We start from the raw sequence: 55130 nt of genomic DNA on the forward strand, positions 1-55130 counted from the left end.
ACGCGCAGGCGCTGATTTCTCGCCGCGAGTTCGGCGTGATAGCTGCGCCCGGTGCCACCGGCATCAGAGAAGACAAGAATGCGCTTGTGGTCATCCATGAAGGCCGACGTCTCGGCAAGATTGGCAGAAGGCGCACGGTTCTCGACGGCAAGGCGTGCCGATGCCCCATCGCCCTTGCGCACGATCCGGCGCGAACGGCCCGTGACCTCGGCCACCATATCCGTGCCGAAGCGCTGGACAATCTGATCGAGCGCACCGGGGACAGGCGGAAGCGAACCGAGTTGCTCCAGCATCTCGTCGCGCCGCGCTACGGCCTCGCGGCATTCTACCGGCTGACCATCGCGGAAGACGGGCCGCGACGACAGGTTCCCCTCGCCATCGGTGAATGGCTCATAGAGCTGCACCGGGAAGGAATGCTGCAAATACGAGCCGACATACTCCCTGGGCGTCACATCGACGGAAATATCGTTCCATTCCTCGGTCGGGATCTCGGAAAGCCGCCGTTCCATCAGGGCTTCACCGGTTGAAACGATCTGGATGACGGCCGCATGGCCCGCTTCCAGATCGGCATCAATGGACCGGATCAGGGTCGGGGTTTTCATGGAGGTCAGGAGATGACCGAAGAAGCGCTGCTTGGTGCTTTCAAAGGCCGAACGGGCGGCCGATTTGGCCTGCCGGTTCAGCGTTCCCTCGCTGCCGGTGATATTGGCGGCTTCCATGGCCGCGTCCAGGTTCCCATGGATGACAGCGAAGGCGGCAGCATATGAGTCGTAGATGTGCCGCTGTTCGTCCGTGAGCTGATGCTCGATCAGTTCATATTCGACGCCATCATAGGAGAGTGAACGGGCGGTATAGAGGCCGAGGGATCGCAGATCGCGGGCCAGCACTTCCATGGCCGCAACGCCACCGGCTTCGATCGCTTCGACGAACTCGGCACGGGTCTGGAACGGAAAATCCTCACCGCCCCAGAGGCCGAGGCGCTGCGCATAGGCGAGATTGTGAACTGTGGTGGCACCGGTCGCCGAGACATAGACCACGCGGGCATCGGGCAGCGCGTGCTGGAGCCGCAGGCCCGCCCTTCCCTGCTGCGAAGCGGCGACATCGCCGCGTTCACCTTTTCCGCCACCGGCATTCTGCATGGAATGGCTCTCGTCGAAGATGATGACCCCGTCGAAGTCGGAGCCCAACCATTCAACGATCTGACGCACGCGGGAAGCCTTCTCGCCCCGGTCGTCGGAGCGTAGCGTAGCATAGGTTAGAAATAGGATGCCTTCGCTCAACGTGATCTTTGCGCCTTGCGCAAATCGCGACAGAGGCGTGACCAGCAGCCGCTCCATGCCCAGCGCCGACCAGTCGCGTTGCGCATCCTCCAGAAGCTTGTCGGATTTGGAAATCCAGACCGCCTTGCGCCGACCGCGCAGCCAGCTGTCGAGAATGATGGCCGCGGACTGGCGGCCTTTGCCCGCGCCGGTCCCATCACCGAGCATGAAGCCGCGGCGAAAGCGGATTGATCCGGCAGCCTCTTCGGGCGCAGCGCTCACACTGTCGAAATGCTCGTCCACGGTCCATGCACCAGCGAGATGATCGGCATGGGCTTCCCCGGCATAGATCACCGTTTCGAGCTGGGCGTCCGACAGGCGCGCGCAGATGTCAGCTGGCAGCATAGGCCGGTAGGAAGGTCGGGGCGGTGCGACCGAGGCCATGGCGGCGGATTGCACCAGCTTGGTCGGATGCGGCTGCGCGCCAGCAATGCGCAGCGATTGCAGCGCATATTCCTCATAGATGGCATCGGACAGGCGAGCGCCTTCCGGTGGCGTCCAGTCCACGGTCTCATAGGCGAGTTCGACGCCTTCGGGATCGTTGGCGGGAGAAGAAGCAGGCCGCGGTGCTGCCGCGCGGGCCAGATAGCCCCGCACGGTTTTCGGCGTGGCGGTCGAAGCGGACACCACAATTTTCGGCAATGATACCGGCGAACGCTGCGGCACATGCGCCTCGATCCATCCGATCAGCGTGGCAACATCAGGAGCGATCCCCGGTGAGGCCGGAAAACTGGTCGGGTCGTCGGCGGGTAGCTTGTCAATGACGATCAGCCGCGTGTTGATCGTGGTGCCGTGCTTTGCATAGACCGCGCCATCGACGGCAGCGCTGAACACCACACGACCACGGGTCTGCAAGTGGACGAAAGCGTCCCGCCACGCCGACACCTCGGGGCCGAAGCCAGCGCCGGTGATCGTCACCAACCGGCCGCCGGGAGCAAGGCGGGCCAGCGCCGAGGCAACATGGCGGTAGGCTGCATCTGCCACACGCCCGCTGACATTGGCCATGACCGAGAATGGCGGGTTCATCAGCACCACGGACGGGACGGCATCCGGGGCGAGATGATCGTCGATCTGGGCGGCGTCGAACCGGGTGACGGCGAGGGCCGGAAAGAGCGAGGCGAGACAATCGGCGCGGGTGTCGGCGAGTTCGTTGAGGATCAGCGAGTTGCCGGCAATCTGCGCCAGGATAGCGAGAAGGCCGGTGCCCGCCGATGGCTCCAGAACCCTGTCATCAGGCGTGATCGCAGCGGCTGTCAGAGCGGCAAGGCCCAATGGCAGAGGCGTGCTGAACTGTTGGAAGTTCTGGCTTTCCTCGGAACGCCGGGTCTGTGTCGGCAATAGTCCGGCGATCTTTGCCAGCACGGAAATCCGTGCAGCCGGAGAAGCTGCTTTACGGAAAAGCGCCTTTCCGTATTTGCGCAAGAAGAGAACGGTGGCGACTTCGCAGGCCTCATAGGCCAGCTTCCAGTCCCAGGCGCCGGTCGCATCGGATGCGCCGAAAGCCATTTCCATCGCACCTCGCAAGGTGGCGGCATCGACGCGCTGGCCGTGTTCGAGATGGGGGAGCAGAAGATTGGCCGCAGCCAGGATTGATGGCGCAGCCGCCAGCGGCGTGACCGGATCAGTCACGGGAAACACCATGTTCATGTCAGGAACCTCAGCAGAGCGGGAAGGACAAGCCCGGACAGCGCTCTCTCTCGACCACCCGGACCTGACCCCTCCCGGCCAGCCTCGAACTCTCCGAGCCGAGGAGCGGATTCGAAGTGATGCTCACGAGATGCCCTGAAGGGCCAACCACCCCAGGGTGCAGGTCTCCGTCTCTTGCGTCAGGGATCCTTGCCCGAATGGGGGAAGACTGCCCGCAGGCTTCCGTCCGCCAGGACCTGAGCCCGGTTCCGGCAAGGCCGGGAGACGCCCCGCCCCTGATCAATACCTCGACAAGCGAGCGATCCGACAGGTGATTGGCCCCGGCAGACGCAAATGCCATTCTGTGCAAAGCAGAAGAAGATCCATGGCAACCATGCCCCAGAAAGTGCCCATGACCTCACCAAAGCTGGCGAACAGCCCTGACCCATTCCACCTGACCATGTCACGCCACCAGGCGCTTGCAATTCTGTCCCTGCTCAGCGGTGAAGCGCGAGGTGTCTGCAATGACCGGGTCTTGCTCGATTGGCTCCGTGACTGGGGCCTCGGTGCCGAGCGCGCCAAATTACATGCGCTTCTGGAAGATCTGGAACGCGATGGTGCCCTGATCCTTGCCAGGCATGCCGATGTCATTGTGCTCAGATTGACCGAGCGAGGCGACGATCTCGCGAAGGGTTATGCGCAATCCGAACGCGTGCTGCGCCCCTTGCCGGGCGGCCCCTATGAGAGCCTCAGAGCCGAACCGACCTGACCATGCCAGCCAGATTCCCGGCCCGAACCCTCTGAACGCGTCGCGGCTCAGCGACCGTTGAGGCGATCACGGATCTGCTTGCCGGCAGTGAAGAACGGGACCGTCTTGTGTTGAACCGGAACAGTTACCCCATTGCGGGGGTTGCGCCCGAGCCGGGCTTCCCGTTCGCGGACTGAAAACACCCCGAAACCCCGTAGTTCCACTCGGTTGCCATGCGCCATGGCGTCGATGATCGTCTCGAAAATACAGCCAACCAGCCGCTCTGCCTGTTGTGCTGTAAGATGCGGGTTTTCGCTGGCGATAAGTCGGATCAGCTCCGAACGGATCATGGTCGAACTCCTTTGGTAAACACCACACAGCCGGCACTCGGGTCAGAGCGCCACGACGGCCAGTCGGGTATTATCCACGCGGACCGAACGATTACAACGGCTTGACTGTGGGCCGGGCAGCAGAGGCGACCTGCTCTGTCCACAGATGCACGACAGGTGGGACTGGTGCGGCACGAACTGAGCGCCCCGCTCAGCGAACAGTTTGGCATTGACCGGATGGGAAGCTCGGATCGGGCACATGCGCTCTGCTTAGGCCTGCCGGCTGCTCCGGTGAGTTCTGCCAAACAGAGGCTGCGGCCCGAGCCACTCACCCATTCCCGGAAGCTGCCCGCTCCTGTGGTTGTGCCATGCTTTCGCGTCGGTCGGGCTACGTTCTATCCGAAACGGCGACCGGCTTCGGTGAAGGTGTATTCGTTGGCGATGATGTTTTCATCGACCGCCTCATCCGATGACAGGTAGTCGTGTTCGCGTTCCAGCTGCAGATAAAGCCAGCGAGCAAGATCGCGCAGCGCCTCCGTCACGACCTCCTCGGCATCGTCGGTCATGTCCTGCCAGGTCGGGCTGTCGCGCGTAACGGAAATCGCCATGCTATATTCGTGATAATAGTGACCGCGGTGGCTGGTTTCGGCATGAAGCTGGTAGAAGTTCCGACGCTGCACCGCCTGAAGCACGTCCGCGATGCGATGCAGATCCCCATCCTGCGGTGCGTAATCCCTGATCCGCTGCGAGGCGCGCTTTCGGTACGACAGGAACGCATCGAAACAGGCTCCATCCCCCTGGCTCGAGAAGCCGGTGAACCAGATACACGGATCCTGTCGAATGCCGCCGCCCATCAGCCGGACGGGCCGGGTCTTCAGGTCGAGACCGAGGATTTCCGCGATGCGCTGAAAATCCTCGTAGACGGCGTCATACCAATCGGCATCAAAGCCGCCTTCGCGGTACCAGGCACGCGCCCTGTCTTTCGCGGCATCCGGAAGCTCTTCGAGCTTGTAAACAAGGGTTTCCACGATCTCAGGCACAGGGATCGCCTCCCGCCAGTACGCTTTCCAGCCAACTGCCGCTGTAGATCCAGTCCACGGTTTCGCCGGTAGCGAGATCGAGGGCATGCGCCCCGCCACCAAAAGCGTTCACCCGGGCCGAAGAGCAGGTCGTGGCATATTGGAAACCCCATAACCCTGTGAGGCCAAAGGCTGCCGCACAGCGCTTGACGAATTGGATGACATGTTCAGGGTCACCCGTTTCATCGTCGCGGATCCAGAGCTGTGTGCCGCCATGCTCAGGTTGGATCGAGAGCAGGAAGGCGTCGGACGGCGGGTCTTCCGCCGCATTTTCCTTGGACAGTGCATTGTAGAGATCGAGCGCCCGGGCAGCGTTCTCGGGGGTGCCTACATCGAGCAGGCAGGAGAAATGGGTATAGTAATTGGCCATGGCAGGCTCCTGAAACGACAAAGCCCGGCACGAGGCCGGGCGGGATGAGATGGATTTTGCTTTAGGATCAGGCGGCCTGTGGCAAACGCAGCAGATCGGAAGCGGTCTCGCGCCAGAACGGATCGACCAGCCTGCCCTCCAGAACAGCAGCACGATTTTGCAGCGTGCGCGCCGCAGCGGTGTCGGGTTCGCGGAAGGCCATGCCGCGCAACCTGCTGGCCTTGATCACCACCTGCCGGGCCTCGGCATCCGAAGTGACCGGATGCTGCCAGAGGATGGTGCCGGCGCGGATCTCACCCGCAAGGACAAGGCAATGATCGCGGTCCTGGATCAGCACCAGGCGCGGGCGGAACTGCGCGAGATTTCTGGCGCTTGCCCGAATGTCACGGCTGGAAAGGCTCAACGCTGCGATACGCATCGCCAGCTGTGGCCTGTCGCATTGCCCGAGCGGGACAAGGCAGTCGCAACCAAGGGCATCATCTCCGGCGTCTTGATTGACCGTGCCGAGGCAGGAAATCCGCAAGGGGAGCCTTGCGGCCACGAGCGCAGCGGGAGCCAGACTGGCAGCCAGTATCTGACCGACAGGACGAAATGTTTCGGGACGCGCGAAGGTCATAGCGATCACTCCATGACGGGCGCCGGAAAGCCTCTCTCTCCGATCCTCAACCCGTCACGCCCGAAGTCCCCTCGCTCTTCCTCTCTCCGATAGATTGGCATTCAGATGCGCCAGAGAGCATCCCCCAGCCTGCGATGCCAATGGGACAGGCATGCGGGAGCATCCCGTATGCAGCGAAGTCAGGCCGACTTTACACATGAGGCGGCCATATACGCGTTGCCACTGGACGCACCTGCGCCTGAACATTGGCATGATCAGACAGCATCTGACGATAGAAACTGCGCCGCGCAGGTCGCAGCCCCGGATCGTTGAATATTGTCGGATGGAACAACTTCACGGCAGCACGCAGAACTGCAAAGCGTGAGGCTTCAGGCCCCACGTCAAGAAGCAGATAGAGGGATCCACGCGGGATGGGTAGGACTGATGCCAAAGGTTCGACCTCCTCTTCCAATTTCGGCGTGCGCCCCATCCAGGGTTCCGGACGGATCGCTCGTGCCCAGTCGGCGAAGCTCGGGATATGGCCGAGATCCTCCCGGACATGTTGCTCGCCCACCCAGCGGGTCGGGATTACCCTGCCGGAAGACAGCGTAAGCGTCTTGCCGAACACCTGCTGCAGCAGAAAAACACCACCAGCATGATGGAGCATAGCACGGTGTCGAAAGTCCGCCAGCGTGGCTTATGACGAGTCAAAAAACTCGTGCAATTCAATGTAGTCGTCAACGGTGCCGCCCCATTTCTTCACCGAAGACAGGGCGTGATGATAGGGATGTGCCATGTTCGCGGTCCTCAGAAGCTATGGCTGTAATTTTCGGAAGAGGTGAACCGCTCGTTGTAGTCGAGCAGGATCGTCCCGGCCTCGGCGTCGAAATGGAACTCCCCGAACGCGCCGTCGCAGTTCTCCCGACCACCATGGCTGTTGGAGAGGAGTTCATAGGCCAGGTTCTCGACGGCCTCGGACAGCGAGATGGTGCTGGTCGAAATCTCGCTGATGCCCCAGCTGACCTGCGCGAGGGTGATTTCCGTGTCCGGCATCGGCACTACGGCGTCACCACGGCGGGCGTCCATGTCTTCGATCTGCCCGCTGTCGCCGGCGCCGTCGAAACTGACGATGATCTCTGTGATCCCGGCGGCGCGCATGGCCGCGAACAGGGCCTCCTTATTCTGCGCCATTGCGGTGGTGCGGAGTGTCTGATGCGCCAGCTGCGAGGCATCAAACTGCGCCATGGCGACCGCCAGGCTGGCTTCCGGGGATGCTGCGATATCGTGGGTCATGGGATTTCTCCTGAGAGCAATGGGACAGGTGAAGCCGACCGGCGCTCTCTCTGGGACCGGAAGGCTCGCCCTTCCCGGATCCCTCCTCGACCTCTCCCGTGCCGGGGTTCATCCCGGCTCCGCCGCGCGGCGCGCGCCACAGGCGGGTGATCGCGCGTCCCCGGTGGGCGGCGCGGCGCATCGCGGGCCGCCCGAAGGGGGTGAGGCGCTTGCGCGCCTCACTGCCAGGGGTCGATCTCGAGGGCGATGAGCGTCTCATCGCCATCATATTCATCGGCGGGCATGGCGGCATGGCTGCCATCGCCGGCCTGAAACACGACGATCGAGACCATCAGCGTGGCGGCGAGGCTGGCGGCCAAAGCGGTGGCATCCTTCTTGGACATGGGACTGGCTCCTGTCTTTGGAGACGAGGGACCATCCCCCGCTCGACAGGCGCCCGAAGTGTCTGACCGGATCTGCAATCACCCACGGGCGTTCGGGCCTCTTGCCCGAATCCCCGTGGGCGGCACGCGCGCGTAAGCCGACCCCTTCGGGGTTGAATGTCAAAGAGACGGATCAGACCAAGGTTTGCGAATGGAAGCGGGGATGGGGCTTTGGCTCTGACAGGGGCCCGATCCCATGACAGGATGCCTCCGCTTGCCACCGGCCTCGGAGCAAGATGGTCGCGTTCTTCGTCGTGTTGACGCCGGTGAAATCCGGTCCGCAATTTGAAGATGAATACTTTGGCGGAGCCGCTCACGTCCGTCGGCCCAAAGCATAGGGCGATTCCGCTCAGAAAAGCATCGGAGAAGACCACGCACGGCGATCCTCGGGGATAAAGGCCCCAAACCAGCCAGCCGGCATTCATCTCAGAAGCGCAGTTCACCCCTACCATTGCTCCAGGCGGGTTGATCAGGCACAAGAGCAGTCATGAGTGATCATATTGGTAGCAAATCCAGCGCAGCGCTTTTCCCGCTGCTGATCGGGACCAGGGCACGCCATGTGCCTGGGTTGCCCGTGCGCTGAGCATGCGCTGACCGCCGGGCAACCCCAGACCATTCCCCTGCAACACATCAGACCGGCACCCTGAAGGGGCCGAGGGATTTGTCATGACACTCTGGACTGAACTGGCCCGCGCCTCGACCGAGGCGGGCGACAATATCATGTTGCGCAAACGCGGCGATATCTATGAGATCCGCTTCAACGGCATCGAGTTGATGTCGAATATTATGTGGCGCTCCGAAGCGGTGCTTGCCGAGCGCAGCCTGCGGCAGCTTGGCGGCGTGCCCCAACCTCGCCTGCTGATCGGCGGACTTGGCATGGGCTTCACCCTGCGGGCTGCGCTTGATCTCTCGCCCCCCGATGCGCGGGTCACAGTCTGCGAGTTGATCCCGGCAATTGCCGAATGGAACCATGAAGTTCTGGCCCCACTGGCCGATCATCCGCTGCGTGATCCGCGCGTGGACCTGAGGGTAATGGATGTCAACGACTTGCTTGCCAAAAGCGGCCCGGGCTTCGATGTGATCCTGATGGATACCGACAACGGGCCGGATTTTCTGGTCCGCGATGACAACCAGCGCCTCTACGGACAAACCGGCCTGAACGCAGTGCGGGATGCCCTGCGACCAGGCGGGATTGCGGCCTTCTGGTCTGCTGAGATCTCCGATCCATTTGAGGACAGGCTCAACGAACTTGGCTGGAACTGGCAGCGCGAGGACGTGCAATTGCCCGGCGGGCGGGTGGATGCCTTCCACCATATCTACCTGGCGCGGCAGTTCCAAGGTGAGCGAGTATCACCTGGGTTGGCGGTCGCGGGCCATATTCCGCCCGCACTGGTCTTGGCCCAGCCGGCAGGACCGGACATATGCTGACATAAGATCAGCTCGGAGCATATCCTTGGACAGCGAACCACTCTTGCTCGCGGCGGCATTTCTGGCGGTCGCTCTGGTCTATGCGGCGGTCGGGCAAGCGGGCGCGTCCGGGTATATCGCGATCATGGGCGTGGCGGGCTTTGAACCGCTCGCCATGAAGACGACGGCGCTTTCGCTGAACCTCCTCGTCGCGGCAATCGGCACGGCCCTTTTTCTTCGAAATGGCCGGTTGTCGTGGCGCAATGTCTGGCCCTTTGCCATCCTCGGCTTCCCCTTCTCGATGCTGGGTGGTGCCATCCATCTGCCAGGAACGCTCTATTTCCCGTTGGTCGGGGCCGTTCTGATCCTGTCCGCGCTTCAAATGGCACGATCAGCATTTCTCGCCAGCCCCTCCCGCCCGGATACCCCGGTCACGCCGCCATTCATGGCAGCGCTCGTGACCGGGGCGGTCATTGGTTTTGTGTCAGGAACAACGGGAACGGGTGGCGGCGTGCTCCTGGCCCCCGTCATCCTGGGCATGAACTGGGCCACCCCACGCCAGACGGCGGCGACTACGGCGGTATACAACCTTCTGAACTCGGCCGCAGCGCTGATCGGCGCCTATGCTGCCTGGGACCAAATGCCTTCTTCCCTGCCCGGCTGGCTCTGTGCAGTCGCAGTTGGTGGGTCGGTCGGAGCCTGGATCGGCAGCCGCTTCCTGTCGGATCGGTGGCTGCGCGGGATCCTGTCGGTCCTTTTGTTCGCATCAGGGCTCAAAATGATCTTGTAGTAGTCCGCCCCTTGGACTCTGGCAGCCCGGGCAACGATACGTTCTGGCGTATGATTTCGGAGCAGTAGCGGATACATGCATTTTACCTACTCAGGTCGACGAGTGACTGAGCGATCTCAGATCACGGGCCACAATCCTCCATCCGGCAGAATTCGACAAAGAATCGGACGGAACCCAGCGGGGCTACCTGGTGAAGTTGCTCGGGCCGGATGACGGGATGGACACCGGGGGCAAGGTCCAACACCCGATCCCGCACCAGATCGTGGAAGCGAAGCCTGCCCTCGAGAACATGCAACTGCGCCCAGGTGCCCGGCTTGGTGGCATGGGCGCGCAGAAGCCCCGGCGGAATGCTGGTCTCGGTGAATTCGGGCGTGCGTTTGTAGGGCTGCAGCCCCTCAGGCCAGTCGGTCACGGCTGAACCTCCAAAGGACGGAGCGCGATATCGGCAAGGGTCGAGCGGTCAAGCTCTGCCATGAAGGCGGCCTCGGCCCGGCACAGGCGCGATTTCAGGCCGCAGCGCCCGTCGACCGTGCAGGCCGGCGCGCCCGGCGTCAGGCAATCGACCAGCCCCGAGCCACCCTCTTCCAGCAGACGCACCACTGCGCCAAGGCGCAGCGTCTCGGCCGGGACCGCCAGCATCGCCCCGCCACCGCCGCCCCGGCGGGTGGTCAGGATGCCGCCCTGCGCCAGCCGCTGCACGATCTTGGCCAGATGGTGCCGCGACAGGCCGAACTCATCCGCCAGCTCGGCGGTGGAAAAGCCGCGCGACGGATCCGAGGCAATCCGCATCAGAGCGCGCAGGCCGTAGTCGGTAAAGGCGCTGAGGCGCATGGTCGCAACCAATCAGTATTTTAAATACCAATTAGCAGGTCTATCCTGTCCCGCAAGGCAGTGCGATATCGCGCCGCAGCCGGAGAGCCAGATGACCAGTACCGCGCCCACCCTGCCCCCGACGATGCGACCCGAAGTGACCGCCGCCCTGATGGCCGAGACCGGGCTGACAGCCGAATGCTGCATGACCTCGTGCACAAGTTCTACAACCGCGTTCGACAGGATCCGGTGCTGGGCCCTGTCTTTTCCGAACGGATCACCGACTGGGGGCCGCATCTGGAGAAGATGGTCGCCTTCTGGCATTCGGTGGCGCTGATGACCGGCACCTACAAAGGCGCCCCGATGCCCGCCCATGTCGCGCTTCCTGTTGAATGGGCGCATTTCGAGCGTTGGCTGGAGCTTTTCCGCCTGACCGCGCAGGAGATCTGCACGCCCGCAGGCGCCGCCCATGTGATCGAGCGCGCCGAGCGGATTGCCCGCTCTCTGAACATGGCGATCGAGGACCATCAATCCCGTCAAAGCGACATGACGGCGCCACCGAGGCTTTGAATGGTGCTGCTGAACTGACCAGCCAAAGCGGACATGGGGTCGCCAACAGAGGATGCGCGCCTCTAGACCGGCATTGATTAGCCCATCGGCGGGCGCGCCCTTTGCACCATGACCGAAAGGCGTAAGCAAAAAGAAAGGCCCGGTCACAAGGACCGAGCCGGTTTGAGAGGATAGTGGCGAGGGCGGCCGCGGCCGCCCTCGTGAATGGTCATTCTGCGGCGATGGGATGCGCCTGATCCTGCTCCTCATCTTCGGCAGGCTCTTCGTCCTCGCTGTCGCCCATGAGGAAGTCAGGCAAGGTTTCTGCTTCCGCGCCACCGGCATCCGCCGCATCTGCGCCGGCATCCTGGGCGTCCATTCGCAGTGGCTCCGGCAGCCAGCCACTGCCTGCCAGCAGCCGTTCGGCCTCCGTGGCCATCTCGCCCTTCTTAAGATGGCCGATCAGTTCCACAGCCTGCTCGCCTGCACCCTCACGTACCGCCTCGAGGATGCGCGCCTTGGTCACGCGGCCGAGGTAGTTCGCGACGGTCGGCTTCCAACCCGTCTCGACCAGATCGAGACCGGTCATCCGCGCGAGACGATCTGCCTCCTGCACGCGGCGATCCAGGCCATGCTGGCTGATGCCATTGCCGCTATAGGGGTTGGGACGCTCGTAGAGCGCGTTGACCCCGAAGCTGAGGCAATGTGCCACCAGCGCCTGACGGCTGGCCTCGTCGAGAGCGTGCAGCCAGTCCCAAAGCCGGTCATCGCCATCATCGAGCGGGATATCCGCCCGCCATGCCGCATGCCGCTCGCCGATGGACTGCGCCGGGATCGAGTCGCCGAGATCCGGGGCCTGCACCGACAGATGCACTTCGCTGATGCGGGCCTGCAGCGCATTGCCGGAACTGCGGATGCCGAAGCAGTCGAGCACCAGCCGGTGCAGCAGCGCGGTCATCGCGATGCGCGGGTTGTTGGCCACGGCATCGCGCAGCGCGAGGGTCCGATGCGCCGTCAGTTCGATCACCAGGCGTTCAGGCAGCGGCTTGATTGCCTCGTCCTCGTCTTCCTCCTCTTCGGGCGCTGTGGCCGGCTCGCCCCCGAGGGTGATCACCGTGCGCTGATGATGGGCCTCCGGCTCAGCGCGTTGCAGCACTTCGCCTGTCTCGGGATCGACGATCTCGGGTTCCGATTCCAACGGTGCTTCATCCTCGGCCCGAACATAGCCGCGCTCGATCAGCAACGTGCCATCGACATCGAGGCTGATGAAGACCCCGGCCCGCGCCATCTGCGCCGGATCGTAGATCATCGGCCGCATTTCGAAGGCGCCGAGGATCTTCTCGATCTCGCCCAGCCGGGCATCGACCTCATCGGGGTATTCTTCCGCTTGCGTATACTCGGCCTCGAGCCGGTCGTATTCGTCGCGCAGCGCCTCGCGGGTGGCACGCTCATCTTCGGTCAGGTCGACCGTAGTGCCGATCAGCTGCCGCATGCCATAAGCGTGGCTATAGGGGAAGCTGACCGCGACCTCGATCCATTTCCAGCCCTCGGCGGCGATGGCCTCGGCCTCGGTCTTCAGCTTCTCGTTCACCAGCCGCTCGAGCAGCGCCGGATCCTGCAGCCAGCCGCCATCGTCCTGCTGGAAGAGGTCGCGCAGCACATAGCCGCCCGCCGCCTCATAGGCCTCAATGCCGACAAAGATGACGCGCTTGTCGGAGGCCCGCACCGTGGTCTCGGTCAGCAGACGGCGGATCTGATAGGGCTCCTTCGACCAGCTGTCCTTCACCGCATCCCAGACCTGAACCTGGCGCTCATGGTCGGAGGAGATGGTGAAGGCCATCAGCTGCTCCAGCGTCATGCCGTCCTCGGCATAGATCTCGAGCAGTGCGGGCGCGACCGAGACCAGCCGCAGGCGCTGTTTCACCACCTTGGCGTCGACGAAGAAGGCGGCGGCAATGGCCTCCTCGGTCATGCCCTTCTCGCGCATGGCCTGGAAGGCGCGGAACTGGTCGACCGGATGCAGCGGCGCGCGCTCGATATTCTCGGCGAGCGAGACCTCGTCGATCAGCACATCGTCGGTAGCGTCAGAGACGATGCAGGGAACCGGTGCGGTTTTGGCGAGGCGCTTCTGTTTCACCAGCACCTCAAGCGCCCGGAACCGGCGGCCGCCGGCAGGTACTTCGAACAGGCCGGTCTCGGCACCATCCTCGCCCAGAACCGGGCGGACATGCAGGGACTGGATCAGTCCGCGACGGGCGATGGACTCGGCCAGTTCATCGACCGAGACACCGGCCTTGACCCGCCGGACGTTCGACTGGCTCAGCACCAGCTTGTTGAAGGGGATGTCGCGCGAGGACGACAGGGTGACTTTCTGAACGGCAGTGGCCATGTCAGATACTCCGAGGACGGGCGCCGGGGAGACCCTCTCTCCAGCTACCAACCCGTCATGGAAACCCCCTCCCCTCTCTCCCTCTCCTGCCCGGCGGGCCGAGAAGAACCGGAAAGAAGAAGTAAACCCGCAATGAGCCGAGTTCCGTCTGGAGCATTGATATTTCCGGGAATTCCTTGGCCTAAGCGCAAGCTTGTGCGAGAACATGGCGATCCCGCCATGCGCCAGATCTTCCCTGTCAGCCAAAAGGAATTTTCATGTATCATCACATCCTGATTTCCACCGATGGATCGGAAACCGCCACCAAGGGGCTCGACCACGGGTTGACGCTGGCAAAGACCCTCGGCGCGAAGGTGACCATCGTCACCGTGACGGAAGCCTTCCCGATCTATGCGGCGGCTGCGGGCGGGGCATGGGTCGCGCCCATCGAGGTCAGCGGCGGGTTCGAGGAAAGCCAGAAGGAGCTGGCAGATGGCATCCTGAAGACCGCGAAAGAAGCGGCTGACAAGATCGGCGTGGCCGCCGAGGTTCTCCATGTCCCGAATGCCCAGCCGGCCGAGGCGATTGTCGAAACCGCAAAAGCGCGGGATTGCAGTCTGATCTGCATGTCCTCGCATGGGCGGCGTGGCCTCGGACGCCTGCTGCTCGGTAGCCAGACTGCCGAAGTTCTGGCACACAGCCCGGTCCCGGTGCTGGTCGTCCGCTGAGGGCGGACAGGGATGCCTGCGATGCAAATCGACCCGGCGCCCGACGCGTCTCCATCTCCGGAGCCCTGCGTTGTCCGACGATGACCTGCCATCTTCATGGCTCGACCTCCTGTGCGACGCGGAGGGTAAGCCTGAGGGAATCCTGTCGCTGATCGGGTCGGAGGAGAACGCGGAGACCGAGCAGATCGCCGAGCGCCTGACGGATCGCGGGCTCTTCAGGGTAGTGAGCGCGAAACGCTACCAGCTGACCGAAGCGGGGCGCGAAGTTCTTGCCTGGTCACCCAGGTCAAAGCTGCGCAACGCCGCTGGCAAAAGTGGTTGGCTAGGCAGGCTGCTGTCGCGCCGCTAGCGCCGTGCGGGCAGGCAAGACGACTGCCTCTGGGCGGCATCCCGCCCAGCACTCACCGCAGATCCTTGCGAGCAGAAGACGCGCTCCCTACCTCCTGGTCGGGCGAAGATGCCAGCGACAACAAGAACATATGGGCATGCTGACAATGCGCTATCTGCTTGCATATTACTCCGGCACCACCAGCCAGTGGCGGCACCTCGACACCAATCTGCTGCCACAGCAGATCGACAGAGCCGAAGATCTGGCGGCGGCGCTGGAAAACGCACCGATGATCGCGCTGTCCTGGATGTTGGAGCGCCGTGCATTCGGCAGCTATCAACCGGCCGGAACCAGTGAGAGCGACGCACGCGTGATGGTTTATGAACTGGACCCGACGGCTGCTTCACCGCTCGGCAATGGCACGGACTATGTCGGGCTGTGGCTGGAAATGTTCATGCAGACGAACGAGCCGATCGGAACAATCGCCCTCGGGGCAGGAAAGCCGACAGCACAGGAGACGGCTATCGGCGCTCTCCGGCAACTGGCGAACACCCCGCTGCAAGCCACAGATGAGGCCTGCCAGCAGACAATGGACCGCATGCGCGATTACGCTCCTTCGGCGGTTGAGCGCGTCGAAATCTCGCCGGAGGCGAAGAAGCAGGAAACGGCTTGAACGGCCGAGCGGCTCGAAATTGACGATTCCGGTCGCGCGCCAAAGCTGCCATGGTCATCGGGATCCAACCGGAGTTAGTCTTATGACCACGATCAACGATATCGCCGCCAAAGTCGCGGAAGAGAATGGCCTGACCAAGGCTCAGGCCAAATCTGCCGTCGAGGCGGTCTTCAAAGCCGTGACCGACGCCGCCATTGCCGGCGAAGAAACCTCGATCCCGGGCTTCGGCAAGTTCAAGGTCAAGGAAACCGCGGAGCGCGAAGGCCGCAACCCGGCAACCGGAGCGACCGTGACCATTGCCGCATCGAAGAAGCTGGCCTTTACGCCTTCCAAGGCCGTGAAAGACGCGCTGAAGGCGTGAGGCCACAGGCAGACCAGGCGCCTCTGCTGCATGGACAGGTTTCCCCTTGCAGCAGAGAGCGGTATCGCTCTCAGCGCTTCTCCTTGAGCCATTTCCGGATCCGGGCTCGCGCATTGGCATAGGGAGAAGATGTATTGAACTGGATCATCCGGCCCTTCGTCCATTTCCTATACCAGGGCCCGCCGTAGAGTTCGGCGTCGGACCGAGCGGAAATCTTGTCGACCAGCAGGGTCTTAGCCTCGGTAAGGCGTGCCAACAGGCTGGACCAATCCAGACCCTCATGATCCCTGTAGAACTTCTGGGCCAGCAGACCGAGTTCATTCCATTTGAACCCGGCCTCGGGATGATCGACCGGTTCGCCCCGGTCATCTCGCTCCAGCCACTTCAGAACCAACTCGTTCCACCCGATCAGGTACGCCACCAAATCGGCAGCGCTCATCATGGTCCCCGCCGCGTGACCCGCGAGTGATGCTTCCCGTACACGGTCAGTGGGAACCCTCGCGAGATCGGCGGAGAGGCGATCATATGTCACTGAAATCGCCGCCAGTAACTCGGCTTTGGAATTGGGAACCGCCATCTAAATCTTGCCCGTCAAGAAACCGCAATTCTTCGCAGACCATCTGACTGACGCTTCAGGTGACATGTTGCAAGCCAAACCCGTCCTGTGGAGATCTTGCCGCCTGTCGCTCATAGATCACCGCGGGCACGCAGGCTGATCTCGCGCCCTGCCCCGACGATGATGTGGTCATGCAGGGTAAGACCCAGCGTTTTGCAGCCCTTCTGGATCTCCTTCGTCATCTTCAGGTCCGCATCCGACGGCTCGGGATCACCACTGGGGTGATTGTGCACGAGGATCAGCGCCGACGCGTTCATCAGAAGCGCACGTTTCAGCACCTCGCGTGGATAGACCGGCACATGATCGACCGTGCCGACCGAGACCCGAACATCGGAAATCAGCCGGTTTTTCCGGTCCAGGTAGAGTACGTGAAAGCATTCAACCTCACCGCGCACAGCCAGGGCACAATAGTCCAGCACGGCCTGCCACGAGGAGAGCATAGGGTTCTGGTTGAAATAGCGCGCAAGAATCTCGCGCGCTTCAAGGATGACGGTTTGCTCCTGCTCAGTCATCGGCCCGGCCTCCGGGCCCGCCGGCAAGCCTTGCGCCCCCATCGTCGTCATCATCTGACACGACGAATTGGAATTCCTGGGTGATGGAGTCGTTGAGCCGGACCGCCAGCTCCATATTCGTGGCAACCGGAAGGCCGAGCGCCATGAAGGCGGCGTAAACAGCGGTATCCACTTTTTCGTCGAAGGTTTGCATCAGGGGTCTCGCGGAATGAGAAGCCCGCCGCCGGTGCCTATGGGGCCGCGAGCGCTCGGGCTTGAAATGGTGAGAGACGCGGCAACCCGTGACCTGCAGGCGGGCTGCCGCGCGATGGTGGTAAGTGTTGAAATGCAGCCGGCTTCAGCCCGCGCGCTCGAGCAACTTCTTGGCCTTGCCCTCCAGCTCAAGCCGGGTGTCCTGCTGGGTCTTGTCCCGCGCGAGGCGCGTGATCCCCTGAACAAAGTCAAAGATACTCTCTGCCGGGTGGCCCTCTTCCACCAGAACCTTGTCGATGATCTTGCCCGCTTCGAGCTTCGAGAAGCCGCGCTTGCGCAGGAAGGTTTCCCGGTCCTCATCCGTCCGGGCCACAATCTGCTGGCGGGCCGCCTTGATCCCGTTGATGAACCCCGAGGGCGAGGAATTGGCAAAGCGGGTCAGCGCCGGGGCTGCCTCATGCGCGAAGCGGGAGGCAGCGTATTTCGAATGGCGGATGGTGATCTCTTGGAATTCTTCCTGCCCCCAGATATTGCGGTTCTGGCACACGGCGCGCAGGTAGAAGCTGGCGATGCCGAGTGTCTTTGCCCCGACCTCCGAGTTCCAGCAATAGAAGCCCCGGAAGTAGAGATCCGGAGATCCATCGGGCAGTTTGCCCGCCTCGATCGGATTGTGATCATCCACGAGGAAGAGGAACACATCGCGGTCCGAGGCATAGAGCGTGGTCGTGTCGCGAGTGATGTCGACGTCTGGGTTGTAGACCCCGGTCGACCAGTCGAGGGTGCCGGGCACCTTCCAGCGGGTGTCGCCGGTGCCATTGCCTGCGATGCGCTGCACAGCCTCGACCAACTCGTGATCATAGATTCGTCCGTAATCCGGGCCGGTGACCGCGCGCAGTTCCGTCCTGCCATCTTCGGTCTCGAAGGTCTTGATCTGCTCGGCCCGATGGCCGGAGAGACCATACTGCAGATTGATCCCCGCCAGAGGTGCGGGCAGCTGACGCAGGTAGGATGCTGGCGCACCGACCAGGCTGGCAAGCTGGCCAAAGGCCCAATGGGTCGGCGTAAGCGGCGCATCCGCCTTCGGCAGGATCAGCTGCAGCCGTTCGGCATTGTCGCGGCTGGCCTCGACATGGATCCTCGCCGTCTCGACGACGCGGGACGTGCTGCGCTCCGAGCGCGCCTTGACCGAGGCCCAGAGGTCATCGAGCGAGAGATAGCGTTCATCATCGGGCCGGTTGAACCACTCGGATGACACCCGCCCGTTGCGCTCACCCCGGCTGACATCCACCTTGTAGCTGCCGAGCACCGGGCGCGCGGGTTCCAAATTCTGCATGTTGTTCATGACAGTCACTCCGCGACGGGCCGCCGGAGGCCTCTCCCCCAGCCCGGACCCGTCACGGGAAACCCACCCAACACTTTAACTCTCAGAGGGAGCTGCGGGCCTCACTCCGGAACGGGGATATAATGGCAGCGCAAGACCCGATCACGGGTCAGGCTTCACTCCGGCCCTCTCGGTTTTACCGTGCGGCCATCACCTGATTTCCCGAAGCTGTGCAGTTTCAACCCCAGATTGGTTGTAATTTCCGCAGCATATGCGCTTATCTGTCTGGTATTCGCGGCTCCCATCGCCCAAAGCCGCTCGAACACCGTCACGTATGCCTGGGTAAAACCATACGGGCAATCAAAGAGGACAAAATGGCCGATATCGATCTCAACGCCCTGTCACTCACGGAGCTGAAGCAACTCGAAAAGAACGTTGCAAAGGCCATCACAAGTTTCGAGGATCGCCGAAAGTCAGAGGCACGCGCCAAGGTCGCAGAACTGGCACGCGAACTCGGCTTCAGCTTTGACGAATTGGCCGGATCCGCTCCGATCCGTAAACGTGCAGCATCCGAGCCGAAGTATCGCCACCCCGAGAACGCCGAGATCACCTGGTCGGGTCGCGGGCGTAAACCGGCATGGATTGTCGAGGCACTCGCTGCCGGGAAGTCTCTCGAGGATTTCGCGATCTGATTGGGAAGCTCCCGCCATGTACCAGCCGGTGAACGCCGTCCGTTTGCACGTCACGCTGGCCGATATTGACCCACCGATATGGCGGCGTCTGGTCGTGCCAGCGGACTGGACCCTCGACAGGCTCCATCTCGTGCTTCAAGCCGCGTTCAGTTGGACCGACAGCCATCTGCACGAGTTCCGGATCGGCGGATTGCGCTATGGCAACCTCGATCAGCTTGAGGATGGTTTTGGCGGAACGCGGATCCTCGACTACACTGAGGTCAGACTGGCCGATTTCACCGGACAGGATCTCAGCTTCAACTATCTCTATGACTTCGGCGATGACTGGACCCATGCGATCCGGATCGAGGAATGGCTGGCCCTCGATCCCCCGCCCCGCCATGCCGAATGCATTGACGGTGCCCGCGCACGACCGCCAGAAGACGTTGGAGGCCCGTGGTCATACGCGGAATTCCTCGAGACGATCCGCGACCCGGAGCATGAAGACCACAAGGCGCATCTTCGCTGGGCAGGCGGACATTTCGACCCCGAGTGGTTCGACCTGGACCTGATCAATAAGGATTTGCGGAATACCTTCCGCACCAACGTCAGCAGGCGTATACATCAGCCGAAGTCCAAAGCTCCCAATCGTTGAGAAAACGACACAGACGGGCGGAAAGCCAACCGACGATAGTGCAGCAATGCAGTTGCGGCGACAGCGGGAAAGCGGTCATTCACACGACATGTAGAGCCCGGCTGCATAGCTTACTGTGATGGGCAGAAAGCGGCCTGACCGTGTTGCGGCGTGGCAGCCGCAGCGCAGATTCGAAAGCGTTCACGAAGAGCGCGTTGGTTCTGTGGTATCCATTGACCCTCTCAGGCTCTGCATGGCCTGGGTCGTGTTGACAAAAGGGATTCTGCTGGTCGGCGACCTAGATTTAAGTTCATCTCTACGTGGGAGATGAACTTGGTGTGCAACCTGACATCCGACGAGGAGTGGACATTCCTCGAGGGCTTCATTCGTGCCGTCCGGCACCCGACCGGGCGGAATCCTGCGGACCACCGTCTTGTTCTGGAAGGAATTTTCTGCTGGAGCGTAATCCGCCATTCCTTCGAGACATGGCACGGCACAAGTACCGGCGCGCCATGGCGTGATCTGCCCGAAGAGTTCGGCAAGTGGTCGTTGGTCTACCGTCAGTTCCGCCGGACTTGGGCGGGGCTGTGCGAGGACATCCTGGAGGCCGCTCGAGCCATGCAGGGATCGCGCCAGACAAGCACCGGATGGTTGATAGCACTGTGATCCGTGCCCATCATCATGAGTTGGGCGCGAAACGGGGACTGCTGACAAGAGACTCCTAGCCATTCTGGAGGTGGGTTCCCGACCAGCGGCCATCGTCCTTCGTCAATGGTGCTCGCTTCCCGATGAGGACCGGGATCACACCCGGGCAGAGTTCCGATGACACTGGCAACAATATGGTGATGGCCGGCAATCTGCTGCAGCCCGCCGCTCTGGTCGCGGACAGCGGCTATGGCTCTGATAAAACATGGGAAGCCGTCGAGAGCCGCCTCTTCATCTCCATGCTCGTATTTGACGATGTGCTTTTCCGGAACGAAACGAATATCGGAATTCTGCCTGGATCGCTGGTTTCTGGAGTGGCAGGGTTCGCGATCTTGTCGCTGGCCAAGAGAGAGCGGCTGCCAGGTCAGGCTTGAACGCCAGCCGCGGGGCGGAACACGTGGGTCGTATCCATGTCACGTGCATCCGGAAACCCTGTTCCATCTATGATTTTGCAACACACATATGACATTCATACTCGATTCCCGATGCCCGCGCTGCTAGGGCTGATCGGGATTGGAATGCGAAGACATGCTGCGAAAACTCTGGACGGACTTCATCTCGCTGATCCTGCAGCGGCCCTCCCGTTATCAGGTGGCGGCTTTGTGCTGGCGCGAGGCGGGGCATGGCAAGGCAGGCGCCGCGATCGAGATCCTGCTGATCTCCTCGCGCACGACGAAACGCTGGATCCTGCCGAAGGGCTGGCCCAAGACCGGGCAGGATGCGGCTGGTACCGCGCTTGAGGAAGCCTGGGAGGAAGCGGGCATCCGCATTGACGGCCCGCCCCCTCAAAAGATTGGCCGCTACAGCTATCGCAAGCGGCTGGAGGGGGGTGTGCCCGTCCATACGGTCGTGGATGTCTATGCCATACATGCCGACCGCCTGCTGGACATCTATCCCGAGGCGGGCCAACGGGACCGGCAGTGGTTCTCGCCGGAAAAAGCGGCCCAGCATGTGCAGGAACCGGATCTGGCATCCCTTCTGCGCGACAGTAGCCGCCTGATCGCCACCCTCCCTTCGTAACCTGAATCTGCCTCTGGACCAAAGCCTCATGACCGACCTGAACGAGCCGAGTCCGCGCGATCAGCCCGAGCCGGGCTGGCAGATCCTTGACCGCGATCTCAACCGGATCTCGCGTGTGGAATATGCCACGACCTATGTCTCGCAGCCTCTGGTGGCGGTGGGCATCGCACTAATCTTCGTCGCCCTGGCGGCGCTTTGGGGCGGGCTGATCGCGGGCGGCGGCTCGGGCAGTCTGGTCATCATCGTCGCCTCTGCCTTTGCGGCCTATCTGGCCCTGAACATCGGTGCAAATGACGTGGCCAACAACATGGGCCCGGCGGTCGGAGCCGAGGCGCTGACCATGACCGGTGCCCTGATCGTCGCCGCCATCTGCGAAACGGCGGGCGCGCTGATCGCCGGGGGCGATGTGGTGGACACGATTGCCAGCGGCATCGTCAGCCCCGAGGCGCTGGCTAATGATTCGGTCTTCGTGATCGCGATGATGGCCGCACTTCTCTCTTCGGCCTTGTGGCTGAACCTTGCCACATGGCTGGGGGCACCAGTTTCGACCACGCATGCTATCGTGGGCGGCGTCGCCGGGGCGGGGATCGCGGCGGCGGGCTTCGGCGCGGTGGATTGGGCCGGCATCTCGCGCATCGCGCTCAGCTGGGTCGTGTCACCCGTGATGGGCGGCGCGATGGCGGCGGGCGCGTTGTGGATCGTGCATCGGCTCATCATCGACCGGCCCGACAAGATCGCTGCTGCACGCATCTGGGTGCCGGTGCTGATCGCGGTGATGTGCTGGGCCTTTGGCACCTATCTTGCGCTGAAGGGGCTGAAGCATCTGTTCGACATCTCGCTGGGTCAGGCGATGCTGATCGGACTCGTCTGTTCCTGCCTCGCCTGGGCGGCATCGCGGCCCTATATCCTCCGCCGCGCGCGGGGGCTTGAGAACCGGAACAAATCGCTGAAGGTGTTGTTCCAGCTGCCGCTGGTCCTGTCCGCCGCGCTTATGAGCTTTGCCCATGGCGCGAATGACGTGTCCAACGCCATCGGACCGCTGGCCGCCATCGTCTCGGCGCTTGGCCATGCTGGCAGCGGGGATCAGATTGCCGTGCCCCTGTGGGTGATGGTGATCGGGGCTTTCGGCATCTCGCTGGGGCTGATGCTGTTCGGTCCGCGGCTGATCCAGATGGTAGGCGACCAGATCACAAAGCTGAATGCGATGCGGGCCTATTGCGTGGCGCTGTCGGCCGCCGTCACGGTGATCGCCGCCAGCTGGCTGGGCCTGCCGGTCAGTTCCACCCATATCGCCATCGGCGGCATCTTCGGCGTGGGGTTTTTCCGCGAGGCGGTCGAGGCCCGGCGGATGCGGGAGATGGCGGGCGGGGTCGCGCTGCCCGACATGCCGGTCGAGGAACGCCGGCGTCGCAAGCTGGTGCGCCGGTCGCATTTCATGACCATCGTCGCCGCCTGGGTCATCACCGTGCCCGCAACCGCCTTCGCGTCCGGCCTGCTGTTCTACCTGCTGGGACGCCTTCAGCAAGTGACGATCAACTGATTCCAGGGGCGCGGCGCTTTCAGGCGGTCGTGAACCCGCACCTCTGCCGGGTTCACGGCGACCGCCAGATCATGTCGCCGGAATTGGTCGCTCACCTTTTCCAGCGCGGCGACGACGGTGATGCCCCACAGTTTGGCGCCCGACAGGTCGATGGTCATCGAGCCATCGTGATCTAAGGCGTCGATGTGGCAAAAGTAGATCTGCCTTTGTACCTCATTCGGAATTGGATCGTGATGGAGGTGAGATTGCTGCTTGTTGCCAAACTGGCTGCTTCGGGAATGCTGCGTTACAATCGGAGTCAACACCGACCGTCGGCTTTGGGCCGGCCGGTAGGGAACCCGCCGACCGGCCGCTAGCTACAAGTCTATCCCCTCGGACAGCGTCAGCGCGTCGTCGAGATCGACGCCGAGATATCGGACAGTGCTATCCATTTTCGTGTGACCGCGCAAAAGCTGAACGGCCCTCAGATTGCCGGTTTTCTTGTAGATTTGCGCAACCTTCGTCCGGCGCATCGAGTGGGTTCCATAAGCGCTCGGCTCGAGACCTATCGACGAGACCCAGTCACGGAGGATGCGGGCATACTGCCGCGTCGACAGATGCACCCTGTGGTGCAAACGGCTCGACCATAGATACTCCAGCCCGAGCATCTCCGGCTCAGCGATCCAGCGCTCTAAAGATTGCCTTATGGCTTCAGTGATCTCGAACCGAACAGGCTTACCTGTCTTGCTCTGGGTGACCGAGGTGCGTTCCTTCACCCTCCCTGCCGCGAAGACGTCGCGGACTTTCAGGCAAACGAGGTCGCATCCACGAAGCTTGCTGTCGATGGCCATGTTGAACAGCGCAAGATCACGCCGGTTGTCTGCCATCTCAAGGCGGACCCGGATGGACCAGACATGCTTCGGCAACAGGGGGCGCTTCTGGCCGATGATGCGTCCCTTGTTCCAGGCGGGGTGTTCACGCCTTAGGGCCGGCAGAAAATCGATGGGCATGGCGATACCTCCTGCCCCCAAGCCCACCCTGACTTCGGATGATCCGACAGGTGCCATTGTAACATGGAACCTTGAGTCGTTTTGTTCCATCTCGCGGGCGGGGAGCGGCCTGATCGTGCTGCCGCATCGTGGCTGCCGCAAACTCGGGAAAGGGGCCATCCATGCGCAGTGCAGCAATTGCCATTCGGTGCAACAGGCGGCGGTGGGGATAGACATATCAGTAACGAGCCGAACCGTGTCGCGCATGCTCAGGCATTGCTGCGGACACTAGACGCGCTGCCCACGCTGGCTGCAATCGGAACTTCAGCGCTCTATCTCGAGGTCGATGGGCGTGCCGGGGAGACCCAGCGGTCAGGTAGCCTCGGGTCGAGCAGTAGCAGCCTTCTACATTATCACGCAGCGAGAGGTCCTGGCTAAGTAGCCAGTGTGAGAGCACTGTCCCGACTGAGTGACGCGGCCCGCAAATTATGAGGGATTTCGGCCGGACGAATTCTTGCAGCGCGGCGTTCTGCCTGGGTGGCCCAGATCGCGGTTTTTTTATGCAAAAACACTTTTCCGGGAACCGCCATAGCGCTCGGTCGTTAACTAAAGGGCAAAACTGCCCGTATTGATCCGACCGGCGCGGCGATGGCTGCTGTCGGAAAAATTTACGACCCCCCATCTGTCCGCCGCAGCACTTGCCGGCGCGACACATGAGCATACGAACTGTCAGCACGGGCAGCAGCCTCGGGGGCGCTACAAGAAGAGGGACAAGGATGACCACTCCACCCGACACGCCGCCGCGTGAGGACCAGGCTTTGCCCGATGGATCCCCCGCAGACCCCGACAGCACGCTTCCCGTTGATCCCGACGCCATTCCCGAACCCGAGGGCCTGACCCAGATCATCGAGACCGATTACCAGATCGGCCAGGACAATGTCGCTCCGCGCTATGTGCTGGAATTCGATTTCCACCAGAAAGTCTTTACGATATCGGCACTTGGCGTGGTGGGCTTCACCATCCTGACCATGGCCTTTCAAAACAGCATCGAGCCGGTCTTCACGGGCATGCGTGACTGGCTGACGGGCAATCTGGGCTGGTTCTTCCTGACGGCGGGCAATATTTTCGTGCTGCTCTGCCTGTTCCTGATCGTCTCGCCTTTGGGCAAGATCAGATTGGGCGGCCCCGAGGCGCGGCCCGATTATGGTTATGTCGGCTGGTTCTCGATGCTTTTTGCCGCCGGGATGGGCATCGGCCTGATGTTCTATGGCGTGTCAGAGCCGCTGACCCATTACACGGCGGCCTATAATGGCGTGACGGTCGGCGAAGACGGGCTGCGCACGGACTGGGCGCCCCTGAATGGTGCTGCCGGGGATACCGATGCCGCGCGCAGCCTCGGCATGGCCGCAACCATCTTTCACTGGGGCCTGCACCCCTGGGCGATCTATGCGGTGGTCGCGCTGGCTCTGGCGCTTTTCGCCTATAACAAGGGCTTGCCGCTGACGCTGCGATCCGCCTTCTACCCGATCTTCGGCGAGAAGGTCTGGGGCTGGCCAGGTCATATCGTCGATATTCTGGCGATTTTTGCGACGATCTTCGGGCTTGCAACCTCGCTCGGGATCGGGGCGCAACAGGCGGCGGCGGGGCTGGATCACCTGTTCGGCTTTGGCCAGTCCGACAGCCGCCTGATCATGCTGATCATCTTCATCACCCTGATCGCGATCATCTCGGTGGTGCGCGGGCTGGAGGGAGGCGTGAAGGTTCTCTCTGAAATCAATATGTTCCTGGCGGCGGCGCTGCTGGTCTTTGTGATCGCCCTTGGCCCGACGGCAGACATTTTCAGCGGGTTCTTCCGCAATCTCGGCGCCTATGCCACCAATCTGCCCGCACTTGCCATGCCCTTTGGCCGCGAGGACATCAACTTCACCGCGGGCTGGACCGGCTTCTACTGGGCCTGGTGGATCAGCTGGTCGCCGTTCGTCGGCATGTTCATCGCCCGGGTCTCGCGCGGGCGCAGCGTCCGCGAGTTCCTGATCGCGGTGCTGATCGTGCCCAGCCTGCTTTCCGTGCTGTGGATGACGGCGATGGGCGATACCGCCATCAGCCAGGTCGTGCGAGACGGCTTTACCGGCGCACAGGACGCAGCCCTTGAACTGCAGCTCTTCGAAATGCTGAGCCAGCTGCCGCTGTCGGCAATCAGCTCACTGATCGGGATCATTCTGGTGGTGGTGTTCTTTGTCACCTCGTCGGATTCGGGCTCGCTGGTGATCGACACGATCGCGGCGGGCGGCAAGACCAATGCGCCGGTTGTGCAACGCGTCTTCTGGGCCACTTTCGAGGGATTGATCGCCATTGCCCTTTTGCTGGGGGGCGGGCTGATCGGTCTGCAGGCGATGGCCGTTTCGACCGGCCTGCCCTTTACGGTGGTGCTGCTTTTTGCCTGCTACGCCATTCTGAAAGGGCTGTGGGACGAACCGCGATAAGGCAGCTCTCCAGGCTGCGGCGATCACTGCCGCAGCCTGATGGTCCGCTGAGGATGCTGCCCAATTCCCGGACAGGCAGTTTTGCGGATGGACCATCACGGCGATGTGAGTCTAACCTTGGTCATGCCCGCCGGATCCGGCGGGGCATTCCAACCCCCGAGATTTGCTGGGAGGCACGTATGAAAGTCTTTTCGCTCAAGGCCATGGCGGGCGCAGCCCTTGCCGTCGGTATGATGGTTCAGGGCGCTGCGGCGCAGGATATGCAATTCTTCCGCATCGGCACCGGTGGCACCGCCGGCACCTATTACCCGATTGGCGGGCTGATTGCGAATGCGATCTCGAACCCTCCCGGTTCACGCGCCTGTGAAGAGGGCGGCTCTTGCGGCGTGCCCGGACTGGTTGCGACGGCAGTGGCCTCGAATGGCTCGGTCGGCAACGTGAACTCGATCAATGGCGGCACGCTTGAGGCGGGCTTTTCGCAATCCGACGTCGCCTATTGGGCGCAGACCGGCACCGGCCTCTGGGAAGGTCAGCCCGCCGTTGAAAAGCTGCGCCTGATCGCCACGCTTTACCCGGAATCGATCCATCTGGTGGCGCGCAAGGATGCGGGCATCGCCTCTGTCGCGGATCTCAAGGGCAAGAAAGTCTCGCTGGACGAGCCGGGCTCGGGCACGCTGGTCGATGCCAAGATCATCCTTGAAGCCTTTGGCCTTTCGGAAGCCGACATCACGCCGGAATATCTGAAGCCCGATCAGGCCGCAGACCGGATGCGCGATGGCGCGATGGATGCCTTCTTCTTCGTGGGCGGCTATCCGGCGGGCGCAATTGCCGAACTGGCCAGCCAGCATGACGTTGTGATCGTGCCGATCTCCGGCCCGGAAGTGGACAAGCTGCGCGAAACCTACAGCTTCTTTGCCACCGACACGGTTCCGGCAGGCACCTATGACGGCCAGGAAGCCGATGTGGCGACCGTTTCGGTCGGCGCGCAGCTGGTGACCTCGGCTGACGCCTCGGAAGAGCTGATCTATGGCATCACCCAGGCGCTCTTCAACGAGACCACGCAGAAGCTGTTCGCGGCAGGCCATGCCAAGGGCAAGCTGATCACCCTCGACAATGCCGTCCTGGGTGCGGGCATCCCGTTCCATCCGGGCGCTGAGAAATTCTACAAGGAAGCCGGTAAGCTGCAGTAAGCGGCACGACATCCTGGTTCCCGAGGACGCGACCGGCAACGGCTCGCGTCCTTTTGCCTTAGTAAAACAATGATCCCGGGGGATATTGCATGAGTGGAGAGACCCGCCACCTTACCGACGCAGAGCTGAAGCGGCTGGAGGAGGATTACGATCCCGAGGCCCGTTTCCGAACGGTTCTGAAACCCGTGGCGATCCTCGCCGGGATTTTGATGTTCCTGCTTTCAGCCTATCACTTCTACACCGCTGGCTTTGGTATTCCGCGCAGAACGACCCATAACGGGCTGCATTTGGGCGTGTCGCTGTTCCTGATTTATCTCAGCTTTTCCGCCTTCAATGCGGGCCGTGAAAAGACCACCGGATTTGTGATCCTCGGCGTGCCTGTCACCGACTGGGTGATGGCTTTCGCGGGGGCGGTCAGTGCGTTCTATGTGCCCTGGGTCTATGATCAGCTGCAATTCCGCATCGGCAACCCCAATCAGCTTGATATCATCATGGGGTCGATCCTGCTGGTGACCCTTCTGGAGGGCGTGCGCCGCTCGATGGGATGGCCGCTGCCGGTGATTGCGCTTCTGTTCATCGGTTACGCCTATTTCGGTCAGTCGATGCCCGGCATTCTGGTGCATCCCGGCGCCGACTGGTCGGGGATCATCAACCACCTCTACCTTTCTTCGCAGGGCATCTACGGCACAGCGCTTGGCGTGATCGCGACCTATGTGTTCCATTTCGTGCTGTTTGGCGTGATGGCGCAGAAGATCGGCCTCGGGCAGCTGTTCATCGATCTGGCCACCGCGCTGACCGGGCGTTTCTCGGGCGGGCCGGCCAAGGTTTCAGTCGTGTCCTCGGCACTGCTGGGCTCGATCTCTGGCTCCTCCATCGCCAATACGGTGACGACTGGCGCATTGACCATTCCCGCGATGATCAGGATCGGCTTCAAGCGCCATTTTGCGGCGGCGGTCGAGGCCGCCTCATCCACCGGTGGCCAGATCACGCCCCCGGTCATGGGGGCCGTGGCCTTCCTGATGGTGGAATATCTGGGCATTCCGCTGCGCACGATCCTGATCGCGGCCATCGTGCCCGCCTTCATGCATTTCTTCGGCGTGCTGGTGCAGGTGCATCTGGAATCGAAACGCCTTGGCATCCGGGGTCTGACAAAGGAAGAGCTGCCGAATGCCATGAAAGTCCTGCGCGAGGGCTGGCTGGCCTGCCTGCCTCTGGTGCTGCTGGTCTGGATGCTGATGTCGGGCCGCACGCCCTTCCTCTCGGCCTTCTGGGCGATCACCGCCTGTATCGTGGTCTATGCCATCCAGCGTGTCATGGCGGCCGGACTGGCCGGGGGCGCGAAGGAATGGGTCGCCGGCATCTATGAGGGCTTTGTCTCGGGTGCGAAAAGCTCGCTTTCGGTCACCGCCGCCGCCGCCCTGGTCGGCGTGGTAATCGGGGTTGTTACCCTGACCGGCATCGGCTTCAAGATCGCCTTCATGGTGACGAGTGTGGCGCAGGGCTGGGCGGAATCGGTGCATGGATTCCTCGGCTTCCTGCCATTCGAGCTGTTCAGCCTGCAAACTCTCGCGCTGCTGTTCACCCTGTTCATGACCGCCGTTGTCTGCATCCTGATGGGCTGCGGCATTCCGACAACCGCGAATTACATCATCATGGTGGCCGTGGCCGCACCGGTGCTGGGCATGATGAATGTCGAGCCGTTGGTGGCGCATTTCTTCGTCTTCTATTACGGGGTGCTGGCCGATGTGACGCCACCTGTTGCGCTGGCGGCCTATGCGGCATCGGGGATCGCCGGGGCGAATGCCTTCAACGCCGGGAACACCGCCTTCCGGCTCTCGATGGGCAAAGCGCTGGTGCCCTTCATGTTCGTCTTCTCGCCCTCGCTGCTGCTGGTGACGCAGGACTTCACGATCCAGGCCTTCCTGATCGCCTTTACCGGTGCGGTCCTCGGGATCGTTGCTCTGTCGGCGGCAATCACCAACTGGCTGATGGGGCCTCTGTTGCGGATCGAGCGGATGCTGTTGCCCATCGCGGCGCTTCTGATGATCGCACCCGAACTGATTTCAACGATTATCGGAGCCGCCATTCTCGGTGCGGTGGCGTTGCGCCAAATTCTGGCTAATCGTTCCAGTGAGCCTGCATCAGAAAGCTGACACGAACGGAGCAACTGCGGCCCGGCTGTGAGTGCACCAGCCGCAGTTGCTCATCCTTGCCAGGGCCTTCCTGACCCTGGTGCGCCAGCAAACACCCGGTAAACACAAGGCCGCGCAGAGCAGGCTGCTGGGGCTGGGCCGCTGCTGAAATCGGACGGACGCCGATCGGCCGTGTATTACCAGCGCAATGACCTTGCTCCCATCACGGCACCCGTGATCGTGACAATGGCAATGGCGATGCCATACCAGGTGACAAAGAACAGCGGATTGTCCTGGGTGCAGAAGAGCGAGTAGCCTGTCGTGGCCCCTGCGGCGGCCGTCAGGCCGATAAGCCCCCCTGAGAGCCCTGGCTTTGTGGAGGCACCCTGCCGCAACACCCGCATGATGGCGACCGCCGGAATGATCGACAGCACGACAATCGCCCCCAGACATTCACCCACCGAGGCCGGGCTCACTTCGGCAAACCTCTCGGATGCGCTGCGCAGGGCATAGGCACCGCCCCAAAGTGCGGCTGAACAGGCCAAAGGCACGAGCAGCCAGCCACCAACCGGGGCCTGCGGGGTGGGACGTGCGAGGCGCAGCGCAAGCACGAATGACAGGACACAGAGCACCAGCGGCAGAACGGTCTTGAAGGGCACAGCCGGGTTCCTCCAGGCCAGCGCCAATTCGGGCCGAGGACCGATCACGATCAGAAACGCCGCAACAGGCAGCAGGATCGACAGGATCATGATCGCTGCAATCCGGCCCGGGCGGAACGGCGGCGGCGGCGGCCCATCGGCAAGGCGCGCAATCAGCGCATCGGTCGTCGTCATGGGGCATCCTTTCGCCCGAAACTGGCCAGGCGCTTCATCGCCCGGTGCAGCGTGACCCGCAGATTGACCGGCGTCATCTCAAGCCGGGCCCCGACATCGCCCTGCGGTTCCTCGCGCAGGGCAAGGGCGCGCACCACCTCGGCGGATCGCGGGTCCAGCTGGTCCAGCAGCCGGTCAACCTCGCGCCGGTCATCGCGGGCGGCCAGCGGATCGGCCTGATCTTCGGCGGGCAGGACATCGCTGTAATCCTCGATCGGCAGATGCAGGCTCATCCCGCGGCGACGATGGGCGTCGATCACCTTGTAGCGCGCAATGGCATAAAGCCAGGGCCGCAGGGGGGCGGCCGGATCCCAGGTCTGGCGCTTGAGATGGATGGCAAGAAGGATGTCCTGCACGATATCCTCATGTTGATCGGGCGGCAGGCTGCGGCCCCTGGCGCGGACAATGCCACGCAGGATGGGGGCAACCGCGCGCAGAAAGCGGGCATAGGCCTGACTGTCACCGGCATTGGCCGCCAGCAGATGAAGGGCCAAAGGGTCTTCGGTCGGGGTCATTGCCGGTCCCTTCGCAGCGCCTGGCCCGATTGTTACAGATGCCGCGACACGGGACAATGTTTTCCGGTTGTTTCAGGTGCCCGGGCATAAAAATCGCGTCCGGCGAACACCAAAGCGTGAACGGCGTAACAGAGCCGCAGGGCCTTGCGAATGGACCTTCCGAAGACCGGAGATGATCCGGATCCCCTGGAGGAGGCAGGACCATGCTGTCAGACCGACGTTCCTTTATGATCAGGCTTATGCTTGCGGGTGCTGCCGCGCCTTTGGCCCTGCGCGCTGGCACCGCAAGCGCCGCCGATGCGTTCCCGCTGACCCGCAGCGATGCAGAATGGCGCGAGATTCTGACGCCTGCCCAATATGATGTGCTGCGCCAACAGGGCACCGAGCGCCCCTATACCAGCGGGCTCCTGAAAGAGCACCGCAGCGGCACCTTTGCCTGCGCGGGTTGCGATCTGGCACTGTTTTCCTCGGCCACGAAATATGACAGCGGCACCGGCTGGCCCAGCTTCTGGCAGCCACTGGCCGATGCGGTCGGGACCGAAACCGACACGACCTTGCTCATGACCCGGACCGAAGTGCATTGCAGCCGCTGCGGCGGCCATCTGGGCCATGTCTTCGATGACGGCCCCCAGCCCACCGGCCTGCGCTACTGCATGAATGGCGTGGCCCTGACCTTCCACGCGGCCTGAGCCCTTCCCGGAGTGAAACCGATGCACCAGCCGATCCATCGCAGCCGCCGATCCGCCTTGCTCGCTCTGGCCCGTGCGGCCATGTTGGGGGGCGCGATCCTCTTGCCACAAAGTGCCAGCTTCGCCGCCGAGGGCGTGCAGATTGCCGCGCCCCAACTGGATGAGACCGCAAAAACCGGCACGGAAACCGCCATTTTCGCGGGCGGATGTTTCTGGGGCGTCCAGGGCGTGTTCCAGCATGTAAAGGGCGTCAGCTCGGCCACCTCGGGCTATATCGGCGGCACGGCCCGGGATGCCAGCTATGAGGTGGTCAGCCGTGGCACCACCGGCCATGCCGAAGCGGTCAGGATCACCTATGATCCGGCCAAAGTCAGCTATGGCGATCTGCTGCATATCTTCTTTTCGGTGGTGGCCGACCCCACGACACTGAACTACCAGGGCCCGGATCACGGCCCGCAATATCGCTCGGCGATCTTTGCCACGAGTGGCGAACAGGCGGATGTCGCCACCGCCTATATCGCGCAGCTGGCGGCGGCGGATGCGTTTCGCGCGCCCATCGTTACCGCGGTCGAGAAGGCCACCAAATTCTACCCGGCCGAGGATTATCATCAGGACTATCTGACCCTGAACCCGACCAGCCCCTACATTATCGACAATGATCTGCCGAAGGTCGCGGATCTGAAGGCCTTCTTCCCCGAAAGCTACCGCGCCAGCCCGGTTCTGGAAATGGACTGAGGCGCGGCCCGGCCGAACCCGCAGCCACCTGACGCAATTCCCCGCAAGGCGACACCGCCCTGCGCCGGTCGCCGCATGACCATCACGTTCCAGCCCCCCAAGTTCAACCCGCCGCTGCGCAAATCAGAAAACAGCCGCAGCGGCCCCCAACGGAGAGCCAACTATGATCCGCATTGTTGCCGCACTGGCTTTGTCTGCCGCATTTGCCGCCCCGGCTCTGGCCGAAGGTATGGCAGGCGATATGGCCTGCAAGGATTTCAGCGCCCTCGACCATGACGGGATGATGGCGGCAATGGAGGCCGCAAAGATGGCCCCCGACGTAATGGCCAGTGACGCCATGACCAGCGAAGATGGTATGATGGCGTCCGGGGATGCGATGGCCCCGGAAGGCGGCATGATGGCAGAAGATGACGCCATGGCCGCGCTGGTCAAAACCTGCGCCGATCATCCCGACATGATGGTCAAAGACGCGATGAAGCCGATGAACTGACCCCCCGCCGGCCCGGCACATCGCCGGGTCGGCCTCCTCATCCCGCAGGCAGGCACATCATGCAGATCACCGAGACAGACAGACCGGCCCCGCCGCCCTCCGGCGGACAGATGGTTGACCGGCACCGCCTGTCGACCCGGCTCTGGCATTGGACGAATGTCGTCACTTTCGTGATCATGCTGATGAGCGGGCTGATGATCTTCAACGCGCATCCCCGGCTCTATTGGGGCAAATACGGCGCCAACCCGGATTATGCCTGGCTCCAGATCGGGGCGACGCAGGCCAATACCGGCTATCTGCGTGTGGGATCCATTACGGTTGAAACAACCGGGATCCTCGGGCGCTGGACCGATGCGAATGGGCAGGCCCGCAACCGTGCCTTCCCGTCCTGGGCAACCCTGCCCCAAAGCTACAACCTGGCCGAGGCCCGGCGCTGGCATCTGACCTTCGCCTGGGTCTTCGCCCTTGGGATTGCGGCTTACCTCATGCGCAGCCTGTGGAACCGCCATCTGCAACGCGACATCCTGCCGACCCGCGACGAGCTGCGCCCCAGCCATATTTTTCATGATATCGGCGAACATGCGCGGCTTAGGTTTCCCAAAGGGCTGGCGGCCTTGCGCTATAACATCTTGCAAAAGCTTGCCTATCTTTCGGTTCTGATCGTGCTGATCCCCGGCATGGTGCTGACCGGCATGACCATGTCACCCGCGCTGAATGCCAGCATGCCCTGGCTGCTGGACCTCTTCGGCGGGCGTCAATCGGCCCGGTCGCTGCATTTCATTTTCGCCACCGGGCTGGTGCTTTTTGTGTTGGTGCATCTGCTGATGGTTCTGCTGGCCGGCCCGTTCAATGAAATCCGTTCCATGATCACCGGACGCTTCCGGCTTCCGAAGGAGAAACCCTGATGGCCCCCCTCCTCACCCGCAGATCGGTTCTGACCGGGCTTGGCTTTTCCGCCATCATCGGCGGCACGGCGGGCCTCGCCTTCAGCCCGAATTTTCGCGAGCTGGTCCTCGGAACCGGGGAAAATCTGGCCTATACGACCCACCGGATGATCGGCCGCAACGCCCTGGCCCCCGAATTCACCGAGGCCGATCTCTCGCCCGATTTCCGCACCAACGGCAATACGATGCCGAAATCTGACGACTATCAGCGCCATATGGATACCGGGTTTCCCGATTGGAGCCTGAAGGTCGACGGGCTGGTTTCCAGGCCGATGACATTTTCACTGGCGGCGCTGAAGGCCATGCCCGCGCGCGCGCAGATCACCCGCCACGACTGCGTCGAGGGCTGGAGCGCCGTCGGCAAATGGACCGGGGTGCCGCTGGCAAGCGTCTTGTCGCAGGTCAGTCTTTTACCCGCGGCGCGCTTTGTCGTGCTGCATTGCGCCGATGATTTCAGCGGCAATGCCTATTACGAAAGCATTGATCTGGTCGATGCCTTCCACCCCCAGACCTTGCTGGCCCATACGATGAACGACCAGCCGCTGTCGGTCGGCCACGGCGCGCCCCTGCGGCTGCGGGTCGAGCGGCAGCTGGGCTACAAACAAGCCAAATATATCATGCGGATCGAAGTGACCTCGACCCTCGCCACGATCGGCCTGGGCAAAGGTGGCTTTTGGGAGGATCAGATTGGCTATGACTGGTATGCAGGCATCTGACGGAGTTGACAGATGATACCATGCTCTGGTGCCCTCTCGAAAACTGAAGTGGCGCTTACTGCCTGAGGTCCAAAACCTTGCCCGCTGTAACTTCCCGCCCGGGGCGTACCGCGTGACCTCAAAAACGATCCATCCGGCTACCAGATGATCGGCAAGTCTTTGGCCTGCTGACTGAAGCCAGACATGTTTATCACCAGGATCACCATCCTCCTGAACCCGGACTTCGAGACCTGCCAAAAGCTCCGTATAGCTGCGCTTCTCGCCTCAGGCATGACAACGACAGTGCCGTGCTCTGTCTCTTCGGGATCGCCGCAGGCGCGACGGTCCTGATTTGATCTCCCTCGCGGCAGCAGCCATGTCTGACGTTCCCGCTCCCTTGCGCGGCGCCCCGGCCCATCGCATGATCGGGTGAACAGCCTGGAGCCAGGATGACCTCTGAAAATACCCGCGACCAGATCTCGGACCTGATCCTGCGGGTCGCCCTTCGGGATCGGAATGCGTTCGACCGTCTCTATACTGCCACCTCGGCGAAACTTTTCGGCACCTGTCTGCGTGTCTTGAAAGACCGGGCGGAGGCCGAGGAAGTGGTGCAGGAGGTTTTCATCAAGATCTGGCTGAAGGCGGATCGGTTCGCGGTGACCGGGCAAAGCCCGATGTCCTGGCTGATTGCTGTTGCCCGTCACCTGGCCATCGACCGGCTGCGCTCAAGGCGCGAGACGGCCAGCGGTATGGATGATGCGGCGCTGGAGATCCGCGATCCGGCACCGGGACCGGAGGCCCGCGCGGTTGCGGCCGGAGAGCGGCGGCAGCTTGACGGCTGTCTTGATGAACTGGGGGGCGACCGCGCCGATGCAGTTCGCCGCGCCTATCTCGATGGGGACAGCTATGCCGATCTGGCGGCCCGCCATGACGTGCCGCTGAACACGATGCGAACCTGGCTCAGGCGCAGCCTGATGCGGCTGAAGGAGTGTCTGCAAAGATGAGCGACACCGATATGGATACTGACTTCACCGAAGGCGGCGATGACCTTCTGGCCGCCGAATACGTTCTGGGCGGATTGTCAGCGGCGGATCAGGCAGATCTGACCCGCCGTGTCGAGAGCGACGCCGCTTTCGCCCGTCTCGTCGCCGAATGGGAGGAGCGGCTGGCGCCAATGGCCGAGGGCTTTGTGCCCGCAAACCTGCCACCAGTGGTCAAACGCGCGCTGGATCTGCGGCTGTTTGGTCAGCCCCCGGCCCGGAAAGGCTTCTGGTCCAGCCTTGCGCTCTGGCGCGGGCTGGCGGGTGCTGCGACTGCGGCCTTCCTTCTGGCCCTGGCGCTGCCAGCCTTGCGCCCCGCCCTGCCGCCCAGTGACCGGCTTGCGGCCTCGCTGACGGCCGAGGGCAGCAGCGTGACCTATCTGGTTCTCTACGATTCCGCGACCGGCAGCGTCAGCCTTGCCCATATGACCGGCGATCCGGTCGAAGGGCGCGACTTCCAGCTCTGGATCGCGCGGGGCAGCGAGGCACCGGTCTCGCTTGGCGTGATCCCGGCGGGCGTCTCGACGCGGGTGCCCGTCACCTCTGACCAGATCCGTGCGCTGATGACCACCGCCGCCCATATGGCGATCAGTCTTGAACCACCAGGAGGCTCGCCCACCGGGCAGCCGACCGGGCCTGTGCTGGCCGTGGGTGACCTGCTCGACATCTGACGCCGGAAGGAAAATCAGGCCCGCGCGAAAAAAATCGCGCGGGCCTGAAACTTTCTGAAACCGCCCTCCGTGTCTTCTTCCGTCCCCCGATCAACGGGCAGACATTTCCGGGAGGAAGTCAGATGAAGACCCTTACCAAAGCTCTCGTCGCAGGCTGTTTCGCGCTGGCCACCGCTGGGGCTGCGCTGGCACAGGACAATCCCATGGTCGGCGGCGCCGCCATGTTCGCCGACAAGAATATCGTCGAAAACGCGCTGAACTCGGCCGATCACACCACGCTGGTGGCCGCCGTGCAGGCGGCCGGACTGGCCGAGACCTTGCAAGGCGAAGGGCCGTTCACGGTCTTTGCCCCCACCAATGCCGCCTTTGACGCCCTGCCCGCCGGCACGATCGAGACGCTGCTGAAGCCCGAAAACAAGGACATGCTGGTCAAGATCCTGACCTGCCATGTCGTCGGCGCCAAAGCCATGGCCGCCGATGTGCAGAAGATGGTGATGGACGATGGCGGCAAGCATGTGATCGAGACGCTGGGCGGCTGCAAGATCACCGCCGAGGCCAAGGACGGCATGGTTACCCTGACCGACGAGACTGGCGGCGTGGCCAAGGTCACCATCGCCGATGTCGTGCAGTCGAACGGCGTCATCCATGTCATCGACAAGGTTCTGCTGCCGAAGGGCTAACCCCTCCGGCACGGCCCGGGCCATGTTTCGCGCGGTCTCTCCCTCCCGCACGGATATGGCCCGTTATTGCCGGGCTCCCGGCGAAACCCCAACCAAAGAAGGACCTACCCCATGAATACGATCAAATCGGTCACCGCCGGCCTGCTGCTTTCGGCTTTTGGCCTCCCTGCCATGGCGGCCACTGTCGTCGGCCTTTCGGGCGAGAATGAGCTGCACTGGCTCGACACCGAAAGCTGGACCCGCACCGGTGGGATTACCGTGACAGGCGTCGAGGGGCGCCTGCTGGGCATTGATGTACGCGCGGCCGATGGAATGCTCTATGGCGTCTTTGCCGATGGAACACTGGCAAGCATCGATCCGAAATCGGGTGTGGCGACCAAAGTCAGCACCCTGACCACGAAACTGGCCGATGGGGTTTCCGCCACGGTGGATTTCAACCCGGTTGCCGACAAGCTGCGGGTGATGGGAAGCGACGGCACCAGCCTGCGGGTGACGGTTGAAACCGGCGAAGTCGTGACGGACGGCAGCCACGCCTACGAGGATGGCACCGCGCCGAACATCATCGCCGGAGCCTATACCAATTCCTACAAGGGCACCGAGAAAACTCAGCTTTTCAACATTGACGGTGCCGCCGGCTGGCTGGTCCTCCAGGATCCGCCGAATGAAGGCAAGCTTAACGCCGTGGGCGAGATCGGCGTCAAGCCAACCGAGGCCGGGTTCGACATCGCCTCGAACGGCAAGGGCGGAAATGAGGCCTGGCTGGTGGTCGAGGGGGGCTTCCACTCGGTCAACCTTGAAACCGGCGCCACCACCGAAGTTGGCAGGATCGAGGGAGCGAATGTCCGCGACATCGCCATCCTGCCCGCGATGTAATTAGCCAGTTCTATAGTTCAGTTCTGGACGAATGACGCGGCCCGGAGCTTGAGGCTTCCGGGCCGCCTTGTAGTTCCCGGGCGCAACCTGTGAGTACTGCACCCATGCCAAAAGTCAGCTTTCGGGAAAGCTGCACTGCGGCATCCTCAGAGCACAAGGGACCACTATGGGCCCCGCGCTCCTGGTCGTTGCCCTGCCGGACCATGCTCGCAGGTCGACAGAAAGTAGCGGTTTGGGGAAGCTATACCGCATGGTGTTCTTCTCTCAGAATATCAGCTTATTGGTCAGCGTGTCTTTCGTCGACCTTTGAATAGGATGATCGCCATTGCCGCTTTGCTGGATGCTGGCAACCTTTGACCAGGACGCCGAACCGAGCCACGTCCTGCCCCCTGCAGGTGATGCAAGACAGCATGAGGGATCATCCCGGTTGCCATTGGCCTGAACTACCCAGAAACCGGGATCAATCTGAACTTTTCGAAGCTGGCCGCTTGTTTCACGGCTTCCGGCTGCTAGCGTTATGATGCTGAGGGGGGGACCAGCTTGGCATTGAGGGGTGCGTGGTTTCGCATCTAGGGGGGATATCATGACATTTCTGCTGGCGCTTTCGCGCGCAATTGACGGTGCCAATACACTGATCGGAAAAGCGGTGTCATGGCTGCTGCTTGCGGCCATTCTGATCAGCGCTATCAATGCGGTGATCCGTAAAGTCTTTTCCACAAGCTCGAACGCCTGGCTCGAGTCGCAGTGGTATCTGTTTTCCGCCGTCTTCCTGATTGCGGCCGGATACACGCTTCTTAACAATGAGCATGTGAAGGTCGATCTGATCTACGGCAAGCTGTCGCGCAAAAAGCAGCTCTGGATCGATATTTTCGGCACGATCTTCTTCCTCATGCCGTTCTGCCTGATCACCATCTACCTCTCCTGGCCGGTATCCCTGCAAAAACTCGCCTCGGGTGAGATGTCGAACAGCCCTGGCGGCCTGATCCAATGGCCCGCCTGGATGCTGATCCCGGTCGGTTTCACATTGCTGGCAATCCAGGGCCTCTCGGAACTGATCAAGCGCATCGCGATCTTGCGCGGCGACATTCCCGATCCGGTCGCGGCGGCTGACGCCGAAGCTGCAGCCCTCTGACGCGAGAGAGAAAATCATCATGGCATTCATTGCTGAAAACCTCGCGCCGATCATGTTCATGGCGCTGATCGTCATCCTGTTGCTGGGCTATCCGGTTGCTTTTGCGTTATCCTTTGTCGGCTTCGGCTTTGGACTCGTGGGCATCGAGCTCGGCCTTTTGCCCGCCACGCTTTTTCAGGCCATCCCCGACCGCATCTTCGGGCAGATGTCGAATGAGACGCTGCTCGCGATCCCCTTCTTCACCTTCATGGGGCTGATATTAGAGAAAAGCGGCATGGCCGAGGATCTGCTCGACACAATCGGGCAGCTTTTCGGGCCGGTGCGCGGTGGACTTGCCTATGCGGTGATCTTTGTAGGCGCACTGCTGGCGGCAACGACCGGCGTGGTCGCGGCCTCGGTGATTTCGATGGGCCTGATCTCGCTCCCGATCATGCTGCGCTACGGCTATGACCGCAAGATCGCGGCGGGCGCGATTGCTGCATCTGGCACGCTCGCACAGATCATTCCTCCCAGCCTCGTTCTGATCGTTTTGGCCGACCAGCTCGGCCGTTCGGTTGGCGATATGTACAAAGGCGCGCTGATCCCCGGTCTGATGCTGGTGGGGGCCTATACGCTTTTCATCATGCTGACCTCGATTTTCAGCCCGACCAAAGTGCCGGCGCTGCCGCCCCAGGCGCGCACCCTGCGCGGGGGCAAGCTGCTCTTGAAGGTGATCACCTCGCTGGTGCCGCCGCTGGTGCTGATCTTCCTTGTGCTGGGCACGATCTTCCTTGGCATTGCGACCCCCACCGAGGGCGGCGCGATGGGCGCGGTCGGCGCGCTTATTCTGGCCGCGATCAACCGCAAGCTGAACCTCGGCCTGATGCAGCAGGCGCTTTACGCCACGGCGAAGCTTTCGACCTTCGTGCTGTTCATTCTGCTGGGCGCGCGGATCTTCTCGCTGACCTTCTACGGTGTTGACGGGCATATCTGGGTCGAGCATCTGATGACCTCGATCCCGGGCGGTGTGATCGGCTTCCTGATCGTAGCAAACCTGCTGGTCTTCTTCCTGGCGTTCTTCCTCGATTACTTCGAGCTGGCCTTCATCATCGTGCCGCTGCTGGCGCCGGTGGCCCATGCGCTTGGCATCGATCTGATCTGGTTCGGAGTGATGCTGGCGATCAATATGCAGACCTCGTTCATGCATCCGCCCTTCGGCTTCTCGCTGTTCTTCCTGCGCTCGGTGGCACCGACCCGTGCCTATAAAGACCGCGTGACGGGGTCGACGATCCAGCCGGTGACATCAACACAGATCTATCTGGGGGCGATCCCGTTCCTGTGTATCCAGCTGGTTATGGTCGCGATTGTGATCGCCTTCCCGGGCATCGTGACGCATTACAAATCGGGGGTGGTCGCGGCCGATCCTTCGACCATCGAGCTGAATGTGCCCATGCCGGGCGCGGGCCAGGGGGATGATCCTTTCGCCAATCCCTTCGCCACCCCGGGCGATGCCGCCCCGGCCTTCGGCGCCCCCGCATCCGGTGCCGCCCCGTCCTTTGGCGCCCCGGCGCCCTCGTTCGGCGCGCCTGACCCTCAGCAACCCTGAGCGAAACATGGTCTTTCCCTTTGCCCGGGGAAAGACCGTCCCAATCGGGCGCGTGCCCGGACAATCTGCAGGAGGAGGAAAAACATGACGAATTCAATGGATCGCAGACGCTTTCTGTCGCGCGGCGGGATCGCAGGGGCGGCAGCGGCCGCCACCACGGCGGTTCTTGCCTCGCCGGCTGTCGCGCAGGAGCTGCCCGAAATCCGCTGGCGCCTGACCTCGGGCTTCCCGAACAACCTCGACACCATCTATGGCGGCGCTGTCGTGATGGCCGAGGCCGTGAAGGCGATGACCGGCGGCAAGTTCCAGATCCAGGTCTTCCAGGCCGGTGAGCTGGTGCCAGGCCCTCAGGCCATCGACGCCGTGCAATCGAACACGGTCGAAATCGCCCATACCTGCGGCTATTATTTCACCGGCAAGAACCCGACTTTCGCCATCGGCTCGACCATTCCCTTCGGTCTGAACGCCCGCCAGCAAAACGCCTGGCTCTATCATGGCGGCGGCAATGAGGCCTATAACGAGTTCCTCTCGGCCTATGGCATCATCGGGGTCCCCGGCGGCGCCACCGGCACCCAGATGGGCGGCTGGTATCGCAAGGAAATCAACAGCCTCGCCGATATCAGCGGGCTGAAAATGCGCATCGCCGGTGTGGCGGGCCAGGTTATGGCCAAGCTGGGCGCCGTGCCGCAGCAGCTTCCGGGGGGCGATATCTACCCGGCGCTTGAGCGCGGCACCATCGACGCCGCCGAATGGGTCGGCCCCTATGATGATGAAAAGCTCGGTTTCTACCAGATCGCGCCCTACTACTACTATCCGGCCTGGTGGGAAGGTGGTCTGACCATCCATTTCTACATCAACAAGGCGCAATATGAGGCGCTTCCGGCGGAATATAAGGCTGCGCTCGACACCGCCTGCAAGGCAGCAAACATCAATATGCAGGCGCTCTATGATGTGAAGAACAAGGATGCGATCCGCTCGCTCGTCGGCAAGGGCACCCAGCTTCGCCCGCTGCCGCGCGACGTGATGGATGCTGCCTATAAAGCGACCTTCGAGCTTTATGGCGAATATACCGAGCAATATCCGGAATGGGCCAAGATCTATCCGGGCTGGAAGAAATTCCGCGACGAAAGCTATGAGTGGTTCCGCGTCGCGGAATACACCTATGACAGCTATGCCTATGCGATGCAGGCCTCGGGCAACTGACCCTCAAAACCAGGCTCCCGGGTGGCGACATCCGGGGGTTTTCGCATCAGCGCTCCAGCAACCCATTGTCCAGCGCATAGCGGGTCAGCCCCGCCGTGGTCGCGATCCCCAGCTTGCGCTTGATGTTCTTTCGATGCGTCTCGACCGTATGTTCCGAGATTTCCAGAAGCGCAGCCGTGTCACGGTTGCTTTTGCCGCCGGCGATCAGCAGCAAAACCGCCTGCTCGCGGGTGGTCAGCGGCTGGCGCGCATCGCCCGATGGCCCCATCAGTGAGGCGCGCACCCCTTCCGAGAAATAGGTGCCGCCTGCTGCCACCGTCTCGATGGCGGTGACGATCTCTTCGGTCGCGACATCCTTCAGGATATAGCCCGCCGCCCCATACATCACCGAGGTCGATATATATTCGCGGCTGTCATGCATCGAGAGCATCAGGATCCGCGCTGCGGGCAGCTTTTCCTTGAAGAGTTCCAGCGCGTCGATGCCGTTCATCTGCGGCATATTGATATCCATCAGGATCACATCGGGACGGGTCTCTAATGCCAGTTCCAGTCCCAGCGGTGCGGAAAGCGCGGTGCCGGTGACCTCGATCTGCGCATAGGTTTCCAGGATCGCGCGCAGCCCATCCAGCACCAAAGGGTGATTGTCGATCAACACTGTGCGGATAGGCACGCTCATTCGGCTGCCTCGCGCCAGGCAAAGCCGCGATCCTTCATCGTGCTGATTGGCAGAATGGCCCGCAGCACCGTCCCCCGGCGTGAGCTTTCCACTTCCAGCCTGCCGCCGAAATGGGTCATCCGCTCCTCCATATTCCGCAGGCCGAGGCCACCGGCGGCGCGGGTATCACCGTCACCGGCCGGGAAGCCATGGCCATTATCTGTAATCTCCATCTCAACCTTCGAACCGCTGCTGGCAAAGCGCAGATTGACCTGCGTCGCCCCGGCATGGCGTTCGATATTGGTCAGCGCCTCCTGCGCCACACGGTAAAGCGCGACCCGCGCCTCGGGCACCAGCATATGCTTGAACGCCACCGATTCCAGCGTCGTGGCAATCCCGGTCCGTTCCGAGAAATGCGCAATCAGCGCCTCCAGCGCGGCGGTCAGGCCAAGATCATCAAGCACCCTTGGCCGCAGGTCATGCGAGATCCGTCGCACCTCCTTGATCGCGTCATTCAGCGCATGTGCCCCCTTGCCGATGGCCTCGACCGCTGCTGCATTCTCCGCCGGCACTTTGCGGCGGGCAAGGTCGATGGCAAAGCGAACGCCGACCAGGTTTTGCGAGATGCCGTCATGCAGCTCACGCGCAATGCGCAGGCGCTCTTCCTCCTGGGTATCGATGATGCGTTGTGCCAGCTCCTTCAGCTTGCCATCCGCCATGCGCTGCTGGCGGCGGTTCAGGGTCATACAGGTGGCAAAGACGATCAGCACCGCCGGCACCGCGAAGAGCGCCACGATCAGGAATGTCTGCCCGATTGAACGGCGCAGCTCGGTCTTGGCGGCGGCGGTGGCGACGAAAACATCATCGAGGTAAACGCCGGTGCCGATCATCCAGCGCCATTTCTCCAGCCCGACCGCAAAGGACAGCTTGTCGACGGTCTCGCCGGTTGAGGGCTTTTCCCATTTATACTGAAACAGCCCGCCGCCCTCTTTCGCCTTGCGGATCAGCTCGAAAATCACCCGGTTGCCATCCGGATCGATCAAATCCAGCCAGTTCAGGCCTGGCCGAAAAACCTGGCGGGGATGCACGACATTGATGCCGTCATAGTCATAGACAAAGAAGTAACCGTCCTCTCCATAATCGAGGCTGCTGAGGATGCGCTTCACCTCGGCCTTGGCCGCCTCGTCGTCGGCACCGGCCTCGTCATAAACGGCGCGGATGGCGGATATGGCCAGGTTGGTGAGGTTCAGAAGTTCGGTCTCTTTCGCAGCCAGCATATTGCGTTCGAACGCTGCGATGCTGGTGCGGGCAAGCGTCAGGGATTGCCAGGTGATCAGACCGGTAATGGCCAGGATGGCGAAGACCAGCGGCCCGACGGCAAGCGCGAGGATCTGATTACGCAGCTTCATGCCGTCCCCTCTCTCTCAGCCTCTGACGATCACCATATGAAGAAAGCTGCCGCCATACCAAGCCCGACCAGCGTGATGAACAGCCGGAGTGCCGCCATATTGGTGATGCGACGCCCCAGATGCGCTCCGACAAAGCCGCCGACTGCACAGGAGACACCCAAAATGATCGCCGGCTGCCAGGCAATCAGGCCCGCCGCGCTGTAGGTGACAACTGAAACCAACGAAAGGATGGTGGAGAGCAGGTTCTTCAGTCCGTTCATCTCATGCAGATTGGTGAAACCCACGAACCCAAAAGCCGCCAGCAGCATGATCCCAAGCCCGCCGTTGAAATAGCCGCCATAGATCGATACAGCCAGCAACAGCCCGAGCGAGGCGGCGAGCGGAAGCGCCTTGCCCTGGCCCAACACATGGCGCACCAGCCAGGGTCCGGCCGCAAAGACCAGTGTGGCAAACAGTAAAAGCCAGGGAACGATGGCCGAAAAGGTTTCCTTCGAGGTCACCAACAGCAGCAATGCCCCGACGAATCCCCCGATCACTGCCATGATGATCATCGCCAGAAGGCTCACCGGCCCCGCGGCGCGAATGTCTTTTCGAAAACCCCATGTGCTGCCGATATAGCCAGGAAGGGCTGCAAGTGTCGCGGTGGCATTCGCCATAATCGGTGGAATGCCGATGAAGACCAGCGCAGGGAAGGAAAGAAAAGTGCCTCCCCCCGCAACCGCATTGAGCGCGCCCGCGCCAAGCCCGGCGAGCACGAGAAGAATATAATCCACCTGAGGTCTCCTCCCAGAGTTCTGACGCTTATGGCATTGCGTGATCGCTTTTGCCACAGACAGAGCACGCGGAGAAACCATATGGCCGATTTGTACTTCGCTGATTTTCAGCGCCCTGTCCAAAAGGTTCGACGGGGCGCTCTTCCGCATCACTCACATGGCTCTGGCGAATTTTTCTGCTCCAACAATCGAATGGCAGCATTCGGGAATGCGGCAATGCAGCGCCGCGGGAAGTCGACCGTCCGTTATGGGCCGAGGGTGTGTCAAAACCCGTTGGCATGCTACGATTTCTCGGTGGCGGGAGATCAGCATGGTCGGTTTCATCGAGGGCGTTCAGCGCAGCCAGACGGTGCTTTTCCCGGAGCGGCTGGAGGACTGGATCGGCGCGGATGACCTTGTTCGCGTCGTCGATCTGTTCGTCGATGAGCTTGACCTGTCTGGCCTCGGTTTCGTGCGGTCGATCTCCGCGCGCACCGGGCGGCCGGGGTATCATCCTGCGGTGCTGCTGAAGTTGTTCATCTATGGCTATCTGAACCGGATCCCGTCGAGCCGCAGGCTGGAACGTGAAGCGGGCCGCAATGTCGAGGTGATGTGGCTGATCGGCAGGCTCGTGCCGGACCACAAGACCATCGCCGAATTCCGCCGCACGAATGGCCCCGCAATCCGCAGGACTTGTGCTCAGTTCGTGGAGCTATGCCGCCGGATCGGCGTGCTGAAGGGCGATTGCGTCGCCATTGACGGCAGCAAGTTCAAGGCCGTCAATAACCGCGATCGCAACTTCACCAAAAACAAGATCGCCTGCCGTCTTGCCCATCTGGAAGCCGATGTCGAGCGCTACATCAACGAGATGGTGCGCCTCGACCGCCAGGAAGCGGGCGAGGCCCGCAGCGAGAAAGTGCTTCACCTTGCCCGCCGCTACGGCCGTATCCGGCAGGAGATCGCGCGGCTGAAGGCTATGGACAAGGCGCTGGCCGATGCCCCGGACGGACAGATTTCCCTGACCGATCCGGACGCCCGCGCGATGGCGACGAGCGCCCGGCACAGCGGCATGGTTGGCTACAATGTGCAGACCGCCGTCGATACCGGGAGCCATATCATCGTCACCCACGAGGTCACGAACCAGGGCTTCGACCGGGACCAACTCAGCCCAATGGCGATCGCAGCCAAGGATGCTCTTCAGCGCGAAGACCTGCATGCCATCGCCGACAAGGGTTATTTCAGCGGCCACGAGATCCTCGCCTGCCATGAGGCGGGCGTCACCACGACCGTGCCGCGCCCGGCCACCTCGGGCAATGCGGCCAAAGGCATGTATGTGAAGGGCGATTTCGCCTATGACGCTACACGCGACGTCTATGTCTGCCCGGCGGGCGAGGAACTCATCTATCGCTACACCACCGAGGAGCGCGGCGTTCAGGTCCGGCGATACTGGATCAACGAATGCCAGACCTGTCCGCTGCAAAGCCGATGCACTACCGGCACGGAACGCCGCATCACCCGATGGGAGCATGAGCATCTGATCGACGCGATGCGCGAAAGACTGAGCCGGGATACAGACCCGATGACCCTGCGCCGCTGCACCGTCGAGCACCCTTTCGGCACGATCAAGGCCTGGATGGGGCACACCCATTTCCTGATGCGGAGGCTGAAGAACGTCCGCACCGAAATGGCGCTGAACGTGCTGGCCTACAACATCAAGCGGGTGATCTCCCTGATCGGCATCGGGCGCCTGATGCAGGCCATTCCGGCATGATCAGGGCGCAGCCGTCCCACCTCCGGCGTGCTGCTGCGCTTTGCGACGCCCTCCGAGCCGGCCCTGGCCATCATACGCGCGACAGGACGATCTAACGCCGATATTCTGGGCAGCACGAAAATCATCCTCAGACAGGCCACGCCACCGAGTTTTGACACACCCTCGGCCGGCCTCGCCAGTCGTGGCCAGCCGCAAGGCTGAGGGCTCCAACCTGGCGGTTGCTGTGCCGCAGCATGTCGCTCCGAGCCCAAAGCCGCCCTTGCCCCCTTAAGAATGTTCTCTTAAAGTTCCTGTGAGCAGCATGGGAATCGCATGTCGATATCAGCGAGCAGCACGTCCCGGGACCGCATTCCCTTTGCCGTTGTCTCGATCATCCTGACGGTCTTGGCGTTGTCTCTCGGGGACGCCCTCATAAAGATGACCAGCGGCAGCTTTGTCATCTGGCAAATCTTCGTTCTCCGGTCTCTGATCTTGCTTCCGATCCTGACGGGCTTCGCCCTCTCGCTGGGGAGCCTTCGTGTGCCTGCGGCTATAGGTTGGGTCACACTGCGAAGCCTGATGCTGATTGCCATGTGGGTGTGCTATTACCTGTCCCTGCCGAAGCTTTCACTCTCCGCAGCGGCGGCGGCCTATTACACGCTTCCAATCTTCATCACCCTGTTCTCGGCCATTTTCATTGGGGATCGGATCTCGAAGATTGGATGGTTCGCGGTTGTCTTCGGCTTCCTTGGCGTTCTACTGATTCTTCGACCGAAAGCTGGTGATTTCAACGTCTATGCCCTTCTGCCACTGATTTCCGCCATGCTGTATGCGGGGGCCATGATCGTGACGCGAACCCGATGCCGTGATGAACATCCGTTGAGCCTATCCCTGGCTCTGAACATCGGCTTCATCATCGTCGGAGGTGTTGCTGCTGCAATCATAATTCTCCTGCCGATGGATCTGAGGCAGGGTTTTCTGCTGGCGCCATGGACGCCAATGGGGAAAGCCGAGTGGATATCGATGGGGCTTCTCGCCGCCGCCATTCTGATCGGCAGCGTCGGTGCGGCCATCGCATATCAGAACGGCCCACCCGCTATGATCGGCGCGTTCGACTTCGCTTACGTTGGATTTGCCGTGATCTGGGGCATCGTGTTCTTCGATGAAACGCCCGACCTCATGGCGTCCATCGGTATGATCATGATCGTCGGGGCGGGGGTGCTGTCCTTACGTCAGTGAACGGCAGCCATGTCCCGCATAGCCGCCACCGCTCGTCCGGTCCAGCGACAGTGGCGAGGTCAGGCCGTCAGGATCGACATGAAGAGCCGTTTGCGGAAGTTGAGGCTGGCCGCAGCAAGGCAGGCCGGTCGCTTGTGCAGCGGAAACGCGGCCCAAAGCTGCCTATCGGCCTCAACCAATTCTGCGTGGCCGCGTTGTCGGAAGCCACCCCTGTGGCACGATCAGTTGAGCACGATACGGGTCAGCTTGTCGGGATTGCGTGTAGTGTAGACGCGGGTGATGCGACCGTCCTCTATCTCCAGCGCGGTGGTCTGGATCTGGTCCCCCATTCGCCAGACATATCCGGGAAGGGCGTCGATCAAAGTGAATTGTACGAATTCCATCTCGTCCCCCCGCTTGCGCGACAGGCTGGTGAACATCCGCAGCAGCTTCTGCGCGCCCTCGATCAAGTTAAGCACGTTGTAGACCTTGCCGCCGCCGTCCGAATGCAGCACCGCGCCTTCGGCCAAAAGACCGGACAAGGCCGCCGCATCGCCCGTCTTGCAGGCTTCGAAGAAGGCACGGGTCAGGTCTTCCGCTGCCTCTCGCTCTACCTTGTAGCGCGGGCGGTCGATATGAACATGCGCCCGCGCGCGCACCGCCAGCTGGCGCGCCGCTGAAGGTGAGCGGTCGAGGGCCAGCGCCACCTCATCGAAAGACTGGCCGAAGACGTCATGCAGAAGAAAGGCCGCACGCTCCAGCGGGGACAGTCGCTCCAGCGCCATCATCAGCGACAGGGTCAGGTTATCTGGGCGGTGATCGGCATCCTGCTCTTCGATCAGCGGTTCGGGCAGCCAGGGGCCGGGGTAGCTTTCGCGCCGGTGCCGGACCAGGCGCATCAGGTCCAGACAGAGGCGCGACACTACCCGGTTCAGCCAGGCCGCCGGGTTGGCGACCTGCGCATGATCGGCGGCCTGCCAGCGGATCCATGCTTCCTGTACCACATCTTCCGCCTCGGCATGCGAGCCCAGCATCCGATAAGCAAGACGCAGCAGCTGGGGCCGCCGCGTCTCGAAAATCTGCAGGTAAACGTCAGGCGACACGGGTGCGCTCGGCCGGAAGCTCGGTGGCATGGGCCACGCGGAAAGCGATCTGGGTCCGGTTCCACAGGTTGATCGCCGCGATGGCGAAGGTCAGGTATGCCGCCTCATCCTCGGAGAATTCCGCGCGCAGCGCCTCCCAGTCCGCATCCGGCGTGTGGCTCTGAGCAACGAGCGTCACTGCCTCGGCCCAGGCCAGTGCCGCCCGTTCGCGCGGCGAGTACAGCGTACTGTCCTGCCAGCCCGCCAGCATGTGCAGCCGCAGGTGGGTTTCGCCGTCCTTCAGCGCCTCGGACGCGTGCGTCTGCAGACAGAAGGCGCATCCATTGAGCTGGCTGGCGCGCATTTTCACCAGATGTAGCAGTGCGGGCTCCAGGGGACCCTTGCGCAGCTCGGTCTCGAAGGTGACCAGTCCGTTGAAGGCTTGGCCGATGCGTTTGAAATGGTCGGTCATCCGGGGGGTCATCGCTCTCTCCTTTTGCAACTGACACCCCCATGACGGTCGAGGGAAGGCGGTTGTGACATCGGCTAGCGAAAAATCTGCCCCTCTTGCCCAGTTTCTACAAGTTGGCTCCCCGCCCAACGGGCCGCTTTGGCGAAGACGGTGCGCCTTCATCTGCCGCACCTGCAAAAGGCAGCTTCGTCCCACATCGCTACCGTCCTGGCCGGGCGTTCGCTGCAGAGCAAGTCGAACGGCAGCTACCGGGGATGCGGCAACGCAGCAAATATCGAGGCCGACCGTCCGCAAAGGGCCGAACGCTTTCACACCGTCCTGATCGATAGCACCCACGCAGCTTCATCTCCCGTTCAGGGCCCGTGCGCCGCTCACCAGGCAGCCCGAAGTTAACACTGGAAACCCTTTCAAAAGCGCCTAACGTAACAGATCTGTGATCCAGAACAGTAAGGAGCGTGCGGATGACGACCATCATCAACTTCCTGAACACCGTCTTCTGGGGCTACGTCCTGATTTACGGCCTTATAGCGGTGGGGATCTATTTCACCATCCGATTGCGCTTTCAGCAGATCCTGCATTTCGGCGAGATGATCCGCTCGATCACCGCGGCACCTTCGACGGACCGGCAGGGCATCTCGCCGTTCCAGGCGCTCTGCACCAGCCTCGCCTCGCGCGTGGGGACCGGCAATATCGCTGGCGTGGCGGTGGCCCTGGTCCTTGGCGGCCCGGGCGCGATCTTCTGGATGTGGGTGGTGGCCTTCGTCGGCATGGCAACGGCCTATGCGGAATCGACGCTGGCGCAACTCTACAAGGTCAAGGACACAAGTGACGCTTCGGCCGTCTATCGTGGTGGTCCGGCATTCTACATCGCAAAGGGCCTCGGGATGCCTTGGCTGGGCGCGGTCTTCTCGGTCTGTCTGATCCTTTCGTTCGGACTGGTCTTCAACGCCGTTCAGGCAAACTCGATTGCCGACGCCATGGAGGGCGCCTTCGGTCTGCCGAAAATCGCGACCGGCCTCGGCCTCGCTGTCCTGACCGCCGTGGTGATCTTTGGCGGCATCAGGCAGATCGCGCAGGTGGCGGAATATGTCGTCCCCTTCATGGCCGGGATCTACCTGCTGGTGGCGATCATCGTCGTCATCATGAACATCACGGAAGTGCCGGCGATGCTCTGGCATATCATCGGCAATGCCTTCGGCTTCGCCGAGGCTGCGGGCGGGGTGGCCGGAGGTGTCGCCGCTGCCATGCTGAACGGCATCAAGCGCGGCCTCTTCTCGAACGAGGCCGGTATGGGCTCAGCGCCGAACATCGCGGCGGCGGCCACACCCAATCCGCACCACCCCGCCAGCCAGGGCTTCGTCCAGGCTTTCGGGGTCTTCATCGACACGATCCTCGTCTGCACGGCGACGGCGCTGATGATCCTGCTGTCCGGCGTCTATGTCCCGGGGGGCGAGCTGACCGGCACCCAGCTGACGCAATCGGCGCTGGCCGACCATATCGGCGCCGCCGGCCCGGTTTTTGTGGCAGTGGCGATCTTCTTCTTCGCCTTCACCTCGATCATCGGCAACTACGCCTATTCGGAAATGGCGATGTCCTTCCTGGGCATCGGCAGCAAGACCGGGCTGATGGTGCTGCGCTGTGTGGTGCTGGGCATGGTGGTCTGGGGCGCGCTTCAGGCGGTGGCGACGGTCTTCAATCTTGCGGATGCCTCGATGGGGCTGATGGCGACGATCAACCTGATCGCGATCCTCGCGCTTTCCGGAACGGTCGTGGCGCTGACGAAGAACTACTTCGAACAGCGTCGTGCCGGGCTGGAGCCGAAGTTCCGTGCTGCCGACCACCCGGCGATCTCGAAGGGCGTGGATCACGAGATCTGGGACTGAGCGCCTTTCCGACAGAAATGAAGCAGGCCGGGGAGCGATCCCCGGCCTGCTGCTTTCGATGCCTGCCTTCTCAGCTGTCGTAGCGCGCGAGGCCGGCGAAATCGAGCGCCTGGAGCAGGCTCTGCATGGTGGCGCTGTCTGCGCCCTGTGCCTGGACCAACACCCGCCCGCCGACCAGCGCGGAGAGCGAGCCGTCCTGTTCCAGCATGTCCTGGCCTGCGACTTTCACCACCTTACCCATCATCGCCATCATCTGCGGGTTGCCAAGGATGCCGGCCATCTGCGCCACCAAAGGGCTGTCGGCCGTCAGGGTCAGGGTGAAGCCACTCCCCTGGGCGTCGCTGTAGCGCGCCTGAACCGTATTCCCGGCCATTCCCATCAGTGCCATGCCTTCGGCGGCGGAGGCATCGACCTCGCGCGTCCAGCCCTCGGGCGGCTCCGGCAGGAAGCCCGCCAGCTTTTCGGCCTGAAGCGCCAGCACCGCCCTGGAGGCTGTGGTGATCTGCGCCGCCGTCCCGTTCAGATCACCCGCAGCATAGGCGGTCTGCGCCGCCGCAAGGGCATCGGTGACCTCATCGGCCTGTGCCGCAAGCGGAAGCGCAGCAAGGATTGCGGAAAGGAAAATGCGTTTCATCATCGGTCTCATTAAGGTTGAAAACTCAGTCACCGCTCCGGCGGGCATCCAGCACTGCCGTGAATGTGCAGTTTTCCATGCCCAGTTCCTTCGGCCCGCCCCTGAGCAGGATGTCGACCGTGGCAAGGGCCGTGGTCGCTGACAGCAGCGTGGCGCGGTAGCGCGCGGTGATCATCGGGCTGTCGGTCGCCTGAACCTCAGAGACGTAGTCAACCGGCCCGGTCTGGCGCCAGACCAGCGGGCTGCCGCCTTCGGACATACGGAACCTGTCCGGGTGAAAGCTGCCGCCCCAGGTGATCTGTTTCGCCGCCGCCATACCCGCAAGCATCTGATCCGCCGTTGGTTTAACCTGCGGCAGGCAGCTGCCGCGCGTGGTCAGGGGACGCTGGGTGAAGCTCCAGCGTCCATCCTGCGGTACCGGCGGATCGAACAGCGTGATCACGCAATTGCCGCTGCCGCCATAGCGGCGGTTCAGGTCATCGGGATGTTCGGTGCTCAGCGTCAGGGAACCGTCGGGGGCCTCGACGATCACATCCCCCGCGCCTTCTTCCAGCCCGAGGACCACAAGGGCCTCGGACAGGGTGATTTCTGACAGGCGGCAGGAACAGCCCTGGCCTTCCGTGCAGGAGGCGAGGATCATCTTGCCTTCGGCCTTTGCGGCCATGGGCGATGCCGCCAGGATGAACAAAAGAAGAAGGCGCTTCATTCTGCCCCTCCCTTCAGGCTGAGCGTCGGCGCGATGGCTTCGGCAGCGGCCCGAGCGGGTTCGGTTCCGACATGGCAGAGATCACCGGCAGCGGTCGCAATACAGGGGCCGGGCGCCTGTCGGATCGGGTTCAGCATGATCAGCGCACCCTGCGCGAGGTCATCTCTCAGGTAGAACCCCATCGTGGGAGTGTCGGCGCGAACCCCGCCCGCAGTTTCATAAAAGAACGGCTCATCCGCGCCCCAGCCGGGAGGCAGCGCAAAGCCAAGGCCCGTCGGCCCGTCCTCGAAACTGAGCGTGATACGGCTGGTGCTCCAGACCTTGAGTGCGACGGGGTCTGGACCGGGTGCCTCTGCGGATGCAGCCTCACCCGAAGCAGGCATCTGGTCCTCCCCCGCCGGGCTGAGTTCGGCGGAAACCGGAATGGTGAAGCGGTTCTCGCCACCGGCGACGACCTCAATCTGCCCGGCAAAAACAGTGTCGCCCGCATCGCCCCGTACATCGTAGCGGCCAGGCAGGAAATCGGCGCCCACCGGGCCGGTCACGCCATGATTCAGCACCCAGGCCTCGGGTGGCAACCCCTGCCCCGCGACCGGACTGGCCGACCAGGTCACCGCAAGGTCAAGCCCGCCGGTTTCGGCCGTGATCTCGATCGGAACGGGAGCCAGGGCGGCATCGGTGGCCGGGTCAGGCAGGGCCGCGCCCGCCGGAAGAACCTCGATGGGCCGGGTGGCGATCACCTGCGTGTCGCTGAGCTTATAGCGCAGCTCATAGAGCCCCGGCTCCTCGGGCATGGTCAGGATCAGCGGATTGGCGTCGCGGATATAGCCGTAGCTGACATAGCTGTCGCTGCCCGCCAGGGCGAGCTGGATGTTGTCGTAATCCGCATCCGGCCCGGTCCAGTGGATCGCGACCTCTGCCCCCGCCAGCACCTGATCGGGAGCGGTGATCGTAACCGGCGCCTCTGTTACCGCAATCGGCAGGGTGGCGATGACGGAATGGTCGCGGAACTTGTAGCGCAGTTCATATTCGCCCGGCTCACCGGGCATCACCAGCGAAACGGGGTTTCCGTCGGCCACATAAGCGTAAGCCCAGCGTTCGCCGTCTCCGGGCAGGCCGATCTCGACCGTGTCCAGCTCTGCTGCGGGTCCGGTCCAGCCAACCTGGATTGTCATACCGATGGCGGCCGAAGGCGGCGCGCTGAGCGTGGCATCCGGCAGCACCTCTTGCACGACATAGGGGCGGATCAGCATCAGCGTGCCCTCCCTGATCCCCGAGGCCCAGCCCTCTTCCAGCGGATAGGTGCTGTAATCCATCTCGGAAGAGGCGCCATAGGTGAAGCAACGCGCCTGTTCGACGAAGAGGCTGCCCGGCGGTTCATAACGCCAGGCAGCGCACTGGGCATCGCCTTTGCAGGCGGCGGCACATTGAAGGGCGGTACCATCCGCAGCGAAATCAAACGGGGCCAGCGAGACCTCTTCGGCGCCGGTGGTGCCGCCGGTCGGAGACAGGGCGATGCCCTCCATCAGGGCCGCACCGGGGAAATAGCTGCGGGTGGTTTTCGGGGCCTCGGGCAGTGGCTCGGGTGCCGCAACCGTCGCGGTCAGCGCATCAGACAGCGCCCCGGCATCCCCCGCCTCGAAATAGCGCCCGCCGGTCTCCTGCGCGAGACAGGCCACCTGCGCGCCCTCGGCCTGCGAGAGGCCGAAGCCGATCACATGGGCGGTGAAGTTCAACCCCGCCGCCTCGAGTTCGCGACCCAGGGCGCAGGGATCGGCGGAACAGGTCTCCAGCCCGTCGGTGACCAGGACGACGGTGGCGGCGGCTTCCTGATAGCGCAGTGCCTCGGCGGCCTGGCGGACAGCGTCGGACAGCGGCGTCTTGCCCAGAAAGCGCATCGCGCCGACCGCATCGCTGATCTGGCCAGCGGTGCCCTGCGCCGGCGGCACCATCAGTTCGATATCACCGCAATTGCCCTTTTCGCGGTGACCATAGGCCAGAAGCCCAAGCGCCTGATCCGGCGGGATCTGGCCCAGCACATCTCTTACCGTCTCGCGCGCTATTTCCAGCTTTGGCCGCCCATCGATCTGCCCCCACATCGAGCCGGAGCCGTCCATGACGATGATGGTGGCCGGGGTCTCCGCCCTGGCGGTGACGGCTGGCACGGCCAGCGCCGCGGCAAGGATCACGGGAAGAAAGGACTTCATGGGGCTCTCCGGCGTTCAATGCGCGAGAGCCTGGCCGCATTTCGGGCTCAAGTCTCGGGCCAGGCGGCACCAAACCAGGGCCAGACGGAACCGCCCCGCAGGTCACCCCCCCTCGCGCCAACGCTCCAGTGCAAGCGCCCGCATATCGCTGGGCGTCATCGCAAAGACCTGGCGGAAGCGGGCATTGAAGGCCGAAATGTCGCCAAACCCCGCCTCCAGCGCGATGCGCGAGATCGGCAGGCCTGTCAGCGCCGGATCATTCAGCTGTCTTTGCACCTGCAACAGACGCCGCAGGGCCAGATGATCGCCGAAAGAGGTGTCTGTCTCAGAAAAGAGCGATCTCAGATAGCGGGACGAAATGCCGTGACGCGCCGCCACCTGGTCGGCATTGAGGTCCGGCTCGGCAAGATGGCGGTCGATGTCTGCGCGGATCGCGCGCAGCCGCGCCACCCGCACGCC

At 62.6% G+C, this 55130-nt stretch carries 57 protein-coding genes and 2 pseudogenes (2 of these 59 cut by a window edge); 31 read left to right on the forward strand and 28 right to left on the reverse strand.

Annotation, left to right across the window (positions count from 1 at the left end):
- Window positions 1–2966: the 5' portion of a strawberry notch-like NTP hydrolase domain-containing protein gene (locus AC4FS3_RS03260; RefSeq protein ID WP_491019360.1), read on the reverse strand. 1357 nt of this gene lie to the left of the window's left edge; 2966 of the gene's 4323 nt are visible here — the first part of the coding sequence; the start codon lies at window positions 2964–2966; the stop codon falls past the left edge of the window.
- Between the two features lie 364 nt (window positions 2967–3330).
- On the opposite strand from AC4FS3_RS03260, the gene AC4FS3_RS03265 reads away from it, so the two are divergent.
- On the forward strand, window positions 3331–3714 hold the full coding sequence (locus tag AC4FS3_RS03265) for a hypothetical protein (protein WP_491019361.1): 384 nt from the start codon (window positions 3331–3333) through the stop codon (window positions 3712–3714).
- 47 nt (window positions 3715–3761) lie between these two features.
- On the opposite strand, the gene ihfB is transcribed toward AC4FS3_RS03265, so the two are convergent.
- From ihfB to AC4FS3_RS03300, 7 genes and pseudogenes are all read right to left on the reverse strand, one after another.
- Window positions 3762–4043 carry an integration host factor subunit beta gene (ihfB, locus tag AC4FS3_RS03270; RefSeq protein ID WP_491019362.1) on the reverse strand — a complete coding sequence of 94 codons (282 nt, stop codon included), beginning with the start codon at window positions 4041–4043 and terminating at the stop codon, window positions 3762–3764.
- Between the two features lie 374 nt (window positions 4044–4417).
- Complete coding sequence (locus AC4FS3_RS03275) at window positions 4418–5062, reverse strand: DUF8835 domain-containing pootine (RefSeq protein WP_491019363.1); 645 nt, start codon at window positions 5060–5062, stop codon at window positions 4418–4420.
- On the reverse strand, window positions 5055–5471 hold the full coding sequence (locus AC4FS3_RS03280) for a hypothetical protein (protein ID WP_491019364.1): 417 nt from the start codon (window positions 5469–5471) through the stop codon (window positions 5055–5057). Before AC4FS3_RS03280 ends, AC4FS3_RS03275 begins: the two co-directional genes overlap by 8 nt.
- 67 nt (window positions 5472–5538) lie before the next feature.
- Window positions 5539–6087, reverse strand: coding sequence for a hypothetical protein (locus AC4FS3_RS03285; RefSeq protein WP_491019365.1), 549 nt, complete (start codon window positions 6085–6087; stop codon window positions 5539–5541).
- Window positions 6088–6517: 430 nt separating this feature from the next.
- Window positions 6518–6862, reverse strand: a pseudogene (locus AC4FS3_RS03290) (DUF6915 family protein); the annotation flags it as partial.
- 11 nt (window positions 6863–6873) lie between these two features.
- Window positions 6874–7359: a DUF6878 family protein gene (locus tag AC4FS3_RS03295; RefSeq protein ID WP_491019366.1), complete on the reverse strand. Its 486-nt coding sequence runs from the start codon at window positions 7357–7359 to the stop codon at window positions 6874–6876.
- Window positions 7360–7577: 218 nt separating this feature from the next.
- A complete protein-coding gene (locus AC4FS3_RS03300; protein WP_491019367.1) occupies window positions 7578–7742 on the reverse strand; it encodes a hypothetical protein in 165 nt (54 codons plus the stop codon).
- Between the two features lie 705 nt (window positions 7743–8447).
- On the opposite strand from AC4FS3_RS03300, the gene AC4FS3_RS03305 reads away from it, so the two are divergent.
- Both AC4FS3_RS03305 and AC4FS3_RS03310 read left to right on the forward strand, forming a co-directional pair.
- Window positions 8448–9209, forward strand: coding sequence for a spermidine synthase (locus AC4FS3_RS03305; RefSeq protein WP_491019368.1), 762 nt, complete (start codon window positions 8448–8450; stop codon window positions 9207–9209).
- Window positions 9210–9234: 25 nt separating this feature from the next.
- Window positions 9235–9978, forward strand: a complete 744-nt coding sequence (locus tag AC4FS3_RS03310; RefSeq protein WP_491019369.1) for a sulfite exporter TauE/SafE family protein — start codon at window positions 9235–9237, stop codon at window positions 9976–9978.
- 121 nt (window positions 9979–10099) lie between these two features.
- Here AC4FS3_RS03310 and AC4FS3_RS03315 read toward each other — a convergent pair whose 3' ends face one another.
- On the reverse strand, window positions 10100–10390 hold the full coding sequence (locus tag AC4FS3_RS03315) for a TehB family protein (RefSeq protein ID WP_491019370.1): 291 nt from the start codon (window positions 10388–10390) through the stop codon (window positions 10100–10102).
- Window positions 10387–10809 carry an RrF2 family transcriptional regulator gene (locus tag AC4FS3_RS03320; RefSeq protein ID WP_491019371.1) on the reverse strand — a complete coding sequence of 141 codons (423 nt, stop codon included), beginning with the start codon at window positions 10807–10809 and terminating at the stop codon, window positions 10387–10389. Before AC4FS3_RS03320 ends, AC4FS3_RS03315 begins: the two co-directional genes overlap by 4 nt.
- Before the next feature lie 177 nt (window positions 10810–10986).
- On the opposite strand from AC4FS3_RS03320, the gene AC4FS3_RS03325 reads away from it, so the two are divergent.
- The gene (locus AC4FS3_RS03325) at window positions 10987–11358 is read left to right on the forward strand and encodes a group III truncated hemoglobin (protein WP_491019372.1); all 372 of its coding nucleotides are present in this window, start codon (window positions 10987–10989) and stop codon (window positions 11356–11358) included.
- A 208-nt stretch (window positions 11359–11566) separates the two neighbouring features.
- Here the strand turns inward: AC4FS3_RS03325 and AC4FS3_RS03330 are convergent, their stop codons facing one another.
- Entirely contained in the window at window positions 11567–13726 is a 2160-nt protein-coding gene (locus tag AC4FS3_RS03330; protein ID WP_491019373.1) for a ParB/RepB/Spo0J family partition protein, read from the reverse strand.
- Between the two features lie 257 nt (window positions 13727–13983).
- On the opposite strand from AC4FS3_RS03330, the gene AC4FS3_RS03335 reads away from it, so the two are divergent.
- The 4 genes from AC4FS3_RS03335 to AC4FS3_RS03350 all read left to right on the forward strand — a co-directional run bounded on the left by AC4FS3_RS03335 (window position 13984) and on the right by AC4FS3_RS03350 (window position 15795).
- Window positions 13984–14433, forward strand: coding sequence for a universal stress protein (locus AC4FS3_RS03335; RefSeq protein ID WP_491019374.1), 450 nt, complete (start codon window positions 13984–13986; stop codon window positions 14431–14433).
- Window positions 14434–14503: 70 nt separating this feature from the next.
- Window positions 14504–14782 carry a hypothetical protein gene (locus AC4FS3_RS03340; protein ID WP_491019375.1) on the forward strand — a complete coding sequence of 93 codons (279 nt, stop codon included), beginning with the start codon at window positions 14504–14506 and terminating at the stop codon, window positions 14780–14782.
- A gap of 145 nt (window positions 14783–14927) precedes the next feature.
- Complete coding sequence (locus AC4FS3_RS03345) at window positions 14928–15434, forward strand: hypothetical protein (protein WP_491019376.1); 507 nt, start codon at window positions 14928–14930, stop codon at window positions 15432–15434.
- An 82-nt stretch (window positions 15435–15516) separates the two neighbouring features.
- On the forward strand, window positions 15517–15795 hold the full coding sequence (locus tag AC4FS3_RS03350; protein ID WP_491019377.1) for an HU family DNA-binding protein: 279 nt from the start codon (window positions 15517–15519) through the stop codon (window positions 15793–15795).
- Window positions 15796–15865: 70 nt separating this feature from the next.
- Here the strand turns inward: AC4FS3_RS03350 and AC4FS3_RS03355 are convergent, their stop codons facing one another.
- The 4 genes from AC4FS3_RS03355 to AC4FS3_RS03370 all read right to left on the reverse strand — a co-directional run bounded on the left by AC4FS3_RS03355 (window position 15866) and on the right by AC4FS3_RS03370 (window position 18457).
- A complete protein-coding gene (locus AC4FS3_RS03355) occupies window positions 15866–16372 on the reverse strand; it encodes a ClbS/DfsB family four-helix bundle protein (protein WP_491019378.1) in 507 nt (168 codons plus the stop codon).
- A gap of 110 nt (window positions 16373–16482) precedes the next feature.
- On the reverse strand, window positions 16483–16923 hold the full coding sequence (locus AC4FS3_RS03360) for a JAB domain-containing protein (RefSeq protein ID WP_491019379.1): 441 nt from the start codon (window positions 16921–16923) through the stop codon (window positions 16483–16485).
- The gene (locus AC4FS3_RS03365; RefSeq protein ID WP_491019380.1) at window positions 16916–17116 is read right to left on the reverse strand and encodes a hypothetical protein; all 201 of its coding nucleotides are present in this window, start codon (window positions 17114–17116) and stop codon (window positions 16916–16918) included. Before AC4FS3_RS03365 ends, AC4FS3_RS03360 begins: the two co-directional genes overlap by 8 nt.
- Before the next feature lie 144 nt (window positions 17117–17260).
- Window positions 17261–18457, reverse strand: a complete 1197-nt coding sequence (locus tag AC4FS3_RS03370) for a DUF932 domain-containing protein (protein ID WP_491019381.1) — start codon at window positions 18455–18457, stop codon at window positions 17261–17263.
- A gap of 353 nt (window positions 18458–18810) precedes the next feature.
- On the opposite strand from AC4FS3_RS03370, the gene AC4FS3_RS03375 reads away from it, so the two are divergent.
- The 5 genes and pseudogenes from AC4FS3_RS03375 (at window position 18811) to AC4FS3_RS03395 (ending at window position 23006) form a co-directional block, all read left to right on the forward strand.
- Window positions 18811–19128: an H-NS histone family protein gene (locus AC4FS3_RS03375; protein WP_491019382.1), complete on the forward strand. Its 318-nt coding sequence runs from the start codon at window positions 18811–18813 to the stop codon at window positions 19126–19128.
- A 16-nt stretch (window positions 19129–19144) separates the two neighbouring features.
- Entirely contained in the window at window positions 19145–19762 is a 618-nt protein-coding gene (locus AC4FS3_RS03380; protein WP_491019383.1) for a plasmid pRiA4b ORF-3 family protein, read from the forward strand.
- Between the two features lie 306 nt (window positions 19763–20068).
- A pseudogene (locus AC4FS3_RS03385) lies at window positions 20069–20691 on the forward strand (transposase); the annotation flags it as partial.
- 283 nt (window positions 20692–20974) lie between these two features.
- On the forward strand, window positions 20975–21466 hold the full coding sequence (locus AC4FS3_RS03390) for an NUDIX hydrolase (RefSeq protein WP_491019384.1): 492 nt from the start codon (window positions 20975–20977) through the stop codon (window positions 21464–21466).
- Window positions 21467–21494: 28 nt separating this feature from the next.
- Window positions 21495–23006 (forward strand): inorganic phosphate transporter, encoded by a 1512-nt coding sequence (locus AC4FS3_RS03395; protein ID WP_491019385.1) that lies wholly within the window; start codon window positions 21495–21497, stop codon window positions 23004–23006.
- Here AC4FS3_RS03395 and AC4FS3_RS03400 read toward each other — a convergent pair.
- Window positions 22985–23164 carry a hypothetical protein gene (locus AC4FS3_RS03400; RefSeq protein WP_491019386.1) on the reverse strand — a complete coding sequence of 60 codons (180 nt, stop codon included), beginning with the start codon at window positions 23162–23164 and terminating at the stop codon, window positions 22985–22987. The two genes, AC4FS3_RS03395 and AC4FS3_RS03400, sit on opposite strands and share 22 nt — an antisense overlap.
- A 198-nt stretch (window positions 23165–23362) precedes the next feature.
- Window positions 23363–23995, reverse strand: a complete 633-nt coding sequence (locus AC4FS3_RS03405; RefSeq protein WP_491019387.1) for a tyrosine-type recombinase/integrase — start codon at window positions 23993–23995, stop codon at window positions 23363–23365.
- 755 nt (window positions 23996–24750) lie between these two features.
- On the opposite strand from AC4FS3_RS03405, the gene AC4FS3_RS03410 reads away from it, so the two are divergent.
- The 3 genes from AC4FS3_RS03410 to AC4FS3_RS03420 all read left to right on the forward strand — a co-directional run bounded on the left by AC4FS3_RS03410 (window position 24751) and on the right by AC4FS3_RS03420 (window position 29800).
- Window positions 24751–26457, forward strand: coding sequence for a BCCT family transporter (locus AC4FS3_RS03410; RefSeq protein ID WP_491019388.1), 1707 nt, complete (start codon window positions 24751–24753; stop codon window positions 26455–26457).
- Window positions 26458–26636: 179 nt separating this feature from the next.
- Window positions 26637–27647, forward strand: coding sequence for a TAXI family TRAP transporter solute-binding subunit (locus AC4FS3_RS03415; protein ID WP_491019389.1), 1011 nt, complete (start codon window positions 26637–26639; stop codon window positions 27645–27647).
- An 89-nt stretch (window positions 27648–27736) separates the two neighbouring features.
- A complete protein-coding gene (locus tag AC4FS3_RS03420; protein WP_491019390.1) occupies window positions 27737–29800 on the forward strand; it encodes a TRAP transporter permease in 2064 nt (687 codons plus the stop codon).
- A 176-nt stretch (window positions 29801–29976) separates the two neighbouring features.
- Here the strand turns inward: AC4FS3_RS03420 and AC4FS3_RS03425 are convergent, their stop codons facing one another.
- Both AC4FS3_RS03425 and AC4FS3_RS03430 read right to left on the reverse strand, forming a co-directional pair.
- Entirely contained in the window at window positions 29977–30612 is a 636-nt protein-coding gene (locus AC4FS3_RS03425; RefSeq protein WP_491019391.1) for an NrsF family protein, read from the reverse strand.
- Window positions 30609–31166, reverse strand: coding sequence for a sigma-70 family RNA polymerase sigma factor (locus AC4FS3_RS03430; RefSeq protein WP_491019392.1), 558 nt, complete (start codon window positions 31164–31166; stop codon window positions 30609–30611). Before AC4FS3_RS03430 ends, AC4FS3_RS03425 begins: the two co-directional genes overlap by 4 nt.
- A 203-nt stretch (window positions 31167–31369) precedes the next feature.
- Between AC4FS3_RS03430 and msrB the strand changes: the two genes are divergently transcribed.
- From msrB to AC4FS3_RS03490, 12 genes are all read left to right on the forward strand, one after another.
- On the forward strand, window positions 31370–31855 hold the full coding sequence (msrB, locus tag AC4FS3_RS03435) for a peptide-methionine (R)-S-oxide reductase MsrB (RefSeq protein ID WP_491019393.1): 486 nt from the start codon (window positions 31370–31372) through the stop codon (window positions 31853–31855).
- A gap of 21 nt (window positions 31856–31876) precedes the next feature.
- Window positions 31877–32590, forward strand: a complete 714-nt coding sequence (msrA, locus tag AC4FS3_RS03440) for a peptide-methionine (S)-S-oxide reductase MsrA (RefSeq protein WP_491019394.1) — start codon at window positions 31877–31879, stop codon at window positions 32588–32590.
- A gap of 163 nt (window positions 32591–32753) precedes the next feature.
- The gene (locus AC4FS3_RS03445; RefSeq protein WP_491019395.1) at window positions 32754–33080 is read left to right on the forward strand and encodes a hypothetical protein; all 327 of its coding nucleotides are present in this window, start codon (window positions 32754–32756) and stop codon (window positions 33078–33080) included.
- Between the two features lie 110 nt (window positions 33081–33190).
- Window positions 33191–33985, forward strand: coding sequence for a cytochrome b/b6 domain-containing protein (locus tag AC4FS3_RS03450; protein ID WP_491019396.1), 795 nt, complete (start codon window positions 33191–33193; stop codon window positions 33983–33985).
- Window positions 33985–34740: a molybdopterin-binding protein gene (locus tag AC4FS3_RS03455; protein ID WP_491019397.1), complete on the forward strand. Its 756-nt coding sequence runs from the start codon at window positions 33985–33987 to the stop codon at window positions 34738–34740. The genes AC4FS3_RS03450 and AC4FS3_RS03455 overlap by 1 nt, the downstream gene beginning before the upstream one ends.
- A 428-nt stretch (window positions 34741–35168) precedes the next feature.
- Window positions 35169–35723 carry a sigma-70 family RNA polymerase sigma factor gene (locus tag AC4FS3_RS03460; protein WP_491019398.1) on the forward strand — a complete coding sequence of 185 codons (555 nt, stop codon included), beginning with the start codon at window positions 35169–35171 and terminating at the stop codon, window positions 35721–35723.
- Complete coding sequence (locus AC4FS3_RS03465) at window positions 35720–36430, forward strand: anti-sigma factor (RefSeq protein ID WP_491019399.1); 711 nt, start codon at window positions 35720–35722, stop codon at window positions 36428–36430. Before AC4FS3_RS03460 ends, AC4FS3_RS03465 begins: the two co-directional genes overlap by 4 nt.
- Window positions 36431–36552: 122 nt before the next feature.
- Window positions 36553–37110 (forward strand): fasciclin domain-containing protein, encoded by a 558-nt coding sequence (locus AC4FS3_RS03470; protein WP_491019400.1) that lies wholly within the window; start codon window positions 36553–36555, stop codon window positions 37108–37110.
- A gap of 111 nt (window positions 37111–37221) precedes the next feature.
- Window positions 37222–37983: a DUF4394 domain-containing protein gene (locus tag AC4FS3_RS03475; RefSeq protein ID WP_491019401.1), complete on the forward strand. Its 762-nt coding sequence runs from the start codon at window positions 37222–37224 to the stop codon at window positions 37981–37983.
- Window positions 37984–38566: 583 nt separating this feature from the next.
- Window positions 38567–39115: a TRAP transporter small permease subunit gene (locus AC4FS3_RS03480; RefSeq protein ID WP_491019402.1), complete on the forward strand. Its 549-nt coding sequence runs from the start codon at window positions 38567–38569 to the stop codon at window positions 39113–39115.
- Between the two features lie 16 nt (window positions 39116–39131).
- Window positions 39132–40700 carry a TRAP transporter large permease gene (locus AC4FS3_RS03485; RefSeq protein WP_491019534.1) on the forward strand — a complete coding sequence of 523 codons (1569 nt, stop codon included), beginning with the start codon at window positions 39132–39134 and terminating at the stop codon, window positions 40698–40700.
- A gap of 96 nt (window positions 40701–40796) precedes the next feature.
- Window positions 40797–41903 carry a TRAP transporter substrate-binding protein gene (locus tag AC4FS3_RS03490; protein ID WP_491019535.1) on the forward strand — a complete coding sequence of 369 codons (1107 nt, stop codon included), beginning with the start codon at window positions 40797–40799 and terminating at the stop codon, window positions 41901–41903.
- A gap of 46 nt (window positions 41904–41949) precedes the next feature.
- Here the strand turns inward: AC4FS3_RS03490 and mctR are convergent, their stop codons facing one another.
- From mctR to AC4FS3_RS03505, 3 genes are read right to left on the reverse strand one after another with little or no spacing between them, the layout of a single operon-like run.
- On the reverse strand, window positions 41950–42579 hold the full coding sequence (gene mctR, locus AC4FS3_RS03495; RefSeq protein ID WP_491019403.1) for a two-component system response regulator MctR: 630 nt from the start codon (window positions 42577–42579) through the stop codon (window positions 41950–41952).
- Window positions 42576–43967, reverse strand: coding sequence for a two-component system sensor histidine kinase MctS (gene mctS / locus AC4FS3_RS03500; RefSeq protein ID WP_491019404.1), 1392 nt, complete (start codon window positions 43965–43967; stop codon window positions 42576–42578). Before mctS ends, mctR begins: the two co-directional genes overlap by 4 nt.
- Before the next feature lie 29 nt (window positions 43968–43996).
- Window positions 43997–44740: a sulfite exporter TauE/SafE family protein gene (locus AC4FS3_RS03505; RefSeq protein WP_491019405.1), complete on the reverse strand. Its 744-nt coding sequence runs from the start codon at window positions 44738–44740 to the stop codon at window positions 43997–43999.
- A gap of 310 nt (window positions 44741–45050) precedes the next feature.
- On the opposite strand from AC4FS3_RS03505, the gene AC4FS3_RS03510 reads away from it, so the two are divergent.
- Together AC4FS3_RS03510 and AC4FS3_RS03515 are read left to right on the forward strand one after the other, a co-directional pair.
- Entirely contained in the window at window positions 45051–46490 is a 1440-nt protein-coding gene (locus AC4FS3_RS03510) for an IS1182 family transposase (protein WP_491019406.1), read from the forward strand.
- A 312-nt stretch (window positions 46491–46802) separates the two neighbouring features.
- Window positions 46803–47708: a DMT family transporter gene (locus tag AC4FS3_RS03515; RefSeq protein ID WP_491019407.1), complete on the forward strand. Its 906-nt coding sequence runs from the start codon at window positions 46803–46805 to the stop codon at window positions 47706–47708.
- 221 nt (window positions 47709–47929) lie between these two features.
- Here AC4FS3_RS03515 and AC4FS3_RS03520 read toward each other — a convergent pair whose 3' ends face one another.
- Window positions 47930–48790 (reverse strand): sigma-70 family RNA polymerase sigma factor, encoded by an 861-nt coding sequence (locus tag AC4FS3_RS03520; RefSeq protein WP_491019408.1) that lies wholly within the window; start codon window positions 48788–48790, stop codon window positions 47930–47932.
- Window positions 48780–49253, reverse strand: a complete 474-nt coding sequence (locus AC4FS3_RS03525) for a carboxymuconolactone decarboxylase family protein (protein ID WP_491019409.1) — start codon at window positions 49251–49253, stop codon at window positions 48780–48782. The genes AC4FS3_RS03520 and AC4FS3_RS03525 overlap by 11 nt, the downstream gene beginning before the upstream one ends.
- 449 nt (window positions 49254–49702) lie before the next feature.
- On the opposite strand from AC4FS3_RS03525, the gene AC4FS3_RS03530 reads away from it, so the two are divergent.
- Window positions 49703–51124 carry an alanine/glycine:cation symporter family protein gene (locus tag AC4FS3_RS03530; protein WP_491019410.1) on the forward strand — a complete coding sequence of 474 codons (1422 nt, stop codon included), beginning with the start codon at window positions 49703–49705 and terminating at the stop codon, window positions 51122–51124.
- A gap of 70 nt (window positions 51125–51194) precedes the next feature.
- On the opposite strand, the gene AC4FS3_RS03535 is transcribed toward AC4FS3_RS03530, so the two are convergent.
- The 4 genes from AC4FS3_RS03535 to AC4FS3_RS03550 form a co-directional block, all read right to left on the reverse strand.
- On the reverse strand, window positions 51195–51758 hold the full coding sequence (locus AC4FS3_RS03535) for a hypothetical protein (protein WP_491019411.1): 564 nt from the start codon (window positions 51756–51758) through the stop codon (window positions 51195–51197).
- 25 nt (window positions 51759–51783) lie between these two features.
- Window positions 51784–52464, reverse strand: a complete 681-nt coding sequence (locus AC4FS3_RS03540; RefSeq protein ID WP_491019412.1) for a hypothetical protein — start codon at window positions 52462–52464, stop codon at window positions 51784–51786.
- Window positions 52461–54671 carry a vWA domain-containing protein gene (locus AC4FS3_RS03545; protein ID WP_491019413.1) on the reverse strand — a complete coding sequence of 737 codons (2211 nt, stop codon included), beginning with the start codon at window positions 54669–54671 and terminating at the stop codon, window positions 52461–52463. Before AC4FS3_RS03545 ends, AC4FS3_RS03540 begins: the two co-directional genes overlap by 4 nt.
- 102 nt (window positions 54672–54773) lie before the next feature.
- Window positions 54774–55130 carry the 3' portion of a helix-turn-helix transcriptional regulator gene (locus AC4FS3_RS03550; RefSeq protein ID WP_491019414.1) on the reverse strand. Its footprint extends 606 nt past the window's final position, so the window shows 357 of its 963 coding nt (coding positions 607–963); its start codon lies beyond the right edge, outside the window — the gene reads right to left on this strand; the stop codon is at window positions 54774–54776.

Source organism: Pseudogemmobacter sp. TB195 (genome assembly GCF_058313095.1).

Excerpts from the sequence above, each read along its gene's own strand:
- AC4FS3_RS03475 (WP_491019401.1), top strand. The coding sequence starts at position 37,222 with ATGAATACGATCAAATCGGTCACCGCCGGCCTGCTGCTTTCGGCTTTT.
- AC4FS3_RS03370 (WP_491019381.1), bottom strand. The coding sequence starts at position 18,457 with ATGAACAACATGCAGAATTTGGAACCCGCGCGCCCGGTGCTCGGCAGC.
- AC4FS3_RS03345 (WP_491019376.1), top strand. The coding sequence starts at position 14,928 with ATGCGCTATCTGCTTGCATATTACTCCGGCACCACCAGCCAGTGGCGG.
- AC4FS3_RS03465 (WP_491019399.1), top strand. The coding sequence starts at position 35,720 with ATGAGCGACACCGATATGGATACTGACTTCACCGAAGGCGGCGATGAC.
- AC4FS3_RS03395 (WP_491019385.1), top strand. The coding sequence starts at position 21,495 with ATGACCGACCTGAACGAGCCGAGTCCGCGCGATCAGCCCGAGCCGGGC.
- AC4FS3_RS03355 (WP_491019378.1), bottom strand. The coding sequence starts at position 16,372 with ATGGCGGTTCCCAATTCCAAAGCCGAGTTACTGGCGGCGATTTCAGTG.
- AC4FS3_RS03325 (WP_491019372.1), top strand. The coding sequence starts at position 10,987 with ATGCTGCATGACCTCGTGCACAAGTTCTACAACCGCGTTCGACAGGAT.
- ihfB (WP_491019362.1), bottom strand. The coding sequence starts at position 4,043 with ATGATCCGTTCGGAGCTGATCCGACTTATCGCCAGCGAAAACCCGCAT.
- AC4FS3_RS03335 (WP_491019374.1), top strand. The coding sequence starts at position 13,984 with ATGTATCATCACATCCTGATTTCCACCGATGGATCGGAAACCGCCACC.
- AC4FS3_RS03455 (WP_491019397.1), top strand. The coding sequence starts at position 33,985 with ATGGCCCCCCTCCTCACCCGCAGATCGGTTCTGACCGGGCTTGGCTTT.
- AC4FS3_RS03545 (WP_491019413.1), bottom strand. The coding sequence starts at position 54,671 with ATGAAGTCCTTTCTTCCCGTGATCCTTGCCGCGGCGCTGGCCGTGCCA.
- AC4FS3_RS03320 (WP_491019371.1), bottom strand. The coding sequence starts at position 10,809 with ATGCGCCTCAGCGCCTTTACCGACTACGGCCTGCGCGCTCTGATGCGG.
- mctS (WP_491019404.1), bottom strand. The coding sequence starts at position 43,967 with ATGAAGCTGCGTAATCAGATCCTCGCGCTTGCCGTCGGGCCGCTGGTC.
- AC4FS3_RS03410 (WP_491019388.1), top strand. The coding sequence starts at position 24,751 with ATGACCACTCCACCCGACACGCCGCCGCGTGAGGACCAGGCTTTGCCC.
- AC4FS3_RS03535 (WP_491019411.1), bottom strand. The coding sequence starts at position 51,758 with ATGAAACGCATTTTCCTTTCCGCAATCCTTGCTGCGCTTCCGCTTGCG.
- AC4FS3_RS03360 (WP_491019379.1), bottom strand. The coding sequence starts at position 16,923 with ATGACTGAGCAGGAGCAAACCGTCATCCTTGAAGCGCGCGAGATTCTT.
- AC4FS3_RS03285 (WP_491019365.1), bottom strand. The coding sequence starts at position 6,087 with ATGACCTTCGCGCGTCCCGAAACATTTCGTCCTGTCGGTCAGATACTG.
- AC4FS3_RS03540 (WP_491019412.1), bottom strand. The coding sequence starts at position 52,464 with ATGAAGCGCCTTCTTCTTTTGTTCATCCTGGCGGCATCGCCCATGGCC.
- msrA (WP_491019394.1), top strand. The coding sequence starts at position 31,877 with ATGCACCAGCCGATCCATCGCAGCCGCCGATCCGCCTTGCTCGCTCTG.
- AC4FS3_RS03280 (WP_491019364.1), bottom strand. The coding sequence starts at position 5,471 with ATGGCCAATTACTATACCCATTTCTCCTGCCTGCTCGATGTAGGCACC.
- AC4FS3_RS03480 (WP_491019402.1), top strand. The coding sequence starts at position 38,567 with ATGACATTTCTGCTGGCGCTTTCGCGCGCAATTGACGGTGCCAATACA.
- AC4FS3_RS03470 (WP_491019400.1), top strand. The coding sequence starts at position 36,553 with ATGAAGACCCTTACCAAAGCTCTCGTCGCAGGCTGTTTCGCGCTGGCC.
- AC4FS3_RS03300 (WP_491019367.1), bottom strand. The coding sequence starts at position 7,742 with ATGTCCAAGAAGGATGCCACCGCTTTGGCCGCCAGCCTCGCCGCCACG.
- AC4FS3_RS03445 (WP_491019395.1), top strand. The coding sequence starts at position 32,754 with ATGATCCGCATTGTTGCCGCACTGGCTTTGTCTGCCGCATTTGCCGCC.
- AC4FS3_RS03530 (WP_491019410.1), top strand. The coding sequence starts at position 49,703 with ATGACGACCATCATCAACTTCCTGAACACCGTCTTCTGGGGCTACGTC.
- AC4FS3_RS03430 (WP_491019392.1), bottom strand. The coding sequence starts at position 31,166 with ATGACCCCGACCGAAGACCCTTTGGCCCTTCATCTGCTGGCGGCCAAT.
- AC4FS3_RS03510 (WP_491019406.1), top strand. The coding sequence starts at position 45,051 with ATGGTCGGTTTCATCGAGGGCGTTCAGCGCAGCCAGACGGTGCTTTTC.
- AC4FS3_RS03425 (WP_491019391.1), bottom strand. The coding sequence starts at position 30,612 with ATGACGACGACCGATGCGCTGATTGCGCGCCTTGCCGATGGGCCGCCG.
- AC4FS3_RS03515 (WP_491019407.1), top strand. The coding sequence starts at position 46,803 with ATGTCGATATCAGCGAGCAGCACGTCCCGGGACCGCATTCCCTTTGCC.
- msrB (WP_491019393.1), top strand. The coding sequence starts at position 31,370 with ATGCTGTCAGACCGACGTTCCTTTATGATCAGGCTTATGCTTGCGGGT.
- AC4FS3_RS03295 (WP_491019366.1), bottom strand. The coding sequence starts at position 7,359 with ATGACCCACGATATCGCAGCATCCCCGGAAGCCAGCCTGGCGGTCGCC.
- AC4FS3_RS03525 (WP_491019409.1), bottom strand. The coding sequence starts at position 49,253 with ATGACCCCCCGGATGACCGACCATTTCAAACGCATCGGCCAAGCCTTC.
- AC4FS3_RS03380 (WP_491019383.1), top strand. The coding sequence starts at position 19,145 with ATGTACCAGCCGGTGAACGCCGTCCGTTTGCACGTCACGCTGGCCGAT.
- AC4FS3_RS03265 (WP_491019361.1), top strand. The coding sequence starts at position 3,331 with ATGGCAACCATGCCCCAGAAAGTGCCCATGACCTCACCAAAGCTGGCG.
- AC4FS3_RS03305 (WP_491019368.1), top strand. The coding sequence starts at position 8,448 with ATGACACTCTGGACTGAACTGGCCCGCGCCTCGACCGAGGCGGGCGAC.
- AC4FS3_RS03375 (WP_491019382.1), top strand. The coding sequence starts at position 18,811 with ATGGCCGATATCGATCTCAACGCCCTGTCACTCACGGAGCTGAAGCAA.
- AC4FS3_RS03490 (WP_491019535.1), top strand. The coding sequence starts at position 40,797 with ATGGATCGCAGACGCTTTCTGTCGCGCGGCGGGATCGCAGGGGCGGCA.
- AC4FS3_RS03460 (WP_491019398.1), top strand. The coding sequence starts at position 35,169 with ATGACCTCTGAAAATACCCGCGACCAGATCTCGGACCTGATCCTGCGG.
- AC4FS3_RS03390 (WP_491019384.1), top strand. The coding sequence starts at position 20,975 with ATGCTGCGAAAACTCTGGACGGACTTCATCTCGCTGATCCTGCAGCGG.
- AC4FS3_RS03405 (WP_491019387.1), bottom strand. The coding sequence starts at position 23,995 with ATGCCCATCGATTTTCTGCCGGCCCTAAGGCGTGAACACCCCGCCTGG.
- mctR (WP_491019403.1), bottom strand. The coding sequence starts at position 42,579 with ATGAGCGTGCCTATCCGCACAGTGTTGATCGACAATCACCCTTTGGTG.
- AC4FS3_RS03450 (WP_491019396.1), top strand. The coding sequence starts at position 33,191 with ATGGTTGACCGGCACCGCCTGTCGACCCGGCTCTGGCATTGGACGAAT.
- AC4FS3_RS03415 (WP_491019389.1), top strand. The coding sequence starts at position 26,637 with ATGAAAGTCTTTTCGCTCAAGGCCATGGCGGGCGCAGCCCTTGCCGTC.
- AC4FS3_RS03400 (WP_491019386.1), bottom strand. The coding sequence starts at position 23,164 with ATGACCATCGACCTGTCGGGCGCCAAACTGTGGGGCATCACCGTCGTC.
- AC4FS3_RS03350 (WP_491019377.1), top strand. The coding sequence starts at position 15,517 with ATGACCACGATCAACGATATCGCCGCCAAAGTCGCGGAAGAGAATGGC.
- AC4FS3_RS03420 (WP_491019390.1), top strand. The coding sequence starts at position 27,737 with ATGAGTGGAGAGACCCGCCACCTTACCGACGCAGAGCTGAAGCGGCTG.
- AC4FS3_RS03365 (WP_491019380.1), bottom strand. The coding sequence starts at position 17,116 with ATGCAAACCTTCGACGAAAAAGTGGATACCGCTGTTTACGCCGCCTTC.
- AC4FS3_RS03330 (WP_491019373.1), bottom strand. The coding sequence starts at position 13,726 with ATGGCCACTGCCGTTCAGAAAGTCACCCTGTCGTCCTCGCGCGACATC.